This is a genomic window from Pantoea hericii (assembly GCF_014155795.1).
In the GTDB taxonomy this organism is placed as follows: domain Bacteria; phylum Pseudomonadota; class Gammaproteobacteria; order Enterobacterales; family Enterobacteriaceae; genus Pantoea; species Pantoea eucalypti.
On record NZ_SCKV01000004.1, the window covers coordinates 257,581 to 313,180 of the forward strand.

At 55.5% G+C, this 55,600-nt stretch carries 58 protein-coding genes, 1 tRNA gene, 1 other RNA gene and 1 other annotated feature (1 of these 61 cut by a window edge); of the genes, 30 read left to right on the plus strand and 30 right to left on the minus strand.

Features of this window, described 5'->3' with window-relative positions:
- Positions 1–125: 125 nt before the first annotated feature.
- A complete protein-coding gene (locus H7K52_RS10800; RefSeq protein ID WP_008924966.1) occupies positions 126–944 on the plus strand; it encodes a DUF4225 domain-containing protein in 819 nt (272 codons plus the stop codon).
- Here H7K52_RS10800 and H7K52_RS10805 read toward each other — a convergent pair.
- The 3 genes from H7K52_RS10805 to H7K52_RS10815 all read right to left on the minus strand — a co-directional run bounded on the left by H7K52_RS10805 (position 941) and on the right by H7K52_RS10815 (position 2,291).
- Positions 941–1,264 (minus strand): hypothetical protein, encoded by a 324-nt coding sequence (locus H7K52_RS10805; RefSeq protein ID WP_008924965.1) that lies wholly within the window; start codon positions 1,262–1,264, stop codon positions 941–943. The genes H7K52_RS10800 and H7K52_RS10805 overlap by 4 nt on opposite strands.
- A 352-nt stretch (positions 1,265–1,616) precedes the next feature.
- A tRNA-Arg gene (locus H7K52_RS10810) sits at positions 1,617–1,693 on the minus strand.
- Positions 1,694–1,787: 94 nt separating this feature from the next.
- Positions 1,788–2,291, minus strand: coding sequence for a DUF1198 family protein (locus H7K52_RS10815; RefSeq protein ID WP_008924930.1), 504 nt, complete (start codon positions 2,289–2,291; stop codon positions 1,788–1,790).
- Between the two features lie 172 nt (positions 2,292–2,463).
- Between H7K52_RS10815 and folD the strand changes: the two genes are divergently transcribed.
- Positions 2,464–3,330 (plus strand): bifunctional methylenetetrahydrofolate dehydrogenase/methenyltetrahydrofolate cyclohydrolase FolD, encoded by an 867-nt coding sequence (folD, locus tag H7K52_RS10820; protein WP_003849457.1) that lies wholly within the window; start codon positions 2,464–2,466, stop codon positions 3,328–3,330.
- Entirely contained in the window at positions 3,331–3,543 is a 213-nt protein-coding gene (gene ybcJ / locus H7K52_RS10825) for a ribosome-associated protein YbcJ (RefSeq protein ID WP_003849455.1), read from the plus strand.
- 27 nt (positions 3,544–3,570) lie between these two features.
- Here the strand turns inward: ybcJ and H7K52_RS10830 are convergent, their stop codons facing one another.
- On the minus strand, positions 3,571–4,677 hold the full coding sequence (locus H7K52_RS10830; RefSeq protein WP_182630036.1) for an AAA family ATPase: 1,107 nt from the start codon (positions 4,675–4,677) through the stop codon (positions 3,571–3,573).
- A 33-nt stretch (positions 4,678–4,710) separates the two neighbouring features.
- Complete coding sequence (gene cysS / locus H7K52_RS10835) at positions 4,711–6,096, minus strand: cysteine--tRNA ligase (RefSeq protein ID WP_008924928.1); 1,386 nt, start codon at positions 6,094–6,096, stop codon at positions 4,711–4,713.
- Between the two features lie 212 nt (positions 6,097–6,308).
- On the opposite strand from cysS, the gene ppiB reads away from it, so the two are divergent.
- The 4 genes from ppiB to purK all read left to right on the plus strand — a co-directional run bounded on the left by ppiB (position 6,309) and on the right by purK (position 9,217).
- Positions 6,309–6,803 carry a peptidylprolyl isomerase B gene (gene ppiB / locus H7K52_RS10840; protein WP_003849447.1) on the plus strand — a complete coding sequence of 165 codons (495 nt, stop codon included), beginning with the start codon at positions 6,309–6,311 and terminating at the stop codon, positions 6,801–6,803.
- The gene (gene lpxH, locus H7K52_RS10845) at positions 6,803–7,519 is read left to right on the plus strand and encodes a UDP-2,3-diacylglucosamine diphosphatase (protein ID WP_003849446.1); all 717 of its coding nucleotides are present in this window, start codon (positions 6,803–6,805) and stop codon (positions 7,517–7,519) included. Before ppiB ends, lpxH begins: the two co-directional genes overlap by 1 nt.
- Positions 7,520–7,649: 130 nt before the next feature.
- Positions 7,650–8,156 carry a 5-(carboxyamino)imidazole ribonucleotide mutase gene (gene purE, locus H7K52_RS10850; protein WP_003849444.1) on the plus strand — a complete coding sequence of 169 codons (507 nt, stop codon included), beginning with the start codon at positions 7,650–7,652 and terminating at the stop codon, positions 8,154–8,156.
- On the plus strand, positions 8,153–9,217 hold the full coding sequence (gene purK / locus H7K52_RS10855) for a 5-(carboxyamino)imidazole ribonucleotide synthase (RefSeq protein ID WP_182630037.1): 1,065 nt from the start codon (positions 8,153–8,155) through the stop codon (positions 9,215–9,217). Before purE ends, purK begins: the two co-directional genes overlap by 4 nt.
- A gap of 83 nt (positions 9,218–9,300) precedes the next feature.
- Here purK and ybbP read toward each other — a convergent pair whose 3' ends face one another.
- Positions 9,301–11,718 carry a putative ABC transporter permease subunit YbbP gene (gene ybbP, locus H7K52_RS10860; protein WP_182630038.1) on the minus strand — a complete coding sequence of 806 codons (2,418 nt, stop codon included), beginning with the start codon at positions 11,716–11,718 and terminating at the stop codon, positions 9,301–9,303.
- The gene (gene ybbA, locus H7K52_RS10865; RefSeq protein WP_010259059.1) at positions 11,715–12,401 is read right to left on the minus strand and encodes a putative ABC transporter ATP-binding protein YbbA; all 687 of its coding nucleotides are present in this window, start codon (positions 12,399–12,401) and stop codon (positions 11,715–11,717) included. The genes ybbP and ybbA overlap by 4 nt, the downstream gene beginning before the upstream one ends.
- Here ybbA and tesA point away from each other — a divergent pair.
- The 5 genes from tesA to H7K52_RS10890 all read left to right on the plus strand — a co-directional run bounded on the left by tesA (position 12,369) and on the right by H7K52_RS10890 (position 16,155).
- Positions 12,369–12,995 (plus strand): multifunctional acyl-CoA thioesterase I/protease I/lysophospholipase L1, encoded by a 627-nt coding sequence (gene tesA / locus H7K52_RS10870; RefSeq protein ID WP_181162210.1) that lies wholly within the window; start codon positions 12,369–12,371, stop codon positions 12,993–12,995. The genes ybbA and tesA overlap by 33 nt on opposite strands.
- Before the next feature lie 30 nt (positions 12,996–13,025).
- Positions 13,026–13,799 (plus strand): SDR family oxidoreductase, encoded by a 774-nt coding sequence (locus tag H7K52_RS10875; RefSeq protein WP_003849434.1) that lies wholly within the window; start codon positions 13,026–13,028, stop codon positions 13,797–13,799.
- Between the two features lie 79 nt (positions 13,800–13,878).
- Positions 13,879–14,736 carry a co-chaperone YbbN gene (locus H7K52_RS10880; RefSeq protein ID WP_003849432.1) on the plus strand — a complete coding sequence of 286 codons (858 nt, stop codon included), beginning with the start codon at positions 13,879–13,881 and terminating at the stop codon, positions 14,734–14,736.
- A 58-nt stretch (positions 14,737–14,794) separates the two neighbouring features.
- Positions 14,795–15,709, plus strand: coding sequence for an SPFH domain-containing protein (locus tag H7K52_RS10885; protein ID WP_003849430.1), 915 nt, complete (start codon positions 14,795–14,797; stop codon positions 15,707–15,709).
- A complete protein-coding gene (locus H7K52_RS10890) occupies positions 15,709–16,155 on the plus strand; it encodes an NfeD family protein (RefSeq protein WP_182630039.1) in 447 nt (148 codons plus the stop codon). Before H7K52_RS10885 ends, H7K52_RS10890 begins: the two co-directional genes overlap by 1 nt.
- Here the strand turns inward: H7K52_RS10890 and cueR are convergent.
- Entirely contained in the window at positions 16,143–16,547 is a 405-nt protein-coding gene (gene cueR, locus H7K52_RS10895; protein WP_003849426.1) for a Cu(I)-responsive transcriptional regulator, read from the minus strand. The genes H7K52_RS10890 and cueR overlap by 13 nt on opposite strands.
- A 97-nt stretch (positions 16,548–16,644) precedes the next feature.
- On the opposite strand from cueR, the gene copA reads away from it, so the two are divergent.
- From copA to ybaK, 3 genes are all read left to right on the plus strand, one after another.
- Positions 16,645–19,158, plus strand: a complete 2,514-nt coding sequence (gene copA / locus H7K52_RS10900; protein WP_140033630.1) for a copper-exporting P-type ATPase CopA — start codon at positions 16,645–16,647, stop codon at positions 19,156–19,158.
- 70 nt (positions 19,159–19,228) lie between these two features.
- The gene (locus H7K52_RS10905) at positions 19,229–20,032 is read left to right on the plus strand and encodes a TraB/GumN family protein (RefSeq protein WP_140033631.1); all 804 of its coding nucleotides are present in this window, start codon (positions 19,229–19,231) and stop codon (positions 20,030–20,032) included.
- Positions 20,033–20,204: 172 nt separating this feature from the next.
- A complete protein-coding gene (ybaK, locus tag H7K52_RS10910; protein WP_003849421.1) occupies positions 20,205–20,684 on the plus strand; it encodes a Cys-tRNA(Pro)/Cys-tRNA(Cys) deacylase YbaK in 480 nt (159 codons plus the stop codon).
- On the opposite strand, the gene H7K52_RS10915 is transcribed toward ybaK, so the two are convergent.
- On the minus strand, positions 20,681–21,550 hold the full coding sequence (locus tag H7K52_RS10915; RefSeq protein ID WP_182630075.1) for a LysR family transcriptional regulator: 870 nt from the start codon (positions 21,548–21,550) through the stop codon (positions 20,681–20,683). The two genes, ybaK and H7K52_RS10915, sit on opposite strands and share 4 nt — an antisense overlap.
- Before the next feature lie 89 nt (positions 21,551–21,639).
- Between H7K52_RS10915 and H7K52_RS10920 the strand changes: the two genes are divergently transcribed.
- Positions 21,640–22,071, plus strand: coding sequence for a multidrug/biocide efflux PACE transporter (locus H7K52_RS10920; protein WP_182630040.1), 432 nt, complete (start codon positions 21,640–21,642; stop codon positions 22,069–22,071).
- 34 nt (positions 22,072–22,105) lie between these two features.
- Here H7K52_RS10920 and ushA read toward each other — a convergent pair whose 3' ends face one another.
- Complete coding sequence (ushA, locus tag H7K52_RS10925; protein ID WP_220486797.1) at positions 22,106–23,842, minus strand: bifunctional UDP-sugar hydrolase/5'-nucleotidase UshA; 1,737 nt, start codon at positions 23,840–23,842, stop codon at positions 22,106–22,108.
- A gap of 586 nt (positions 23,843–24,428) precedes the next feature.
- On the opposite strand from ushA, the gene ybaL reads away from it, so the two are divergent.
- Positions 24,429–26,123, plus strand: coding sequence for a YbaL family putative K(+) efflux transporter (gene ybaL / locus H7K52_RS10930; protein WP_182630041.1), 1,695 nt, complete (start codon positions 24,429–24,431; stop codon positions 26,121–26,123).
- A gap of 223 nt (positions 26,124–26,346) precedes the next feature.
- On the opposite strand, the gene H7K52_RS10935 is transcribed toward ybaL, so the two are convergent.
- The 4 genes from H7K52_RS10935 to H7K52_RS10950 form a co-directional block, all read right to left on the minus strand.
- Positions 26,347–27,648, minus strand: coding sequence for an inosine/guanosine kinase (locus tag H7K52_RS10935; RefSeq protein ID WP_003850408.1), 1,302 nt, complete (start codon positions 27,646–27,648; stop codon positions 26,347–26,349).
- A 58-nt stretch (positions 27,649–27,706) separates the two neighbouring features.
- Complete coding sequence (gene hemH / locus H7K52_RS10940; protein WP_003850410.1) at positions 27,707–28,666, minus strand: ferrochelatase; 960 nt, start codon at positions 28,664–28,666, stop codon at positions 27,707–27,709.
- Positions 28,667–28,779: 113 nt separating this feature from the next.
- Positions 28,780–29,424, minus strand: coding sequence for an adenylate kinase (adk, locus tag H7K52_RS10945; RefSeq protein ID WP_003850412.1), 645 nt, complete (start codon positions 29,422–29,424; stop codon positions 28,780–28,782).
- 105 nt (positions 29,425–29,529) lie between these two features.
- Positions 29,530–30,414, minus strand: a complete 885-nt coding sequence (locus H7K52_RS10950; RefSeq protein WP_003850414.1) for a DUF6024 family protein — start codon at positions 30,412–30,414, stop codon at positions 29,530–29,532.
- 189 nt (positions 30,415–30,603) lie between these two features.
- Here H7K52_RS10950 and H7K52_RS10955 point away from each other — a divergent pair, with 189 nt between their 5' ends.
- Positions 30,604–31,473: a LysR substrate-binding domain-containing protein gene (locus H7K52_RS10955; protein ID WP_078804164.1), complete on the plus strand. Its 870-nt coding sequence runs from the start codon at positions 30,604–30,606 to the stop codon at positions 31,471–31,473.
- A gap of 33 nt (positions 31,474–31,506) precedes the next feature.
- Here the strand turns inward: H7K52_RS10955 and htpG are convergent, their stop codons facing one another.
- The 6 genes from htpG to H7K52_RS10985 all read right to left on the minus strand — a co-directional run bounded on the left by htpG (position 31,507) and on the right by H7K52_RS10985 (position 37,796).
- Positions 31,507–33,381, minus strand: coding sequence for a molecular chaperone HtpG (htpG, locus tag H7K52_RS10960; protein WP_008924917.1), 1,875 nt, complete (start codon positions 33,379–33,381; stop codon positions 31,507–31,509).
- Between the two features lie 100 nt (positions 33,382–33,481).
- Positions 33,482–34,087 (minus strand): recombination mediator RecR, encoded by a 606-nt coding sequence (gene recR, locus H7K52_RS10965; RefSeq protein ID WP_003850420.1) that lies wholly within the window; start codon positions 34,085–34,087, stop codon positions 33,482–33,484.
- Entirely contained in the window at positions 34,087–34,419 is a 333-nt protein-coding gene (locus H7K52_RS10970; protein ID WP_003850423.1) for a YbaB/EbfC family nucleoid-associated protein, read from the minus strand. Before H7K52_RS10970 ends, recR begins: the two co-directional genes overlap by 1 nt.
- A 55-nt stretch (positions 34,420–34,474) precedes the next feature.
- The gene (gene dnaX, locus H7K52_RS10975; RefSeq protein ID WP_182630042.1) at positions 34,475–36,553 is read right to left on the minus strand and encodes a DNA polymerase III subunit gamma/tau; all 2,079 of its coding nucleotides are present in this window, start codon (positions 36,551–36,553) and stop codon (positions 34,475–34,477) included.
- Positions 35,072–35,133 (minus strand) — a sequence feature (DnaX frameshifting element). (Overlaps the previous gene by 62 nt.)
- Before the next feature lie 157 nt (positions 36,554–36,710).
- A complete protein-coding gene (gene apt / locus H7K52_RS10980) occupies positions 36,711–37,262 on the minus strand; it encodes an adenine phosphoribosyltransferase (RefSeq protein ID WP_182630043.1) in 552 nt (183 codons plus the stop codon).
- Positions 37,263–37,406: 144 nt separating this feature from the next.
- The gene (locus H7K52_RS10985) at positions 37,407–37,796 is read right to left on the minus strand and encodes a DUF454 family protein (protein ID WP_003850431.1); all 390 of its coding nucleotides are present in this window, start codon (positions 37,794–37,796) and stop codon (positions 37,407–37,409) included.
- Between the two features lie 57 nt (positions 37,797–37,853).
- Between H7K52_RS10985 and priC the strand changes: the two genes are divergently transcribed.
- From priC to rsmS, 3 genes are read left to right on the plus strand one after another with little or no spacing between them, the layout of a single operon-like run.
- Positions 37,854–38,384 carry a primosomal replication protein PriC gene (gene priC, locus H7K52_RS10990; RefSeq protein WP_182630044.1) on the plus strand — a complete coding sequence of 177 codons (531 nt, stop codon included), beginning with the start codon at positions 37,854–37,856 and terminating at the stop codon, positions 38,382–38,384.
- Between the two features lie 57 nt (positions 38,385–38,441).
- Positions 38,442–38,687 (plus strand): GlsB/YeaQ/YmgE family stress response membrane protein, encoded by a 246-nt coding sequence (locus H7K52_RS10995; protein ID WP_008924913.1) that lies wholly within the window; start codon positions 38,442–38,444, stop codon positions 38,685–38,687.
- A gap of 8 nt (positions 38,688–38,695) precedes the next feature.
- A complete protein-coding gene (rsmS, locus tag H7K52_RS11000) occupies positions 38,696–38,848 on the plus strand; it encodes a pleiotropic regulatory protein RsmS (protein ID WP_003850436.1) in 153 nt (50 codons plus the stop codon).
- Here the strand turns inward: rsmS and acrR are convergent.
- On the minus strand, positions 38,845–39,483 hold the full coding sequence (gene acrR, locus H7K52_RS11005; RefSeq protein ID WP_003850439.1) for a multidrug efflux transporter transcriptional repressor AcrR: 639 nt from the start codon (positions 39,481–39,483) through the stop codon (positions 38,845–38,847). The genes rsmS and acrR overlap by 4 nt on opposite strands.
- Before the next feature lie 142 nt (positions 39,484–39,625).
- On the opposite strand from acrR, the gene H7K52_RS11010 reads away from it, so the two are divergent.
- The 4 genes from H7K52_RS11010 to ykgO all read left to right on the plus strand — a co-directional run bounded on the left by H7K52_RS11010 (position 39,626) and on the right by ykgO (position 44,560).
- Positions 39,626–40,822 (plus strand): efflux RND transporter periplasmic adaptor subunit, encoded by a 1,197-nt coding sequence (locus tag H7K52_RS11010; RefSeq protein ID WP_078804162.1) that lies wholly within the window; start codon positions 39,626–39,628, stop codon positions 40,820–40,822.
- 16 nt (positions 40,823–40,838) lie between these two features.
- Complete coding sequence (locus H7K52_RS11015; RefSeq protein ID WP_003850443.1) at positions 40,839–43,994, plus strand: multidrug efflux RND transporter permease subunit AcrB; 3,156 nt, start codon at positions 40,839–40,841, stop codon at positions 43,992–43,994.
- A gap of 161 nt (positions 43,995–44,155) precedes the next feature.
- Complete coding sequence (locus H7K52_RS11020; RefSeq protein ID WP_008924911.1) at positions 44,156–44,416, plus strand: type B 50S ribosomal protein L31; 261 nt, start codon at positions 44,156–44,158, stop codon at positions 44,414–44,416.
- A 3-nt stretch (positions 44,417–44,419) separates the two neighbouring features.
- Positions 44,420–44,560: a type B 50S ribosomal protein L36 gene (gene ykgO / locus H7K52_RS11025; protein ID WP_003850445.1), complete on the plus strand. Its 141-nt coding sequence runs from the start codon at positions 44,420–44,422 to the stop codon at positions 44,558–44,560.
- A 45-nt stretch (positions 44,561–44,605) separates the two neighbouring features.
- Here ykgO and H7K52_RS11030 read toward each other — a convergent pair whose 3' ends face one another.
- Genes H7K52_RS11030 through H7K52_RS11040 form a run of 3 tightly spaced genes read right to left on the minus strand, consistent with a single transcriptional unit; the run spans position 44,606 to position 47,004 of the window.
- Entirely contained in the window at positions 44,606–45,484 is an 879-nt protein-coding gene (locus tag H7K52_RS11030) for a metal ABC transporter substrate-binding protein (RefSeq protein ID WP_039659090.1), read from the minus strand.
- A gap of 15 nt (positions 45,485–45,499) precedes the next feature.
- A complete protein-coding gene (locus H7K52_RS11035; RefSeq protein WP_003850449.1) occupies positions 45,500–46,339 on the minus strand; it encodes a metal ABC transporter permease in 840 nt (279 codons plus the stop codon).
- On the minus strand, positions 46,336–47,004 hold the full coding sequence (locus H7K52_RS11040; RefSeq protein ID WP_039659286.1) for a metal ABC transporter ATP-binding protein: 669 nt from the start codon (positions 47,002–47,004) through the stop codon (positions 46,336–46,338). The genes H7K52_RS11035 and H7K52_RS11040 overlap by 4 nt, the downstream gene beginning before the upstream one ends.
- A gap of 340 nt (positions 47,005–47,344) precedes the next feature.
- Here H7K52_RS11040 and H7K52_RS11045 point away from each other — a divergent pair, with 340 nt between their 5' ends.
- The 3 genes from H7K52_RS11045 to H7K52_RS11055 all read left to right on the plus strand — a co-directional run bounded on the left by H7K52_RS11045 (position 47,345) and on the right by H7K52_RS11055 (position 48,463).
- Positions 47,345–47,698, plus strand: coding sequence for a hypothetical protein (locus H7K52_RS11045; RefSeq protein WP_182630045.1), 354 nt, complete (start codon positions 47,345–47,347; stop codon positions 47,696–47,698).
- Between the two features lie 147 nt (positions 47,699–47,845).
- Complete coding sequence (tomB, locus tag H7K52_RS11050; RefSeq protein ID WP_003850455.1) at positions 47,846–48,223, plus strand: Hha toxicity modulator TomB; 378 nt, start codon at positions 47,846–47,848, stop codon at positions 48,221–48,223.
- 24 nt (positions 48,224–48,247) lie between these two features.
- A complete protein-coding gene (locus H7K52_RS11055; RefSeq protein WP_003850458.1) occupies positions 48,248–48,463 on the plus strand; it encodes an HHA domain-containing protein in 216 nt (71 codons plus the stop codon).
- 135 nt (positions 48,464–48,598) lie between these two features.
- Here the strand turns inward: H7K52_RS11055 and ffs are convergent.
- Positions 48,599–48,695, minus strand: an RNA gene (gene ffs / locus H7K52_RS11060) — signal recognition particle sRNA small type.
- Between the two features lie 187 nt (positions 48,696–48,882).
- On the opposite strand from ffs, the gene H7K52_RS11065 reads away from it, so the two are divergent.
- Positions 48,883–49,200: an MGMT family protein gene (locus H7K52_RS11065; protein WP_003850460.1), complete on the plus strand. Its 318-nt coding sequence runs from the start codon at positions 48,883–48,885 to the stop codon at positions 49,198–49,200.
- Between the two features lie 30 nt (positions 49,201–49,230).
- On the opposite strand, the gene H7K52_RS11070 is transcribed toward H7K52_RS11065, so the two are convergent.
- Entirely contained in the window at positions 49,231–49,788 is a 558-nt protein-coding gene (locus tag H7K52_RS11070) for a YbaY family lipoprotein (protein WP_008924908.1), read from the minus strand.
- 190 nt (positions 49,789–49,978) lie between these two features.
- On the opposite strand from H7K52_RS11070, the gene tesB reads away from it, so the two are divergent.
- A complete protein-coding gene (tesB, locus tag H7K52_RS11075; protein ID WP_003850463.1) occupies positions 49,979–50,842 on the plus strand; it encodes an acyl-CoA thioesterase II in 864 nt (287 codons plus the stop codon).
- A 49-nt stretch (positions 50,843–50,891) separates the two neighbouring features.
- Here tesB and amtB read toward each other — a convergent pair whose 3' ends face one another.
- The 4 genes from amtB to H7K52_RS11095 form a co-directional block, all read right to left on the minus strand.
- Entirely contained in the window at positions 50,892–52,178 is a 1,287-nt protein-coding gene (gene amtB, locus H7K52_RS11080; protein ID WP_003850465.1) for an ammonium transporter AmtB, read from the minus strand.
- Between the two features lie 34 nt (positions 52,179–52,212).
- A complete protein-coding gene (gene glnK, locus H7K52_RS11085) occupies positions 52,213–52,551 on the minus strand; it encodes a P-II family nitrogen regulator (protein ID WP_003850469.1) in 339 nt (112 codons plus the stop codon).
- Between the two features lie 263 nt (positions 52,552–52,814).
- The gene (locus H7K52_RS11090; RefSeq protein WP_182630046.1) at positions 52,815–54,584 is read right to left on the minus strand and encodes a SmdB family multidrug efflux ABC transporter permease/ATP-binding protein; all 1,770 of its coding nucleotides are present in this window, start codon (positions 54,582–54,584) and stop codon (positions 52,815–52,817) included.
- A protein-coding gene (locus H7K52_RS11095; RefSeq protein WP_182630047.1) for a SmdA family multidrug ABC transporter permease/ATP-binding protein crosses the window boundary here: on the minus strand, positions 54,577–55,600 show its 3' portion. The gene runs 746 nt beyond the window's last position; only the last 1,024 of its 1,770 coding nucleotides appear in the window; the start codon falls outside the window, past its right edge; it ends in the stop codon at positions 54,577–54,579. The genes H7K52_RS11090 and H7K52_RS11095 overlap by 8 nt, the downstream gene beginning before the upstream one ends.

Sequence of the window (55,600 nt, forward strand, 5' to 3'; positions counted from 1 at the left end):
ATCATCGATAAATTGCTCAGCATTGCAAAACTTGCACACCTCAATTTGTGATCCCATACAACTCCAGCTATTTTAGGATCTGAAAATCACGTTTAGTGAGACCACGTTTTTACAGAGGTACTGTTATGGACAACTACTGGGACACAAAAAGACTCTCAAACTACTTTCTGACGATGGCAAATCTTGAAGCTAATCATTTAGTTAACATAGCTACTTCACTTTCTCAATTTCACCTCAAGGATGCTCTTGTAAAACTGAAATTCCAGGATGAGGTGCGCGAGTTCGCTCGTTTACAGATCCATACCATTCGTACTTCAAATTCTGACGATCAGTGTCAGGAGTGCATTCAGAATCTTAAGCAGGAAAGTCAGCATCTCAAGATTCAGGACAGAATGCTTAGGACCGGTGAAGCTGTCGTATCGTCTTCCGTGCAGTTTTATCATGACCATGAAAAGGTCATTGGATATGTCATCAATGGGATCGGCGTGGTGTTAAGTGGCTTGCAAATCGTGGCTGGTGTCGGTCTGATTGTAGGTTCTGTCACTACAGGTAATATTTTAGGTGTTGTAGCGGGTTCGACCCTGGTGATGAATGGAGTGGGATCAGGGATTGAGAGCATAGGAAAACTCAGCGGTGTGCCTCACCCATCGAACCCAATAAGAGATAAATATGAAGATGTTGCAGATTTTTTTGGTTTTGATAAGCGACTCGGCTTGTTAGCCTATCAGGTAGTTGATTTGACAACATCATACTATGGCATTTTCAAACTGACTTTAAAGCCAGAAGCATGGCGGCTATACAAATATCTGCCAACAGACTATTACCGCAAGGTTCAGGTTATGAGTAAACCAGCACTTGCCTTAAAAGGCGCTGGAGCAGCCTATAAGGGGGCTGGAGTAGGTTTGAACCTATACCAAATGCAAAATAGCCCTGCACAAAACTAACCTCTGGTTTTTCTGATAAACCTGTTAGCTTTCCAGGAGAGGTTCAGAGGAGTCACAAAATAGACCACAAGAAATGCAAACGTCAGAACAATAATATATGGAATGGCATTGGAAGCATCCGCATTGAAAATGCCATCCAGTCCAATCAGTAGCAAAATAACAAGAGCAATGACACCGCCCCAGAAGCGTTTACTCAAATCAATAACGAGGCTTTGTAGTGTATCTTTTTTTGATTCGTCTTTTTTAATGATGCTCTTGAGCTTACCGATATCTTTAGCAGAGAAGCCGTTATTATAGAGTTCTTGCTCAAATTCGTTCATCTGATTCATCCTGAATAACGTTGCGATACGTGCGAAATATAGCACAGTGAACGAGACACATGCTAACCAACCTGCTTACCTGGCCAGCACTGGTATCAACGTTTCCTCACCTCAGAAGGCTCTGCCTGAACATCATATCCATGCAATTGCGCATGATATTAAAATGCTATATGCAAAAAACAGCATGCACAATAAGCAGATCGTAAGCACAGAAAAATACTAACCTATCCAAACAGCCATGCGAGTAATGCGGGCAATTCGTTTTTTGAACATAAATAAGAGTAAAATGTTGAGGTATCAAACTGACAATAGAGAAAAAAGAGTCTCAGTATGCAAAAAATAGGAGAGAATTTGGTACGCCCTACAGGATTCGAACCTGTGACCTACGGCTTAGAAGGCCGGTGCTCTATCCAACTGAGCTAAGGGCGCATGGAGATGGCACGGATTATACGTCGGGAAGCGGGTACGTCAACGTTTTTGCCGTTTCCCCGCAGCGAAGTGCTGCGGGAATAACCAATTGGCGTCAGTGACGACTGCGCCATTCGCTGAGCGACACGAGTTTACTGCTGCCGGTCAATTCTCCTTCCAGCTCAATCCCTTGTGATGTGAAGCGCGCGTTGTATTGCTCACGAAGTGCGTGCAGTTCCTGACTGTCCGGTTCCAGCTGGCGCAGAAAGCCCAGCGCGAGTAGCAGCTGCTGGCGGCTGATAAGCGGTGAAAAACCGGCGCGACTGAGAATCGTATGCCAGCGCTGGCTGTTCTCCTCGCTGCCATCAACAATCAACACCTGCCAGATCAGCAGTACCGCTGCGCCATTATGCAGATGCGTTTCATTATCGTGGCTGAGATAGTCGGTAAACTCTTTCGCGGCCTCTTTTCCCATCATAGAGATCATTGATTCCACCTGTACCGGTGGCAGCTGCAGTCGTTTGCTGAGCCGCTGGGCGGCGTGGCGTGAGCCCGCGGTGAGCAGCTGAAATCCAGCAACAAATACCACCGCCAGAGTCGCAAGCATTATCCAAATCATTACATCGTCCCCGGATTGTCCTGCAGATATCATACGCATGCAGGCTGGCATCGTCGCGACGAAAACATCGGAAAGCGCATACACGGCTGAAACTGTAACTGACAGCAGCCCACGCTTCTGACAAAATAGCGCCCTTCCCCGATTCAACACAACACAGTGGATTTCCTCTCTGATGGCAGCAAAAATTATTGACGGTAAAACGATTGCGCAGCAGGTGCGCGTTGAGGTTGCGGAAAAAGTGAAGCAGCGTCTGGCGGCCGGAAAACGTGCCCCAGGTCTGGCAGTGGTTCTGGTGGGTGAAAATCCGGCTTCGCAGATCTATGTGGCCAGCAAACGCCGCGCCTGTGAAGAGGTTGGTTTCCACTCCCGCTCTTACGATCTGCCTGCCACCACCCGCGAGGCTGAGCTGCTGGAGCTGATCGATAAGCTCAATCAGGATGATGAAATCGATGGCATTCTGGTACAGCTGCCGCTGCCAGCGGGCATCGATAACGTGAAAGTGCTGGAGCGGATTACGCCTGACAAAGATGTCGATGGGTTCCACCCTTATAACGTCGGCCGCCTGTGTCAGCGTGCACCAACCCTGCGTCCCTGCACGCCACGCGGTATCGTCACGCTGCTGGAGCGCTACAACATTGACACTTATGGCCTGAACGCTGTGGTGGTCGGGGCATCCAACATCGTTGGTCGTCCGATGAGCATGGAGCTCTTGCTCGCGGGCTGTACGACAACGGTTACCCATCGCTTTACCAAAGATCTGCGTCATCACATTGAGCACGCCGATCTGCTGGTCGTTGCTGTGGGCAAGCCAGGCTTTATTCCGGGCGACTGGATCAAACCCGGTGCCATAGTTATCGACGTGGGCATTAACCGTCTGGAGAGCGGCAAAGTCGTAGGCGACGTTGACTATGACAGCGCATCAGCGCGCGCATCTTACATTACTCCGGTGCCGGGCGGTGTGGGTCCAATGACAGTAGCAACATTGATTCAAAACACGCTGCAGGCGTGCGAAGAGTTTCATGATAAAGAGGTTTTTTAAATGACAAGTTTTTCACTGGGTAAATTCCCGCATGTCGATCTGTGTGACCTGTTAAAGCTGGAAGGCTGGGTTCAGAGCGGTGCACAGGCGAAAGTCGTGATTGCCGAGGGTGAAGTGAAGGTGAATGGCGCGGTTGAAACCCGTAAGCGCTGCAAGATCGTAGCCGGTCAGACCGTGGAATTTGCCGGTTTCCGCATCACTGTGGTCGAGTAATTCCGGAGCGTCCCTGCGGGGACGCTATTAGAGCGGTTCATCCTCCTTCACACGCGTCTCCCCTTCCCGTTGCTCCAGTGCAATATGATTCACCGCCGTATGCTGCGCAATCAGCGTTGCAAGTCGGGGTGAATGGCTGGTGATCCAGAGCTGACTGTACTCGCTGGCTTCGGCGATTAACCGCGCCAGCGCAGGCAACAAATCCTCATGCAGACTGTTTTCCGGTTCATTCAGTGCCATAAAGGCGGGTGGACGCGGGCTGAGCAGCGCCACAACCAGACAAAGAAACCGCAGCGTGCCATCAGAAAACTCCGCGCTCTCCAGCGGACGCAGAATGCCATGACGGGACATCAGCATCTGAAAACGGCCGTTCTGCACCTCGACGTCAAACTGGCAGTCGGGAAACGCCTGCGCCATAACCTCAAACAACAGTTCTGAATGACCACGCTCCACGATGGTCGCCCAGGCCGCCGCCAGATTGCGGCCATCGTGAGCGAGCACCGGCGCACGCACGCCAATCTGCGGCGCACGAATCGGTGAGCCGGGCCAGACCGCGAACTCGTGGTAGAAGCGCCACTGCTGCAGACGTTCACGCAGTTGCGAAAGCTCCGGATAAAGATGGGGTTCGCCAAGCTGACCAAACAGCGACTCCTCCGGATGCAATACTGCCGGATAGGCGACGCGCTCACCTTCAACGTTGTGCAGAAAGGCGGTCTGGTTTTCGCGCTGCATGATGCAGGCAGAAGGACGACGTCGCTGGCCGCTGAGCCAGAGCCGCTCCTGCTTCAACAGCGGATCCAGATTGAACAGGCTGGTCGACAGTGGCCCGGGAAAACCAATCTCCAGCTGGTAATCCATATCATCCATCACCACCGCCAGCTCCAGTCGCTTTGGATCGTGTCGGCGATCGCCCCGGCGTAAACCACCGGCCCACATCGCTTTCTGGATGCCGCCTTCTTCAGCCAGCGCCAGCGCCAGACGACCGCTGGCAGCCTCATGCAGCAACCGCACCGCTTTATAGAGGTTGGATTTACCGCAGCCGTTGGGACCGCTCACCACATTCAGCTGCTGAAGCGATAGCGTCAGGTTGCGTATTGAGCGGAAGCCGCGGATCTGAATCTGTTCAATCGCCATAATAAAAAAGGGCGATTGCTCGCCCTCTCCGGTTTATTTTCGACGCCAGCTGGACCCTTGTGGCCCATCTTCGACGATGACACCCAGCGCGTTAAGTTTGTCACGCGCGATATCCGCTTCTGCCCAGGCTTTGGCAGCGCGTGCATCGGCACGAGCCTTCACCCAATGCTCAATCTCGGCAACTTCTTCGTCATTCACCTGCGCGCCGCTTTGCAGGAACAGCTCAGGATCCTGCTGCAGGATACCCAGCACGTTAGCCATTTCGCGCAGTTTAGACGCCAGCGCATGTGCTGAAGCACCATCTTCACTTTTCAGACGGTTGACTTCACGCGCCATGTCGAACAGCACCGAGTAGGCTTCCGGGGTGTTGAAATCATCATCCATCGCGCTGCGGAAACGCGCTTCAAACGCGTCGCCGCCGCTTGCAGGCACGCTGCTGTCGGTGTGGCGCAGCGCCGTGTAGAGACGCTCCAGCGCCGCACGCGCCTGATTCAGGTTATCTTCGCCGTAATTAAGCTGGCTGCGATAGTGACCGGACATCAGGAAGTAACGCACTGTTTCCGCATCATAATGTTGCAGCACGTCACGCACGGTAAAGAAGTTGCCGAGTGATTTGGACATCTTCTCGCGGTCAACCATCACCATGCCGGAGTGCATCCAGTAATTGACGTAAGGGCCGTCATGGGCGCAGCTCGACTGAGCGATTTCGTTTTCATGGTGCGGGAACATCAGGTCTGAACCGCCGCCGTGGATATCAAAATGCGTACCCAGCTGTTTGCAGTTCATCGCAGAACACTCAATGTGCCAGCCAGGACGCCCGTTGCCCCACGGCGATGACCAGGCTGGCTCATCCGCTTTGGACATTTTCCACAACACGAAATCCATCGGGTTGCGCTTCACATCGGCCACTTCAACGCGTGCGCCCGCCTGCAGTTGCTCCAGATCCTGACGCGACAGCGCGCCGTAATCGGTGTCGCTGAGCACATCGAACATCACGTCGCCATTGTCCGCTACATAGGCGTGACCGCGAGCAATCAGCTTTTCCACCAGCTCGATAATCTCAGCGATGTGACGGGTCGCGCGCGGCTCCTCATCGGGCGGCAGGATCCCCAGCGCAGCGAAGTCATTGTGCATCTCGCCGATCATGCGATTGGTCAGGGTTTCGATACTCTCGCCGTTTTCGTTGGCGCGTTTGATGATTTTGTCATCAATGTCAGTGATGTTACGGACATAATTAAGCTGATAACCGAGGTAACGCAGGTAGCGCGCCACGACGTCAAATGCCACGAACGTCCGCCCATGACCAATGTGACAGAGGTCATACACCGTGATGCCGCAAACATACATCCCGATTTTACCGGCATGAATGGGTTTGAATTCCTCTTTCTGTCGACTCAGGGTGTTATAAATCTTAAGCATTGAACGGTTCCGTTTTCGCGTGTGGTTGGCACTTTTAAGTATCCAGACATTGTGCCGTATTTTTATCGCTCGCGCGACGCAAAGCAAGCCAACTGCGCCGTGCTGCTGACGCGTCATTGGAAATTATGATATAAGAACGGTCGACAAAAAGGGGTACGCCAATCGACACCGCGACCTCAGCAACTGATGACAACCTTTACAGGACGACAAAAATGGTAACTTTCCAGACGAACCATGGCGATATCGTAATCAAAACTTTCGATGATAAAGCGCCGGCAACCGTACAGAACTTCCTGGATTACTGCCGTGAAGGTTTTTACGACAACACCATTTTCCACCGCGTAATCAACGGCTTTATGATTCAGGGCGGCGGCTTCGAGCCGGGCATGAAGCAGAAAGAAACCAAAGCCGAAATTCAGAACGAAGCGAACAACGGTCTGAAAAACACCAAAGGTACGCTGGCAATGGCACGTACTTCTGCGCCGCACTCTGCCACCGCACAGTTCTTCATCAACGTAGCTGACAACGACTTCCTGAACTTCCGTGACGAAAGCGTTCAGGGCTGGGGCTACTGCGTGTTCGCTGAAGTGGTTGAAGGCATGGATGTGGTCGAGAAAATCAAAGCAGTCTCTACTGGCCGCAGCGGCATGCATCAGGATGTGCCAAAAGATGACGTCGTTATCCAGAAAGTGACCGTCAGCGAGTAATGTCGCGCACGCTGTTTATCGCAGATCTCCATCTGTGTCAGGAAGAACCGGCGATTACCGCCGGTTTTCTGCATTTTTTACAGCGCGAAGCGCCCCACTGCGACGCGCTCTATATTCTCGGCGATCTGTTCGAAGCCTGGATTGGTGACGACGATCCCAATCCTCTGCATCAGCAGATTGCCCGCGCCCTGCGCGCCCTCCCGGTTCCGGTCTTCTTCATCCATGGCAATCGGGATTTCCTGATTGGCCGACGCTTTGCGCGCGCAAGCGGCATGACGCTGCTGCCGGAAGAGCAGGTGCTGACGCTCTACGGCCATCGGCTGCTCATCATGCACGGTGATACGCTCTGCACCGACGATGCGGGTTATCTGCGCTTTCGTGCCAAAGTGCACAATCCGTGGATCCAGCGACTGTTCCTGGCGCTGCCGTTGAGGATCCGCAAACGCATTGCGGCCCGGATGCGCGCCGACAGTAAACAGGCAAACCAGCACAAATCCCAGACCATCATGGATGTAAACCAGGAGGCGGTCACTGCCGCTATGCTGCGCCAGCAGGTGCCGCTGTTGATCCACGGTCATACCCATCGCCCCGCCATTCATACGCTGAACCTGCAGGGTGAAACGGCGGAACGCGCGGTGCTGGGTGCCTGGCACAGCCGGGGTTCCATGATTCAGCTCGACGCCAGCGGCATTCAGCTCATCGATTTCGACTTCTAATCTGCGGTTAATTCGCGGACGTTAGCGGGACGCAACCGTTTTCCTTGCGTGCTTCTCATGCTATTCTCGGTGCCCTTCAAAACCTGTCCGCCCGGCCAGGTCTGTTTGTCTATTCACAGGAGTTGACCGCATGTCATCCAACGCCCCGGCCCGCATCGCCATTGTTATGGGTTCCAGAAGTGACTGGGCCACCATGCAGTTCGCCGCTGAGATCCTCACCAGCCTGGACGTCCCTTTTCATGTTGAAGTAGTCTCTGCGCACCGTACCCCGGATAAACTGTTCAGCTTTGCCGAAACGGCAGCCGATAACGGTTTTCAGGTGATTATTGCTGGCGCAGGTGGCGCAGCACATCTGCCAGGTATGCTGGCGGCAAAAACTCTGGTGCCAGTGCTGGGTGTACCGGTGCAGAGCGCTGCACTAAGCGGCGTGGATAGCCTCTATTCAATTGTGCAGATGCCGCGCGGCATTCCGGTCGGAACGCTGGCGATTGGCAAAGCAGGCGCAGCCAATGCCGCGCTGCTGGCCGCACAGATTCTGGCGCTGCATGACAGTGGGCTGGCGTCACGCCTGACGACCTGGCGTCAGAGTCAGACCGATGAGGTGCTGAACCATCCTGATCCGCGGGTGGATGCATGAAGCCGGTTTGCGTACTGGGCAACGGCCAGCTGGGTCGTATGCTGCGTCAGGCAGGTGAACCGTTGGGGATCGCGGTCTATCCGGTGGGTCTGGAGGCGGATCCTGCTTCCCTGCCCATCGCTGACAGTGTGATCACCGCCGAAATCGAACGCTGGCCGGAGACCGCGCTGACGCGCGAACTGGCGAGCCATCCGGCCTTTGTTAACCGTGATATTTTTCCGCGTCTGGCCGATCGTCTGACGCAGAAACAGCTGCTGGACCAACTGGGGCTTGCCACCGCGCCATGGCAGTTGCTGGCCGATAAAAGCGAATGGCCGGCAGTGTTTGACTCGCTGGGCGAACTGGCCATCGTGAAAAGCCGCACCGGCGGTTACGACGGGCGAGGTCAGTGGCGTCTGCGTGCTGATGAGACGCATCAGCTACCCGAAGCGTGTTACGGCGAATGTATCGTTGAGCAGGGCATCAACTTTTCCGGTGAAGTCTCACTGGTGGGCGCACGCGGTCACGATGGCACCGTTGTATTCTATCCGCTGACGCATAACCTGCATCAGGATGGCATTCTGCGCACCAGTGTAGCGTTTCCGCAGGCAGACCAGGTTCAGCAGCAGCAGGCTGAATCGATGCTCAGCGCCATTATGCAGGCACTGAATTACGTTGGCGTAATGGCAATGGAGTGTTTCGTTACGCCTGATGGGCTGCTGATTAATGAGCTGGCGCCCCGCGTGCACAACAGTGGTCACTGGACGCAGAACGGTGCGTCGATCAGCCAGTTTGAGCTGCATCTGCGCGCCATTCTTGGTCTGGCATTGCCACAGCCGATGGTATTTGCGCCGTCGGTAATGGTTAATCTGATCGGCACCGATGTGAATCTCAGCTGGCTGCAGCAGCCGCTGGTGCATCTGCACTGGTACGACAAAGAGGTGCGACCGGGCCGTAAAGTGGGTCATCTGAATCTGACCGACAGCGATGCAAGGCGGCTCAAAACAGCACTCAATGCGCTGGTGCCCCTGCTCCCGGAAGAGTACGCCAGCGGCATCGCCTGGGCCGTTGAAAAGCTGTAGTTTCCCGTTACCCGCTTGCGGGTTCTTGGGGCGTTCCGGATAAAGGTTAAAGGCGGCCTCATGCCGCCTTAGTCAGCCCTGCCTTATGCCGCATCAAACTTCCTGAACAACGCCTTCCCTTTCAGTAACCGAATCCCAAGCCAGCCACCGCACAGCGATAACAGCAACGCGCCGCATAACGGCAGTGCCAGCCATAATGTCCAGTCAGGCTGCCAGGGGAAATCGAAAATCTTTGTCTGTAATCCCCATAGCGCCGCTTCTGCTCCCATCGCGGCCGCCACGCCCGAGACGACGCCGAGCAGGGCAAACTCACACCACAGCGTGGTGCGTAGCAGTCTTTTGCCCGCACCCAGCGTGCGGTAGACCACCAGCTCCTGCCTGCGTTGCCGCATTCCGACCTGAATCTGCGCCAGCAGCAGTAACACACCGCAGGCAGTGACCAGTACCACCATGATCTCCAGCGCCCGGCTGACCTGCGTCAGTACCTGACCGATCTGCTGCATGATGCTGCCGATATCCAGCAGACTCAGCGCCGGAAAAGCACGATTCAGCTGCGCCAGCAGAACCGGATTCGCCTCCATGCGGAAGCTGGTGAGCCAGGTCTGCGGCTGGCTGTCGAGCGCCCCCGGCGGGAAGATAAAGAAGAAGTTCGGCTTCAGGCTTTCCCAGTCCACTTTACGCAGGCTGGTAATACGTGCGCTGAACGTCTGCGTATCGCCGTCGAACGTCAGGGTATCGCCGAGCTTCAGCCCCAGCCGATCCGCCAGTTCCACTTCCATCGACACTTCACCCGCTTTTGGTGGCCAGTTGCCTGCCACCAGCGGATTGTGATCCGGGCGATCGGCCAGTTCCGTCAGGTTGAGCTCACGGTTCAGGGCGTTATCCAGCTTCGGATCGGCCGGTTTGCCATTGAGTTCACTAAGCCGTACTCGCGCAATCGGGTAAAAGGTCCCGGGCGCGATCTGATGCGACTGCAGGAAGTCACGCACCTGCGGCACCTGATCGGCCGTCATGTTCAACAGGAAGAAGTTCGGGCTATCCGCCGGTAACTGCTGCTGCCAGCGATCCAGCAGATCGCCACGCATTACCAGCAGCAGCGCCAGCAGCATAAACGACAGTGAAAAAGCGGCGAGCTGGCTCAGCGTCATGCCGGGCTGGCGCAGCAGCCGGTTGATCGCCAGTCGCAATGCCAGATTGCGCACCACCAGCCGACGCAATAGAAGCAGAGTTCCCCAGCCGAGTAACGCCAGTAATCCTGCCAGCACCACCACACCCGCCAGCAGCGCCCAGAGCATTTTACTGCCGCCGACCAGCAGCGCTAACAGCGTCACGACCACCACGATCATTACCGGAATATAGAACTTCAGCGGCCAGAGATTTGCCACCGCATCGCGCCGCAGCACCCGCAGCGGCTGGGTTGCCAGCAGCAGACGATAGGGACGCAGTCCCACCAGCAGCGAAATTACAAACAATGAACCCACTGTCCAGATCCATGGCCAGACGCTGGCTGCCGGTAAGCTGGCAGGCAATACCGGTTTCAGCATCGCCATCAGGATCGCTTCCACACCCTGCCCCACCAGGCCACCGGCAATCGCCGCCAGCAGCAGCACCGCCAGCCACTGACCGATGATTAAGCGCTGCAACGCGCCGTGCGTCGCACCCAGGGTTTTCAGCACCGCCACCAGATCGTAGCGGCTGCGGCAGTAGTGACTCATGGCGACCGCCACGGCTGCAATCGCCAGCATCAGCGTCAGCAAGGCCGAGAGCAGCAGGAATTGTTGCGCGCGCTGCATCGAACGGCCCAGCGCATCTTCCGTGTTCTCAACGCTGATCCAGCGCTGATCCGCCTTCAGCTGCGGCTCAATCCAGCGGTCATAGCTGGTCAGCTGGTCAGGATTACCAGAGAATTTATAGCGCCAGGTGATGCGGCTGCCCGGCTGAATTGCACCGGTTTTCGCCGCATCTGCCAGGTTAATCAGCAGACGTGGCGCCATCTCAAACGGGTTAAAGCCGCCATCCGGCTCCTGAATTACCTCGCCGCTGATGCGCAGCTGGGTGTCTCCCACTTCCAGCGTATCGCCCACTTTCAGATTGAGCAGCGCCATCAGGCGCGGTGCTGCCAGCGCGGTGCCTGCCTGCGGTCTCAGCCCCGGAGGTTGCGTCTGTAAGGTGCCAAACATCGGATAGCGATCATCGACCGCTTTGACTGAGGCGAGTTGTGGCGACTGCCCGGCAAAGGTCATGGTCATGAAAGTCAGTTGAGAACTGACCGTCAGGCCGTTTTCCTTCGCTTTTTCCAGCCAGGCTTCCGGGGCAGCTTCAGTGCTACGCAGCGTGCGGTCACCCGCCATAAAATCACGACTCTGCTGATTCAGCCCTTTTTCCATGCGATCGCTGATTGAGCCCAGCGCCAGTACACAGGCTACCGCCAGCGTCAGAGCCAGCCAGACGATCAGCAGTGAGGGGGAGCGCCACTCGCGCCAGAACCAGCGCCAGATCATTGCTCCTCCCACAATTTTCCGTCACGCAGCCGCAATCGACGGTCGCAACGCGCCGCCAGCTGTTCATCATGCGTCACCAGAATCAGCGTGGTGGCGAAGTCGCGATTAAGAGAAAACAGCAGGTCGGCAATACGGTCACCCGTTTTACGATCGAGATTGCCGGTGGGCTCATCGGCAAACAGCAGGCCCGGACGACCGCTGAAGGCGCGGGCCAGCGCGACCCGCTGCTGTTCGCCGCCGGACAGCTGGGCGGGCAGATGATGCAGACGCTCACCCAGCCCGAGTAGCGTCAACAGTTCACGCGCCTGTTCGCGGCTCTGGCGATCGCTGTCGCCGCGCAACAGTGATGGCAGTTGAACGTTTTCCTGCGCATTCAGAGTCGGTACCAGCATAAATGACTGAAACACAAAACCAACCTGCCGGGCACGCAGTGCTGCACGCTGCTCTTCATTCATCTGGTGCAGCGGCTGACCCAGCAGATGCACTTCACCGCTGCTGCCATCGTCCAGCCCGGCCAGAATGCCCAGCAGGGTAGACTTGCCGGAACCCGACTCGCCAATCAGCGCAATGGTCTCGGCTGGTTTGACAACCAACTCAACTCCGGTGAGGATGGTTAACTGATGCTCTCCCTGACCGACGGACTTAGTAAGATGATGAACTTCAACAATGTTTTCCGCTGGCATTATCCCTTCCTGTTATTGATTCTTCTGCTGGTATCCCGTCTTGCTGCTGCAGATACCCTGATGGTGCTGGGCGACAGCCTGAGTGCGGGCTATCGCATGTCTGCCACTGCGGCCTGGCCCAGCCTGCTTGATAAGCAGTGGCAGCAGAAACCGAAAGTGGTCAACGCCAGCATCAGCGGTGATACTGCTGCCCAGGGACTGGCGCGCCTGCCTGCGCTATTAAAACAGCATAAGCCGCAATGGGTGTTAATCGAACTGGGCGGTAACGATGGTCTGCGCGGTTTCCCGCCCGACGCTATCGCACAGAATCTGAGTAAAGTGATCGACGATGTCAAAGCCGCTAATGCGAAACCCTTGCTGATGCAGATCCGTCTGCCCGCCAACTATGGCCGCCGCTACACCGAGGCGTTCAGCGGCATCTATCCGGAGCTCGCACAGCAGCATGCCATCCCTCTGGTGCCCTTTTTTATGGAGCAGGTCTATCTGAAACCCGAATGGATGCAGCAGGATGGTATTCATCCGAATCCTGATGCTCAGCCGTTTATCTCTGCGTTAATGGCAAAAGAACTGGCCCCCTTAGTTAAGCAGCCGTAACGCGCCAGGATGCGCAAATAGGGTAAATAAATGCAAAAAACTATTCTGATTACAGGTTGTTCAAGCGGCATTGGCCTGGTCGCCGCCCACGATTTACTGGCGCGAGGTTACCGGGTGATCGCCGCCTGCCGCAAAGCCGACGATGTCGCGCGTATGAACACGCTGGGTTTTACCGGGCTACAGCTCGATCTGGACGATCCGCAGAGCGTGGATCAGGCAGCAGATGCGATACTCGCGTTATGCGATAACCGTCTGGATGCGCTGTTCAACAACGCCGGGTTTGGCCTCTATGGACCGCTTCGTACCCTCTCCCGTCAGCAACTTGAACAGCAGTTTTCCAGCAACTTTTTCGGTGTACATCAATTAACGCTGCGGCTGTTACCTGCGTTACAAGCCAGCGGCGATGGCCGCATTGTGAATACCAGTTCGGTGCTGGGACTGATCTCCACGCCAGGCCGGGGCGCGTACGCTGCCAGTAAATATGCACTGGAAGCCTGGAGCGATGCACTGCGGCTGGAAGTGCGCAGCAGTGGCATTCGGGTCAGTCTGATAGAACCGGGACCGATTGAGACGCGCTTTACCGATAATGTGACGCAGGGCGAACAGCATAATCCGGTGCGTAACCCCGGCATCGCGGCACGCTTCACCCTGCCACCGGAAGCCATTCTGCCTAAACTTCGTCACGCACTCGAGAGTAAACATCCACGTTTACGCTACCCGGTGACACTGGTCGCACACGTAATGAGCCTGTTGAAACGGTTACTGCCTGGCTGGATGCTGGATCGCATTTTGCGCAGCCATTAATCAGGCCTGCGTAATAGCGCTTGAAGCCGGGCCAGTTGGCCCCATATTCTTAGAACACTTTTTGCAAAGAGACTTATCCATGTCACCACAAGCTTCTATCATCGACATCAACGAATCTAACCTGCAGCAGACCCTTGAGCAGTCGATGCAGCTGCCGGTGCTGTTCTACTTCTGGTCTGAGCGCAGCCAGCACTGTCTGGAGCTGACGCCGGTGCTGGAGCGTCTTGCCCAGGAGTACGCGGGTCAGTTTATCCTCGCAAAGCTGGATTGTGACAAAGAGCAACGGGTGGCCTCGCAGTTTGGTCTGCGTTCAATTCCGACCGTCTACCTGTTCCAGGATGGCCAGCCGGTCGACGGCTTCCAGGGACCACAGCCAGAAGAAGCGATCCGCGCCCTGCTGGAAAAAGTGCTGCCGCGCGAAGAAGAGCTGAAAGCGCAACAGGCGATGGCGCTGATGCAGGAAGAGAAACCGCTGGAGGCGCTGCCACTGTTAAAAGATGCGTGGCAGTTGAGCAACCAGTCCAGCGAAATTGGTTTCCTGCTGGCGGAGGTGCTGATTACCCTGAACCGCAGCGATGAAGCGGAGGCAGTGCTGAAAGTGGTGCCGCTGCAGGACCAGGATACCCGTTATCAGAGCCTGATGGCACAGATCGATCTGCTGAAACAGGCTGCGGATACGCCGGAGATTCAGCAGCTGCAATCCGAGCTGGAAGCGGACCCGACTAACGCCGGACTGGCTGCTAAACTCTCGTTACAGCTGCATCAGGTGGGTCGTAATGAAGAAGCACTGGAACTGCTGTTCAGTTTCCTGAAATCTGATCTTAATGCCGCTGATGGCCAGGCGCGTAAAATGCTACAGGAAATTCTGGCCGCGCTGGGAACCGGCGATGCACTGGCTGCGCGCTATCGTCGCCAGCTATACTCCCTGCTGTATTAAACAGCAGTACCACGGGCCGAAGCGACTCGGCCCGTTAATCTGACAATGCGGAGGTTGTATGATTACTGTTATTCCTGCCCTGATTATCCTGGCACTGGTAGCGGTCTGGGCGACCGTTAAAATCGTGCCACAAGGTTTTCAATGGACGGTCGAGCGCTTTGGCCGTTATACCCGCACCCTGCAGCCAGGATTAAGCCTGGTAGTGCCGTTCATGGATCGTGTCGGTCGTAAGATCAACATGATGGAACAGGTACTGGATATTCCCTCGCAGGAGATCATTTCTAAAGACAACGCCAACGTCACCATCGACGCCGTCTGCTTTATTCAGGTCGTTGACCCTGCGCGTGCCGCCTATGAAGTCAGCAATCTTGAGCAGGCTATCCTGAACCTCACCATGACCAACATGCGTACTGTTCTTGGCAGTATGGAGCTGGACGAAATGCTGTCACAGCGCGACAGCATCAACACCCGCCTGCTGCACATCGTGGATGAAGCGACGAATCCGTGGGGCGTTAAGATCACCCGCATCGAGATTCGTGACGTGCGTCCGCCGCAGGAACTGATTGGCGCGATGAATGCGCAGATGAAAGCGGAGCGAACCAAACGCGCCGACATTCTCACAGCCGAAGGTGTACGGCAGGCGGCAATCCTGCGCGCTGAAGGGGAAAAGCAGTCGCAAATCCTTAAAGCCGAAGGTGAACGTACGTCGGCATTCCTTCAGGCAGAGGCGCGTGAGCGTCAGGCTGAGGCAGAAGCTAACGCCACGAAAATGGTCTCTGAAGCGATCGCAGCAGGCGATATTCAGGCGATCAACTACTTCGTGGCACAAAAATACACCGATGCGCTGCAAAAAATCGGTGAGGGGAATAACAGCAAAGTCGTCATGATGCCGCTGGAGGCAAGCAGTCTGCTGGGTTCAATTGCAGGCATCGGTGAACTGCTGAAGGACTCACGCACTGAGTCGAAACGCTGATGCTGGCCGACATTATCGCGCACCCTCACTGGTTCTGGCTGACGCTGGGTGGATTACTGCTGGCGGCTGAGATGCTGGGCACCAGCGGTTATCTTCTGTGGAGCGGTCTGGCGGCGGTTATTGTCGGCCTCATTGAATGGTTTGTGCCGGTGAGCTGGACGACGCAGGGTTCCCTGTTTGCCGCGATGACGCTGGTGTGTGTGTTTTTGTGGTATCGCTGGATGCGCCACCGTGAGGCGCATCAAAAACCCAACGCTCTGAACCAGCGCGGCAGCCAGATGATCGGGTTGCAGCTTACACTGGATACCGCCCTGCACAACCGCACCGGCCATGTGCGCATCGGGGACAGCAGCTGGCGTGTTGAGGCAGATCGGGATCTGCCTGCGGGCACAGCGGTGGTCGTGGTGGGTGTTGAGGGCATCACACTGCGTATTCAGCCACGCTGACCGCAGCATCCGGCCAGATTATTGATGATGGGACACTCGGCACTGTCATCGCCGGGACAGGCGTCCGCCAGCGCCAGCAGGCGTGCGCGCATGGTATGCAATTCTTCAATGTGGGCCGCGATTTCATCAGCTTTCTGCAGCGTGCGGGCTTTGACATCAGCACTGTGGCGCGAGGGATTATTGAAAAACGCCACCAGCTCACGACACTCATCCAGCGTGAACCCCACCTGACGCGCCTGACGTAACAGGTTTAGCTCGTCAATGTGATGACCGCTATACGTGCGGTAACCATTTTCACTGCGCAACGGCGGTGTCACCACGCCTTTCTCTTCGTAAAAGCGAATCGCCTTGCTGGTCAGCCCGGTCTTTTTCGCCACATCGCTGATGTTCATTTGCATCCCCTTGACCTTCCCCTTGATGGAAGGTTTATGCTTAAGCATGAATCGGAACTGACCAATTCGTCAAATGGGATTACAGAAGGAGTTGATTATGTCACACACTATTTCCCTGGCACTCGACGGCTTATCCTGCGGTCACTGTGTCAAACGCGTCAAAGAGGCACTGGAACAACGCGACGATGTTGATTTGGCTGAGGTCACTCAACAGGAAGCGCAGGTTTCTGGTCAGGCGGATGCGGCCGCGCTGATTGCTACTGTGGAACAGGCGGGTTATCACGCCACGCTGAAAACAGCAGACGCCTCCCCAAAGTCTGAACCGTTGACAGCATCGGAGCCGCCGCCGGAGGCGCTGACAACGGAGACCGCTTCTCATCCGGCAGAAAAAGCGTTGCCTGCCCATATGCTGCTGATTGAAGGTATGACCTGTGCCAGTTGCGTCAGTCGTGTTGAAAAAGCGCTGCAGCAGGTTACCGGTGTCAGCCAGGCACGGGTCAATCTCGGTGAACGCAGCGCGCTGGTGCTGGGTAATGCTGACCCGCACCAGCTTGTGGCTGCCGTCGATGCCGCAGGTTACGGCGCACAGGTCGTTGATGACGAGCAGGAGCGACGTGAAAAACAGCAGCACAGCGCTCGCCGTGCCATGCGGCGTTTCAGCTGGCAGGCTGCTGTCGCCCTGGCGTTTGGCGTGCCACTGATGATCTGGGGCATGGTGGGCAACAACATGATGCTCACCGACAGCAACCACACCACCTGGCTGGCGCTGGGCGTCGTAACCCTGCTGATCATGGTCGTGACCGGCAGCCACTTTTATCGCAGTGCCTGGCGCAGTTTACGCAATGGCAGCGCCACCATGGATACGCTGGTGGCACTCGGCACAGGCGCCGCCTGGGTCTACTCCTTTAGCGTGGTGCTGTGGCCCGACTTTTTCCCGCCGCAGGCACGCCATCTCTATTTTGAAGCCAGCGTCATGATTCTGGGACTGATCAATCTGGGGCATGCGCTGGAGCAGCGGGCGCGTCAGCGATCGTCTAAGGCGCTGGAACGCCTGCTTGATCTGACGCCGGCCCAGGCGCGGCTGGTCGATCAACAGGGTGACCGGCTGATCCCGGTAAGCGACGTCCAGCCTGGCATGACGCTGCGCCTGGTCACCGGCGATCGGGTTCCGGTCGATGGTGAAATCGTCACGGGTGAAGCCTGGTTTGATGAAGCGATGCTTACCGGCGAAGCGGTGCCGCAAAGCAAAAATCCGGGTGCGGCGATCTTCGCCGGCACGCTGGTGCAGGACGGCTCGGTTGAATTTACCGCACGGGCCACCGGGAATCACACCACCCTGTCGCGCATTATCCGGCTGGTACGTCAGGCACAGAGCAGCAAACCGGATGTGGGGCGTCTGGCCGATCGTATCTCTGCTGTTTTTGTTCCGGTCGTGGTGCTGATTGCACTGCTCAGCGGCGCAGTGTGGTATCTGTTCGGGCCACAGCCACACATCGCTTACATGCTGGTAATCGCGACTACCGTCCTGATTATTGCCTGCCCCTGTGCGCTGGGACTGGCGACACCGATGTCAATTATTGCCGGTGTTGGACGTGCCGCTGAACTGGGCGTGCTGGTCCGCGACGCCGATGCCCTGCAGCGCGCCAGCCAAATCGACACGCTGGTGTTTGATAAAACCGGTACTCTCACCGCCGGTAAGCCGCAGGTCAGCGAGGTGCTGGTCTGGGGTGATGCCAGCCGTGAATCCGTGTTAGCGACTGCGGCCGCGCTGGAGTTTTCCTCGGGTCATCCGCTGGCGAAAGCGATTGTCGCTGAAGCGAAACTGACGCAACCGCCTCAGTTAGCGCAATTTCGTACAATACGCGGTAAAGGGGTCAGCGGTATTCTGGATGGCAGAACGCTGCTGCTGGGTAATGCTGCACTGTTACACGACAGCGGCATTGATTATCAGGTGGCAGAAGCAGAGATTGCGCGCCTGACACAACAGGGGGCAACGCCGGTGTTACTGGCGGAACAGGGCCAGCTAACCGGTTTGATTGCGCTCCGCGATCAGCTTCGGCCAGAAAGTGGCGCCGCCCTGAAGCGGCTGCATCAGCAGGGTTATCGCCTGATTATGCTGACCGGTGACCATGAAAATACCGCGCGCGCCATTGCAGCCGAAGCCGGTATTGATGAAGTCATTGCTGGCGTGTTGCCGGATGGCAAAGCGGCTGCCATTGAAGCCTTACAGCAGCAGGGCCGCCGCGTTGCGATGGTCGGTGATGGTATCAATGACGCGCCTGCGCTAGCGCAGGCCGAAGTGGGCATTGCCATGGGCGGCGGCAGCGATGTCGCCGTGGAAACGGCAGGCATTACATTAATGCGTGCCGACCTGAACAGCGTGGCGGATGCGTTAGCGCTCGCTTCTGCGACACTGCGCAATATCCGGCAGAACCTGTTTGGCGCATTTATCTATAACAGCATCGGTATTCCGGTGGCTGCGGGTGTGCTCTATCCGCTGACCGGTACTCTGCTTAGCCCGATTGTGGCGGGTGCAGCGATGGCGCTCTCCTCTATAACGGTGGTCAGCAATGCAAACCGCCTGCTGCGTTACCAACCGCCGCGCCAGTAATCGCCTTTTCAGCGCTGTTTTTCGTTCTCTGAAGTCGCTAGCATGGCGTTTTGAACCGCAAGGATTGGGAATGACAGGCAACATCTGGCGCTCACTGCGCGGCTTTATCAGCCAACTTTTTCCCGCCAGTTACCGCTGGCCTGCGATGGATGTCCGGCTTGGCGATCGTCAGTTGCATCTGGTGGGCAGCATCCATATGGGAACGCGCGACATGCAACCGTTGCCGCCGCGCCTGCTGCATCTGTTGCAGCAGGCGGATGCGCTCATAGTGGAAGCGGATATTACGCAGGGTGGATCACCCTTTGATCACCGGGGCGATCGTCCAGCACTCACGACACGGCTGGAGAGCAGTACGATGCAAACGCTCACCGCACTGTGTCAGGAGATGAGTCTCAACCTGAGCCTGCTGGATAACCTGCCCGCCTGGCAGGTGGCGCTGATGTTACAGGCACAGCAGGCGCAAAGACTGGGATTGCGACCTGACTACGGCATCGATTATCAGTTGCTGCAGGCAGCAAAAGATCTGAACAAGCCGGTGATTGAACTGGAAGGCGCAGATGCACAGATCGCCCTGCTGACCGCACTGCCGGATGACGGTATGGCGCTGTTACAGGACACACTGCTGCACTGGCATACCAATGCGCGACTGCTGCAGATGATGGTGAGCTGGTGGCTCGATACGCCGCCACGCCAGCCGGAAATTACCCTGCCCGCCACGTTTAGTCAGGCGCTGAATGATACGTTGATCGGTCAGCGCAATGCGCAATGGTGTGACAGCCTGCGAGGGCTCGCGGCAGGAAACTATGTGGTCGCGGTCGGCGCGCTGCATCTGTACGGCGAAGCTAATCTGCCTGATATGCTGAAGAAGCCCTGAAAAAAAGAGAGCCGATAATGTTATCGGCCCGTCAAAGAGGAATTTGTTTATGATTTTGGTTATCGCCAGCAATCAGATTGCGGGCGCGAGGCCAATTTTACGCAAAGAACAAAATTTCGCCACCTTTTTCAATGGATCTGCGCAATAAGATTTTTCTTAGTAAGGAGCCCGTATGACGCCCGCCGTAAAATTGCTGGAAAAACAAAAAGTCAGCTTCGTCCTGCACCCCTATGAGCATGACAGTCACGAAACGCATTTTGGTGATGAAGCCGTGCGCAAACTCAATCTGGATGCGCGGCAGGTGTATAAAACGCTGCTGGTGGCGCTGAATGGCGAGGCGAAACAGCTGGCGGTGGCGATTACGCCAGTTTCGACACAGCTGGATCTCAAGAAGGTGGCAAAAGCGCTGGGCGCGAAGAAAGCAGATATGGCCGATCCCCAGCTGGCGCAGCGGGTTACCGGTTATCTGGTGGGCGGTATCAGTCCACTGGGGCAGAAAAAACGGCTGCCTACGGTGATTGACCATTCTGCCCGCGCGTTTGACGCCATGTTTATTTCAGGCGGTAAGCGTGGACTGGATATCGAACTGGCACCACAGGATCTTTCGCGGCTGCTGGACGCCCCGTTTGCGGATATCGCCCGCCACGATTAAACCCGTGGCTGGGCGCAAAGCTGATCGATCATCCAGCGGCCCGCCGGGCCAGGTGACGTGCGTCGCGACCACACCACCTCAATGGCGATATGCTGCGGCCAGCACGGCATCGACAGCTCTTTCAGGACGTCATGTCCAAACTGCTTCACCAGCCAGCGCGGCAAAACAGTCCAGCCAAATCCCTGCTCCGCCATCTCTAACAGCAGTAAGTACGTGGGTGCCGACCAGATTCGTCCCATCGGCGCGGGTTCAGAGGCCTCAACCCAGGTGTTTAGCCGCAGGTGACGAACGCCTTCCAGCTCGCTTTCGCTGACGGTACTAAGCTGCGCCAGCGGATGATCGCGATGTAAAAAGACGGCCATCTGCGCTTCAACCTGCAGTCGTGCTACCGCAATATCCACCGGCAGATTAGGCTGTGCCCGCACCACACCCAGATGGACCCGCCCGGCCTGCAGCAGATCCAGCACATCGCCATCCTCGGCAATCATGACCTCCAGTTCAATCTCCGGATAACGGGCATCAAATTGCCTGAGCAGATGCTCGTGGTGATCGGTTTGCCAGAAATCGGACATAGCAAAACTCAGCCGGGGCTCAACGCCCTGCGACAGACGTATCGCCAGCGCATCCAGCCGCTCACTGGCGGCGAGGATTTGCTGAACCTGAGGAATAACACGGCGTCCCTGCTCGGTCAGGATGGGTTGACGACCGTCGCGATCAAACAGCACGAAACCGAGATCATCTTCTAAATTTGCCACTGCTGCGCTGATGGTGGACTGACTTTTACCCAGCGCGCGCGCCGCCGCAGAGAAAGAACCGCTCGCCACGGTCTGCATAAAAGCCTCAAGGGATTCCGGGGAGTAACGCATCTGAACCATCGCTTTTTTCGATAGGTGTTCATTTTATCTTAGCATTCTGACGTGTGAAAATGCGCCGCATTATTCAAGGAGAATTAACAATGCGTACCCGAACAATTAAAGAACGTATTCTTCATGCTGTCTGCTTTGAAACGCTGGCGATTCTGACCGTTTCGCCGCTGGCGGCATGGGTGATGAATAAGCCGCTGTTTCAGATGGGATCGCTGGCGATTATGCTCTCAACGGTCGCGATGCTATGGAACATGATTTATAACAGCGGATTTGACAGGCTCTATGCGCCGGGCCAGAAACGCGGACCCGGCGTGCGTGTGTTACATGCACTGGGGTTTGAAGGCGGATTTATCCTGATTGGTCTGCCGATTGCCGCCTGGATGCTGGATATCTCCCTGGGTCAGGCATTGCTGGTAGAAGTGGCCTTTTTCCTCTTCTTCCTGCCCTACACCATGGCCTACAACTGGGTATGGGACAAACTGCGCGAGCGCTGGATTAGACGTCACTCCTGCCAGGCGTAAGAAAAAAGGGAGGCGCAAGCGCCTCCCGGTGAGTTCAATGCGTGGCGGCTGTCTGGTTCCCCCACGGCCAGATCCACGCCAGAATCATTTTGGGATAATTACGCTTCCGCGCTTTTTCCGCCGCCTCATCCCGCGCCTTAATCTGCTCATCCGTCAAATGCACGATCTGCCCTTTCGGCTCATAGTCGCTGGCTTTCACTGGCGAATGCGCCTTAATGAAGTCGCGCAGCACCTGCGCATCAACGGCTCCACTGTTGGCATACCCGGGGTGATTATCCAGACGCGGGTAACCGTCGCCACCTGCTGCATTGAAGCTGTTGGTCGCCATGCGATAAATCTGCGTGTCCTGCAGCGGTTTACCGTTAATGCTGACGTTGCTGACCTGCTTACCGTCGGTGGTCAGGCTGATGCCGGCAAACTGCGCGTAGCCGCCTGAATCAGGCTGAATATTAGCAACGACATCCAGATATTTTTTGATCTCCGCACCGGTCAGGGTGACCGAAACCACCTGATTGCCAAATGGCTGAACCTGCAACAGGTCACGCCAGTTCAGCTTGCCTGCTTTCAGTGAGGTACGAATACCGCCACCGCTCATCACCGCAAAATCGGCTTTGGTGAACGCCATCTGGGCGCGCAGAATCAGCTGGCCCAGATTCGTCTGCTCAAAGCGAACCTGCTCTTTTTCACCACTGAAATTGCCGTCAGCGCTGCCAACATTCATGATTAACTTCGCCTCTGCACGTTTCTGGAACGGCATCAGCAACTTCATCATGGCGGTGTTTTTCGGGATCTCTTCCTGCCAGGTCAGCCAGGTTTCGCTGCCATCTGCATTCTTTATCTTATGTTTGAGGTTAACCGGCACCAGCTGATAAGCCTCCAGCGTCACCTGACCATTACGGAAGGTGAAGTCACCGCGGCCGACATATTTGCCCCACTTGTCGGCCTGCATAATCCAGATGCCATTTTGCTTATCCGGCTCACACGGCTGGCCTGGCTGATAATTTTTTACGCTGACGTTCTCTTTTTCCATGCAGACCGCATCATGCGAATGACCGCCGACAATCAGGTCGATCGTTCCGGCAGGCAGGCTGCGCGCCAGCGTGACATCACCTATGCCGTTGCTGCCGTGTTTACCGTCGTCATAGTGGCCCAGATGGGTCAGCGCGACAATCACGTCCGGCTTCTCGGTGGCGCGCAATTCAGCCACCGCTTTCACCGTTTCTGCGACCGGATCGCGGAACTCGGTATCTGTCAGTCCGGCCGGATTAGCCAGTTTCGCCGTGTCCGGGGTGATAAGCCCGACCACCGCGATCTTTAATCCGAGACGGTTGAATACCGCCCAGGGTTTGAACAGGCGCTGACCGGTGCTTTTTTGATACACGTTGGCGGCCAGTAGCGGGAATCTCGCCCACTTCTCCTGCTTACGCAGGACCGCGATCGGCTTGTCGAATTCATGATTGCCCAGCGCCATCGCATCATAGCCAATGAGATTCATCGCGCGGAAATCGGGTTCAGCGTCCAGCTCATCGGACTCCGGCACGCCCGTGTTCACATCACCGGCAGAGAGGATCAATGCGCCGCCGCCGCGGGACTGAACATCGTAGCGCATAGTATCCATCAGGGTTTTCTGCGCGGCCAGACCATACTCACCCTGTTCATTAAACCAGAAGTGACCGTGCTCATCGTTGGTGTGCAGCAGACTGAAACGATAGGTGCGATCGGCCTGGGCGGCCTGTGAAAACAGCGGCATCACGGCCACCAGCAGTGCCATGCCCACCCCTGTCCATTTAGATAACAACACTGTGACTCTCCTTAATTTATCGTCTGGCCCGATTTTCTGCCGCTTTGCCCCACTGTGTCGCACATTCCCCCGGCGAACTCAAGGCCAATGCACATTCATCTGCCTGACACGCCCTGTTCTTTTATTTCTGATCCGCCTTTGATGAGCAGGACAGCCCTGCAAAGCGGCGTTAGTGCGATAACGCGCTTTACCAGTGACCCTGTCCGGTTATTGGTGGAGAGTGCAGATACAGGCAGTAAACGCTATTGCTGACCTCCCTGCTGACTGCTGTAAAAAGTGCCGCTGACAGAATTTAACTGCTCTGCACACACATTTATCTCTTTTTCACGCCAGAACGGCATCATTTACTGCATCTGATATTTATTTCTCATCCCCTGGTCTGAAGCGTCAAATCAGTGAATATTGCGGATAATGAATAAAAACACCCACTCAACTGTACATTTGACTTTTTTTCGTGGTTTTTTAAGGTATTCCCGCAAATTGCTCAGCGAAAGAATAGATTTTGTTTTAAACTCATTTGTTACAAGCGGACACATTTGTATACAAGGAGACAGGCATGCATCACACCACACCGCTGATCACTACCATTGTCGGAGCACTGGTTCTGGCATTTCTCCTTGGGATGCTGGCAAATCGCCTGCGAATTTCTCCCCTGGTCGGCTACCTGATAGCTGGCGTGCTGGCCGGTCCCTTTACTCCCGGCTTTGTTGCAGATACAAATCTGGCCCCTGAACTGGCAGAACTCGGTGTTATCCTGCTGATGTTTGGTGTCGGCCTGCACTTCTCGATGAAAAATCTGATGTCGGTAAAGTCGATCGCCATTCCCGGTGCCATCGCACAGATCGCGGTCGCGACGTTACTGGGAATGGGATTATCGTGGACGATGGGATGGTCATGGATGACGGGCCTGGTGTTTGGTCTGTGCCTCTCTACCGCCAGTACCGTGGTGTTACTGCGCGCGTTAGAGGAGCGACAGCTGATCGACAGCCAGCGTGGACAGATAGCGATTGGCTGGTTGATCGTTGAAGATCTGGTGATGGTACTGACGCTGGTGCTGCTGCCTGCGATTGCCGGCATGATGGAACAGGGTAACGCCAGCGCCGGACTGCTGGTCTGGGACCTGCTGTGGACGATTGGCAAAGTCGCCGCCTTTATGGTGCTGATGATGGTGGTGGGACGCCGTGCTGTGCCCTGGATTCTCGCCCGCAGCGCCGCCACTGGCTCACGCGAGCTGTTTACACTGGCGGTGTTAGCACTGGCACTGGGCATCGCCTTTGGTGCGGTTGAATTCTTTGATGTGTCGTTTGCGCTGGGCGCTTTCTTCGCCGGTATGGTGCTGAACGAGTCGGAACTGAGCCACCGCGCTGCGCGCGATACCCTTCCACTGCGCGATGCGTTTGCCGTACTGTTCTTTGTGTCGGTCGGCATGCTGTTTGACCCGTCGATTCTGGTCACGCAGCCGCTGGCGGTGCTGGGCGCGCTGGTCATTATTGTGGTGGGTAAGTCAGTCGCTGCCTGGCTGCTGGTGTCGCTGCTTGGCCATTCGCGTCGTACGGCTCTGACCATTTCGGTCAGCCTGGCGCAGATTGGTGAGTTCGCCTTTATTCTGGCCGGCCTGGGTATCTCACTTGGGCTGCTGAATGATGAGGGCCGCAATCTGGTGCTGGCCGCCGCCATCCTGTCGATTATGCTTAACCCGATTCTGTTTACCCTGCTTGAGCGTTTCCTGGCGAAAACGGAGACGATGGAAGAGCAGACGCTGGAAGAAGCAATTGAAGAAGAGAAGCAGATCCCGGTCGATTTCTGCAATCACGCCGTGATTGTGGGTTATGGCCGTGTTGGCAGCCTGATTGGCCAGAAGCTGCTTGAAGCCAATGTTCCGCTGGTGGTGGTTGAGAATTCCCGCACGCGTGTTGAAGCACTGCGCGAGCAAGGCATCAAAGCCGTGCTGGGAAATGCGGCTCGCGCGGACACCATGGAACTGGCCCGACTCGACTGCGCCCGCTGGCTGTTGCTGACCATCCCGAATGGATATGAGGCGGGAGAAGTGGTCACCGCCGCGCGTGAAAAACATCAGAATATCGAGATTATCGCCCGCGCTCACTATGACGATGAAGTGGAGTACATCATGGAACGTGGCGCCACTCGCGTGGTGATGGGTGAGCGTGAGATTGCCAGCAGTATGCTGCAAATTCTGCAGGATGAGATGACGCAGGGCGAGGATTTACAGGCCTGCGACGTAGTGCGCTGATTAAGTCTGGCCCGTATAGCTGTGATACCGAGACGGCACAGGGAACAGGTTCAGATCGGAAAGACGCAAAAGCCGTCATCCATGACATGCTCGGCCCGCGCCGTCCTGGCGCGGGACGCTTTCCTCTTCTGACCCTGTTCCCTGCGCGTTGAATTAATCCATTGCTGTCAGATTCACCCTCATTTAAGTTTGCAAACTGTCTGCCGCCCTGTGGCGACCCGCTTTACCGATCCCAGTAAGACTCTTCCAGACTGTCTTCCCGCTCCGGCAGGCCGCGGGTTAAACGCGGCGAATGCTGATTCAGCACCTGATAGCTGACACGGTTGGCATATTTACACACCTGCGCCAGCGACGAATAGGTCAGATACGGACGCGCATGTTTGCTGGAGTTAGGCACATTCAGGCTGTGATAGTTATTGGCGGTGATGTCATGCAGTAACGCCGCCAGCGCCCCATCACCGGCACCGTTGGTGTTCATGATCTTTTCCGGTCCGCCCATATAAGGCGCGATGTGCGAGAAAACACGCAGCGGCTGCTGGCAATCCTGCTGGCGCATTACGCGGCTGAACTCGTACTGGTTGAACTCAGCAATCGCACCCGGCAACAGCGGATGATTGGTTTTACGTTTGAACTCGTCTTCGGTGTAGCCCGCCATGTAAAGCCCAATCGGGCCGGCGGTGCAGAGCACCAGATCCACCCAATCCAGCGCCATATTGGAAGCGAGCAGTGGATCGGCTTCGCCGGTCAGCGCCAGCGCTTCCTCTTCATTCATGGCCACAATGCTGACATGATCACGCAGGAAGTCCCGCCAGAACTCAGGATTATCGCCAATCACATGCTTGGTGCCCAGCGTCAGCACCACCGGCACGTTGTGACGTTTGGCATACTCAATCGCCCGTAACGTCGCCTGCGGCATCGGCTCACCTTCGGCGCAGCGCACCAGGTAAGAGGTCAGTACCAGGGCAGAGGCACCGGCAATCACCTCTTCCGGCACGTTATCCGGATGTAACTGGTTCATCTGGCCTGGGCTGATAGCAAACGTTCGCTCGCCATGTTCACCAATCAGCGTAAAGCAGCGGCCAATAGCGCCATCGACACCCTGCAGATAGTTGAGATCGACCCGGCTTGACGTGTTACAGAGATAACGATAGGCGTAGCCGCCAATCTGGATGTTATTGCACATAACACCCAGCAGCACCGAGCGGTCATCAGCCAGTACCGAGAAGTTATGCAGCGTGTTACCGATGGTGCCACCGGCAAACTGATGGGTGATCAGCGCTTCGCGCATCAGCTCGTTATAGAGCGCTTCCGCGACGGCATTATCGATGACCAGCGAGTGCCCGGCACTCAGGCCGTAGCGCTCAAGAAAAGCGTCATCGACTTTTGCTTCGATATCCACCAGCGTCTGGTCGATACCCACCACCCAGCTGCCGGCATCAACGTCGTGTTGTGCGGGTTGTAACAGGGGATCGCGTGCGCTGACGGGAAAGTAGTGTTTGGATTTGCGTTTGCCGGGAAATTTCATCGGGAGGTGCCGTCTGGAAAAACAGGCGGAGAATGATATCACACTCTCCGCCTGCGCTTTAACGGCGTGCGTCGACCAGTTGCGCCATCATGTCGATATGCGCCTCATCGGCGTTCAGCGCAGGGATATACTCAAACTTCTCACCACCGGCATGCATGAAGATCTCGCCGTTTTCGCCACTGATCTCCTCAAGCGTCTCCAGACAGTCAGAGGAGAAGCCCGGACTCATCACCTGAACATGCCTGATCCCTTTGGCGGGCAGGCTTTCCATGGTTTTGTCGGTGTAAGGCATCAGCCAGGGTTCACGACCAAAACGTGACTGGAAGGTCATCATGTACTGACCGTCACGCAGACCCAGTGCTTTAACCAGGGCCGCAGTGGTATCCGCACAGCGCTGCGGGTAGTCATCGCCTTCGTTGGCAAAACGCTGCGGAATGCCGTGGAACGATAACACCAGCAGATCGGGCTGACCGTGCCGCTCAAATGAGCGCTCCACCGTCGCTTTCAGCGCGGCGATATAGGCCGGATGCTCGGCATAGTCGCGAATAAACTGCACGTCAGGCAGCGAACGGTAATCTTTGAATACGGCGGTCAGACCATCCCACACTGAGGCCACAGTGGAGCAGGAGAATTGCGGGTAGAGTGGCAGCACAATCAGGCGGGTCACGCCCTGCGCCATCAGCTTATCGACTGCACTTTTCAGGCTCGGGTTACCATAGCTCATGCCCAGCTCGACGGGCATATCAACACGGGCCGCCAGGGCATCGCGCTGACGCATGCTGTAAACCAGTAGCGGTGATCCCCCTTCCATCCAGACCGATGCGTAGAGTTTAGAGACGCGTGGCGAGCGAAACGGCAGAATGACAGCATTGAGAACCGGCCACCAGAGCCAGCGCGGCGCATCAACCACGCGCGGATCGCCTAAAAATTGTTTCAGATAGCGTTTAACTGCAGGTGTGGTTGGGGCGTCTGGCGTACCTAAATTTACCAATAACACGCCGGGCTTATCTTGCCTCATTGGAGTTCCTTGATGACAGCGGGGATGCGTGAAAACGGGGAAATTGTAGCGGAATTAGTGGGAGGTAAAATCGATTACTGCAAAAGGGGCCAGTAATACCGGCCCCGTTGAGCTTAGCCGAGGATCTTAGCCAGCTCAGCACTCACTTCGGTCACCTTACGGGTCCCGTCGATTTTGTGATAGGCGGTGTTGCCCGCTTCCGCTTCTTTGCTGTAGTAAGCAATCAGTGGCGCGGTCATCTGATGGTATTCCACCAGGCGCTTACGCACGGTCTCTTCCTGATCGTCTTTACGCGTGGTCAGCTCTTCGCCGGTCAGATCATCTTTGCCTTCCACTTTCGGTGGATTAAAGGTGACGTGATAAACGCGGCCAGATGGGGTGTGAACACGACGGCCCACGATGCGTTCAACAATCAGTTCGTCCGGTACGGCAAACTCCAGCACGTGATCAACCTTGATCCCGGCCTCTTTCATTGCATCTGCCTGAGGAATGGTGCGCGGGAAACCGTCCAGCAGGAAACCGTTTTTGCAGTCTTCCTGAGTGATACGCTCTTTGACCAGCGCAATCACCAGCTCATCGGTCACCAGTTTGCCAGCATCCATAATGGCTTTCGCCTGGTTGCCCAGCTCGCTGCCTGCTTTTACTGCTGCACGCAACATGTCGCCGGTGGAGATTTGCGGAATACCGTACTTCTCCATGATGAATTGGGCCTGAGTCCCCTTACCTGCGCCCGGAGCTCCGAGCAGAATAATACGCATTGCGTAAATCCCCTTGCGAATCGCATTGATCTATCTTAGAAGCGGAAGAACATACCATTATGACCCGCTCATCACAAGGAAGGGCGCGGATCGCGCAGGGTGACTTTAGCGGCTTTCTGGCCCTGACCCCGACCCGCCCGGCCTGACTGACGCTTTTTCAGATTTACCACCTGCGCTGAGCAGAAATTGCAGTCGCCGACTCAGATGATGCGTCATATTCACGCTTTTTTTGCCGCTGCCCCGCACGTTAGCATTCAGCTGCAGCCTCGCCAGCTGCGGCCATTTCACCACATCGTCCGCATCTGACAGCGCAGAGATCAGCGAGGCCGGAACATTAAAGCTGGCGAACGGCAAACCAGGCTGATGACAGGAGTTCAGCGGCAGTGGGGATGACAGGGAAAGCGCATCGACGGTGGCAGCATTGTAGGGGCGCCACAGCGGATCGTCGAAGCGGCGCAGCGCCTCATACGTGGCGTTAAGAGTCAGTCCCTGTTCAAATAGCCGCAGTTCGCTGCGCACCAGCGTACTGAAGTCATGGGTCCGCAACGCTACGAGCACCAGATCGCTGCAGATCTCAGCGTGGCGATCCAGCCGGGTAACAAACAAATGGGATTCATCGATCAGCCTTTGATGCAGCACGCTGGCGAAGCTCTCGCTCGCCTCAGTCACGCCCTGATTCTGGCAATCCTGTAAGGGACGCACGCGGCCATTCGGCAATTCGATATGAGGAACCAGCATAATGCTGCCTGCTATCAGCGGAACCGCTGGCAGGTTACTAAGTTCGGTGATCGGATAACGCGAGGCGTAGCGCTGCTGATTACGTGCCTGCTCCTGACGCAGAAAAAGCTGAGAAAGCAGGACCTGCGCTACATGCAGTGAGGGCGCGAAGAAGAGATCGAATTGCTCCAGCCGGTAAAAGCGTGAGAGCGCCAGGCGTAACCGATGGCGCGCCTCTGCTGACGTTTCAGAGGATAAAGGGCTGTGAGCCATGGTTGTCTCGCTTCAGGGAGTGTGCGGCGTGAGCGCAGGTTAAGCGAGGCGGAATATCGGTGAAAAAAAACACAGATATAAGGCTGAGTCAACCCGCCAGAATTTGCTTTACAGAGTAGAGGAATGCGGCTGGACATTAAAATGATATAAATTAACAATCCCTGTTAGGTTTCTGCACAGGAGATAGGGATGAACGGACTGCCACCACTCAGAGCGCTGCACTATTTTCACCAGGCAGCCTTACACAGCAGCTTTAGTGTGGCGGCTGAACATCTGCATGTGACCCACAGCGCCATCAGCCATCAGATTCGCCAGCTGGAGAGCTGGATGGGTAAGCCGCTGTTTGTCCGTAGTCATGGCCGCGTGAAACTGACCGCACACGGCGACCGGCTGCTTCTGAGCTGTCAGCAGGCATTCAGTGAGTTACGCAGCAGCTGCGAGACTATTCGCACCGGCCTGCTTCAGCAAATCCGCGTCTCCTGTGCTCCCAGCTTTTTGTCACAATGGCTGATCCCCCGAATCGCCAGCTTTTACCAACGCTATCCGGAGATTGAAGTTCACTTTCTGCCGCTCGCTGAGATCGCGCAACTGCGCAGCGAACATGTGGATGTACTGATCCTCAGCCATGGCGATCCACCTGAACCCGATTTAGACGCCACGCTGGTCAGCGAGGATGAGATTGGACCGCTTTGCGCACCGCATTTTGCCACGCAACTGCGGGTCGGAGAGGATCTGGTAGCACTGCCTCTGCTCCATGCAGATACCCGACGGCACGCCTGGTCAGAGTGGGCGGTCCAGACCGGAGTCAGGGGTCGCTTTAATAGCGGTAAACATTTTGAGACGCTGTCGCTGGGCATTCAGGCCGCACGAAGTGGTCTGGGTGTTCTGATGGCACCGCGTTTGCTGGTTCGCAAAGAGCTGGAAGATGGCACGCTGATCGCCCCGCTGGGCTTTGTTCCCGTGGAGCGTGCGACCTGGATGATGACGAAGCAGAGCCGTCGTCAGGATACAGAGATCCGTGTGTTTCGTGACTGGCTGCGTGAGGCCGCACAGCCATAAAAAAAGCCGGTGAAAACCACCGGCCTGTTGCCGTTATGCGGTCAGCAGCTGGTTCATGCGGCGGATAAACTGGTTTGGATCGTCCAGCGTACCGCGCTCTGCCAGCAACGCCTGATCCAGCAGCAGCTCAATCCACTCACCGAAGCGTGCTTCATCCTGCGTATCCGCAACACGTTTCACCAGCGGGTGATCCGGGTTGATTTCAAACAGGTACTTCACTTCCGGCACTTCCTGTCCAGCCGCCGCAAACAGCTTCGCCATCTGCGTGGTCATCTCGTTGGCATCGGTAGTCACAATCGCTGGCGTGTCGGTCAGACGATGGGTCAGACGCACCTCTTTCACGCGTTCGCCCAGCAGATTTTTCACACGCTCAACAAATGGCTCCAGCGCTTTTTCCGCTTCTTTCTGCTCTTCGGTCTCTTCATCCGCCAGCTTGCTCAGCGACTCATCCGCTTTGCTGACCGACTGGAAGGTCTTACCGTCGAACTCAGTGAGGTAGCTCATCATCCATTCGTCGATGCGGTCAGAGAGCAGCAGCACCTCGATGCCTTTTTTGCGGAACAGCTCCAGGTGCGGGCTGCTCTTCGCAGCGGCATAGCTGTCAGCAGTGATGTAGTAAATCTTCTCCTGACCTTCCACCATGCGGCTGACGTAATCTTCCAGTGAAATGGTCTGTGCTGAACCTTCGCTCTGGGTGGTGGCGAAGCGCAGCAGTTTCGCAATCGTTTCCTGGTTGGCGTTATCTTCCGCCGGACCCTCTTTCAGCACCAGGCCGAACTCATTCCAGAAGGTCTGGTATTTCTCGTTGTCATCTTTCGCCAGTCTTTCCAGCATCTGCAGAGTACGCTTCGTCAGCGCAGCACGCAGGCTCTGGGTCACGCGGCTATCCTGCAGGATCTCGCGGGAGACGTTGAGCGGCAGATCACTGGAGTCAATCAGACCACGCACAAAGCGCAGGTAGTTCGGCATAAACTGCTCAGCATCGTCCATGATAAAGACGCGCTGCACATAGAGTTTCAGGCCATGTTTCTGATCGCGGTTCCACATATCAAATGGCGCACGCGCCGGAATGTAGAGCAGGCTGGTGTACTCCTGCTTACCTTCCACCCGATTGTGGCTCCAGGCGACCGGGTCGCTGTAGTCATGGGCGATATGTTTGTAGAACTCGTTGTACTCGTCGTCGCTGATCTCAGCTTTGTTGCGGGTCCACAGCGCCTGGGCTTTGTTGATCTTCTCCCAGTGAGTTCCCTCGCCCTCTTCATCTTTGCTCTCGATCTCAACCGGCAGCGCGATGTGATCGGAATATTTACTGATGATGCTGCGAACGCGCCATGCGTCCAGGAACTCATCTTCGCCTTCGCGCAGATGCAGCGTGATCTCAGTACCACGATCGGCTTTCTCGATCTCAGCCAGGGTATATTCGCCCTCGCCCGCAGATTCCCAGAACACACCTTCATCGGCAGATGCGCCCGCAGCGCGGGTACGAACGGTGACTTTATCTGCCACGATAAAGGCAGAGTAGAAGCCCACACCGAACTGACCGATCAGTTGGCTGTCTTTAGCCTGGTCGGAGCCGAGGGATTCCAGGAAGGATTTGGTGCCCGATTTGGCGATAGTGCCGAGGTTCTCAATGACCTCATCGCGACGCATACCGATACCATTGTCGCTGAGCGTGAGGGTACGGTTGTCCTTATCAACAGAGAGACGAACGCGCAGCTCGCCGTCACCTTCATACAGGCTGGAATCTGACAACGCGCGGAAACGCAGTTTGTCTGCCGCATCCGAGGCATTGGAAATCAGCTCACGCAGGAAAATCTCTTTGTTTGAATAGAGAGAATGGATCATCAGGTGCAGAAGTTGTTTTACTTCCGACTGAAAGCCACGGGTCTCTTGTCCTTTCATGGTCATTGCTACCTCAACAAAACAGGTTGAACAAACGTTGTTGAGGTTGATGTGGGGATGACGCGGGGGTTTTCAAGCCGGTGTCTTTCACAACACCGGCAAGTGATTAAAATTTAAACTTCTGTCGACCTGCCAGCGAGTGGGACAGCGTGGTGCCATCGACCATCTCCAGCTCTCCGCCCACCGGCACACCGTGCGCGATACGGCTGGCGTCAACGCCATACTGACCACAGAGTTCCGCAATGTAGTTTGCGGTCGCCTCGCCTTCCACCGTCGGATTGGTCGCGAGGATCACTTCCTGCAGCGTTTCACTCTCCAGTCGCTGTTCCAGACGATCCAGGCCGATATCTGCCGGACCAATGCCGTCGAGCGGCGACAGATGTCCCATCAGCACAAAGTAGCGGCCGCCAAACTGGCCGGTCTGCTCAATGGCGTGAATATCTGCCGGGCTTTCCACTACGCAGATTTGACCATTCTGCTGACGCCGTGGATTGGCGCAGATGGTGCAAATTTCCTGCTCGGTGAATGTCCGGCAATCAGCACAGTGACCAATCTCCGACATCGCCCGGGTCAGCGCCTGCGCCAGGCGCATACCACCGCTGCGATCGCGCTGCAGCAGCTGAAAAGCCATGCGCTGTGCCGATTTCGGCCCAACGCCGGGCAGACAGCGCAGCGACTCCATCAATGATTCAAGCAGTGGACTGGTTTGCATCAGAACGGCATCTTAAAGCCTGGTGGCAGCTGCATACCCGAAGAGACAGACGCCATCTTCTCTTTCTGGGTTTCATCAATGCGACGTGCCGCATCGTTGAACGCCGCAGCGATCAGATCTTCCAGCATATCTTTGTCATCTTCCAGCAGGCTGGGATCGACTTCCACGCGACGGCAGTTGTGCGCGCCGTTAATGGTCACTTTTACCAGGCCAGCACCCGATTCGCCGGTCACTTCAATCGCGGCGATCTCTTCCTGAACCTTGGCCATTTTGTCCTGCATCTGCTGGGCCTGTTTCATCAGGTTGCCCAATCCGCCTTTACCACCAAACATAGTTTTCTCTCTCAGCTAAGGCTACAACGCTATCGTTACGATAGCAGCAGCGTGTTCAAACAGGTCGGATACTCTCCTCATCCAGATCAGCATCGAAAAATCGCTGCAGCGTCTGGATGTGGGTATCACAGGTGATCGACTGACGCGCCTGCGCCAGTTTCTCTTCGTAAATGGCCTGACGCCACTCCAGTGGCGTCAACACCGATGAATTATCGTCTTCAACGACCGAGAGTTCAACTTTCTGCCCGGCACGCTCACTCAGTGCATCGCATAACACCTGCTGCGCCGACGGTGAATTCAGATGACGCTGACTGCTGCGTAAATGCAGGCAGACCCCGTTTTCGGTGGTCTCTTTCCAGGCATTTAATGCCAGCTGCTGCACCAGTTTTGGCAGCGGCAGAGTCGCAATCTCTGCGGCCCAGGGATCGCGCTGTTGCGCTTCTTCCGCCAGTCGCGCCGCCAGCTCAGGGGTTTTCTCATGCTCCAGCGCAGAACGCAAGGCCTTCGGCGTCGCGACCGGCTCTGCCACTTCAACCTGCTGATTAACGGCTTTCCAGCGGTACGCTTCCTCTTTTACCGGCGCGGCAGGCTCGCGATCGCGGATACGCTGCTGACTGCGCTCGGTAACCGAAGCCAGCCGCTCCAGTGCCGAGTTGGCCGGCCGCGCACCTGGCGCCGCCGGCTCACTCTTTTTTGGTTTGTTCGCTCCCTGACGCAACAACTGCGTGCGCGCCTGGAGGAGCTGGCTGGTGGAGCTTGAAAGTGGCGCTTCAGGTGCCGCATCCGGCGGCGGCGCGGGTTGCGGAGCCGCATCAGGCGCGGCCATCTGCGGCTGAGCGGCAACGTGCTGTTGCGGCGCAGGCATCGGCTGCTGAGGCTGCAGCGCCACAGGTGACGCTGTCTGAGCAGGTGACGCTGTGGCGGGCTGTGCTGCCGTGTGTCGTGCGACAGGCGAAGGCCCGGAAGGTGCCGGTGCCGTCTGCGCCGGCGCGACAGGTGCCATCTGCTGGGTTAGCGCGGGACGGGCAATCGGTTCTGCCACCGCCGCTTTGGGGTGGAACGCCAGTGCGCGCAGCAGCGTCATCTCCACGCCCATGCGGCGATCGGGCGCAATCGGCAGATCCTTGCGGCCCATCAACAGCGTCTGATAATAGAGTTGCAGATCGGCGGGTGGCACCACGCGAGCGAGTTCACGCAGTCGCAGAGCGTTGCTCTCGTCATCATCGCTGAGCGAAGCCGGCAGCAGTTGCACCATTGCAATCTGGTGCAGCAGGCGCAGCATCTCTACCAGCAACGCCTCCCATTCCACACCGCGTGAAGCCGCCTGGCTCAGCAGTGTCATGACCTGCTGACCGTCACCGTCCACCAGCGCTTCCAGTAGCCCAAGCGGCTGTTCATCATCCAGCGTGCCGAGCATGACGCTGACCGTGCTGCTGGTCACCGCGCCCTGCCCCATGGCAATCGCCTGATCGGTGAGGCTCAGCGCATCGCGCATACTGCCATCGGCGGCGCGCGCCAGCAGCTGAAGCGCCCGGGTTTCGCTCTCAATCTGTTCCTGCTTCAGCACATGCTCGAGCTGCTGGCGGATTTGATCAACATCCAGCGCTTTGAGATGGAACTGCAGGCAACGCGAAAGAATCGTCACCGGCAGTTTCTGCGGATCGGTAGTCGCCAGCAGAAACTTAACGTGTGAAGGCGGCTCTTCCAGCGTCTTTAACAGCGCATTGAAGCTGTGACGCGACAGCATATGCACTTCATCAATCAGATAGACTTTGAAGCGTCCACGGGCCGGGGCGTACTGCACGTTGTCGAGCAGATCGCGGGTGTCTTCAACCTTGGTACGCGATGCGGCGTCAATCTCGATCAGATCGACAAAGCGGCCCTGCTCAATTTCACGGCAGTTATCACACTGACCACAGGGCGTGGCGGTGATACCGGTTTCGCAGTTAAGGCCTTTGGCCAGCAGACGCGCAATGGTGGTTTTCCCCACGCCGCGGGTGCCGGAGAAGAGATAAGCATGATGGATGCGTCCCAGAGACAATCCATTCGCCAGCGCCGTCAGAACATGTTCCTGACCGACAACATCAGCAAAAGCCTGGGGACGCCATTTTCGCGCAAGTACCTGATAGCTCATGTGGATTCGACGAAGTTGGATGGAAAGATGAGCGCAGACGCTCTGCAACCCCTGTATAAGATTGCAGTAGTCTATCAGCTACGCTTTTGGCTGGCACTCGTTATCTTGACGCCAGAGGCGTGACGGCCTCGCCGGGTGGCAAGGCCGAAAGAGTGGCTTAGTGGCCGGGGAATTTGACCAGGCTGTAACTCTCAACGCCCAGGGCATTGAGACGCGATTCACCGGTCAGATCGAACAGGTTAATAATGAAAGCCGCGTCTTTCACTTCACCGCCTGCACGACGGATCAGTTTAACGGTCGCTTCAATGGTCCCACCGGTCGCCAGCAGGTCATCAACCACCAGCACCAGATCGCCCGGCTGGATGGCATCTTTGTGCAATTCCAGCTGATCGGTGCCATATTCCAGCTCATAAGCTTCACTGTAAACCTCACGCGGCAGTTTGCCGGGCTTACGCACCGGAACAAAACCGACATTGAGGCCTAATGCCACCGGGGCACCAAACAGGAAACCGCGCGCTTCCGTACCCACCACTTTAGTGATGCCTTTATTACGGTAACGCTCAACCAGCAGCGCAATCGACGCGGCATAGGCTTTGGGATCTTCCAGCAGGCTGGTGACATCGCGGAACAGGATGCCTGGCTTAGGATAATCGGGAATACTTTTAATGCTGTTTTTAATGAATTCAAGCTGCTGCGCAGTGTCGGTCATAATGATACGCCTGGTAAAAAATTCTGTTTCGCGCAGCTTCAAAAGCGCTAATACCTGGTAAAAGGCTCAGCGGAAGTCAATTCACAAAGGGAAGCCACGCACGAAGACGCCCAAATCTAAGCAAATGACCGGCTAAATGCAACTTTATCGCGGCGACTTGGGTGCGTCCGCTGCTTCTGCCACCACCGGAATACGCCACATAAACAGCAGCAGCGCCGCCAGCATGATCAGCAACATGATGCGTACCCAGAGCTGATGCACCAGGAAAAGCGAAAGACTAAATGTTGCGACTATCAGGCAGATAGCACGGACTTTGGCGCCCGGCGGCATTGCGCGATGCTGTTGCCAGTGGCGCAGATAGCGGCCAAATGGCGATTTCCACAGCAGCCAGTGATGGAAGCGTGGCGATGACCGCGCAAAACACCAGGCCGCAAGCAGCATGAATGGCGTGGTAGGTAATAAAGGTAATACAATGCCCAGCGTCCCCAGCACAATCGCCAGCCAGCCGAGGGTTAATAACAGAATGCGTTGCATGAATCCCGCCCAGCTCTTTCCTCATCCGACTACGTTAGCACAACCGGACGTCACGCGATGAGTGCGATCGCTTTGCAACAGCGCCTGCAACAGCTTCTGATCGACCTGCGTCAGGAGATTGCGCGTCATCCGGATGGTGAGTGCCGTATGCCACGCTTTGACTCGCAGCTTTTTCGCACCAAAGGCACGCGGCTGGCAGATTACCTGCTGGAAGTGGAACAGAATTTCGCCCGACTGTGCGACAGCGTTAACGATCTGGCGCGCAGTGCCTGGCTGGCTGAACACCTGGTGGATCAGATTGCTGCCCTGCAACGCGAGGCGAGTACCCAAAAGCTGCGTACCCAACGTGAACAGCCGGTTAAGAACCCACGCGCCTCAAAATATCAGGAGTACCGTGAATTTGAACGGCGCTTACTGGCGATGATCGATCAGCGTGAACAGCGGCTGGCACTGGCCGAAACGCTGGCGGTCCAGCGTCAGCTGAAGCAGGATCTGGAAACACTAGAGGGAAGACTGGCGCGCTGCCGTCAGGCGATTCGCTCTGTCGAATGGGGCGCTTCCCTGCGCGGCGGCGAGCACAGCGAATAAAGCGCAGCGTGAGAAAAGCGCTTCTATACTGAGTGCAATTCTGCCTGGAGACGAACCATGGGTTTACTGAGCTGGCTAATTTGCGGGCTACTGCTGGGCCTGTTAAAGCGTCTGCTGATACCGGGTCGGCCCGGTGGCCTGATGGCGACCCTGACGCTGTCGATGATCGGCGCACTGATCGGCGGCTATATCGCCGCCTATTTTGAACTGGGCTCGCTGGCAACGCTGCATGCTGGCGCCCTGGGCATAGCGATTGTCGGCGCGTTACTGATGCTGCTGGTCGCGGCCCGATTACGTATTTAGGAGACAAGATGTCACTGGAAAACGCCCCTGACGACGTCAAACTGGCTGTTGATCTGATTCAGCTACTGGAAGAGCATCAATTGCCGGTTGAGACCGTGCTCTCCGCGCTGGCTATGGTGCAGCGCGATTTCGAGAACAAGCGCGATAGCCAGCCGACCTAACAGGAAGCCGTCAGCGTCGGACTGAGGCGCAGCATATCGATAAAGGCGTTGGTCAGAACGGGTGCGTCTGCGGCTAAATCAAAACTGTCCGGCGAAAACAGCCAGCTTTCCATCATACCGTTGACGTAACCGCGCATAATCAGGGCAGCCTGACGCGTGCTGAGAGTGCCCGGAAGTTGTCCGGCGTCAATGCACTGGCGCAGGACATCTTCAATTTTATCGTAGCATTCCAGCAGTAAGCTTTGTTGCATATTCTTCAGTGCTGACATTTCGCCCACAAACTCGCATTTATGGAAAATGATCTCCATCAACGCGCGTCGCTGTGGATCCTTTGCAGTCGCTTCAAAGATATAGACCAGCATTGCGCGCAACACAGAGAGTGGATCGCCAGGGTATTTTGTCTGATACTCAAGTTCCACATCGTCCAGACCCGCATCACAACGAAGCCATATTTCGTGTAATACATCGGCTTTGTTTTTGAAATGCCAGTAGATTGCCCCGCGCGTAACGCTGGCTGCGGTGGCGATATCTGCCAGTGAGGTGGCTGAGACGCCCTGCTGCGAAAAGAGAACAATAGCGGCATCAAGAATTTGATGCCGTGTTTCAAGTGCTTGCGCTTTGGTTTTTCGTGCCATAGTGGGCTTTTTTTACAAACAGGTAAGTTTACATACATTTGTGAATGTATGTACCATAGCATGACCTGCGCCTTGCCACAGCAATGGGTTTTTCAGTTTGTGATCCATTGACCAATTGATACCGGACACTAGAGGTTTATTTATGAATAAAATCAGAGGATTATCGCCTCTGGCGGCCGCCCTGATGCTATCAGGCAGCTTTTTGTTAACAGGATGTGACAACAATAAATCCGAACAAGCCGCCCAGCAGCAACCGCCAGCCGTAGGTGTTGTTACACTGAAAACGGAACCCCTTAAGATTTCAACTGAATTACCAGGCCGCACCTCGGCATACCGTGTGGCTGAAGTCCGTCCGCAGGTGTCCGGTATTATTCTGAAGCGTAACTTTATTGAAGGAAGCGACGTTAAAGCAGGTCAGTCTCTCTATCAGATCGATCCGGCTACCTATCAGGCAGCCTATGACAGCGCCAAAGGTGATTTAACGCAGGCGCAGGCTAACGCACATATCGCTCAGCTGACCGTCAAACGTTATAAACCTCTGCTCGGCACCAAATATATCAGTCAGCAGGATTATGACACCGCTGTTGCTACAGCCGCGCAAAACGAGGCTGCAGTTCAGGTAGCAAAAGCCAATGTCGAAACGGCCCGCATTAATCTGGCTTACACCAAAGTCACCTCGCCTATCAGTGGCCGCATCGGTAAATCGTCGGTAACGGAAGGTGCGCTGGTACAAAGCGCACAAACCACCGCACTGGCCACCGTGCAGCAACTTGATCCCATGTATGTCGACGTCACCCAGTCGAGCGAAGATTTTATGCGCTTACGTTCAGAACTGGAGTCGGGTCAGCTGAAGCAGAGCGAGGGCAAAGCCAACGTGACACTGCTGATGCAGAACGGCAGCAGCTATCCACAGCCTGGTACGCTGGAGTTCTCTGACGTCACCGTTGATGAAACCACCGGTTCTATCACCCTGCGCGCCATTGTCCCGAACCCGAACCATACCCTGTTACCGGGCATGTTTGTTCGTGCGCGTCTGGATGAAGGCACCAATCCTGATGCATTGCTGGTTCCGCAACAGGCGGTAACCCGTACCCCAACGGGTCAGGCAACGGTCATGGTCGTGGGTGCAGATAACAAAGTTGAAGCGCGTCAGGTCACCACCTCTCAGGCGATTGGCGACAAATGGTTAGTCACTGACGGTGTTAAAGCGGGTGAACGTGTGATCAGCACCGGTCTGCAGCGTGCCAAGCCGGGCGCACAGGTGACCCCACAAGAAGTCTCAGACGATGCGAAAGCGGCACCCGATTCAAAGCCGCAGTCTGACAAGTCACCGTCATAACAGGAGCCGTTGATTCATGGCTAAGTTCTTTATCGATCGACCCATCTTTGCGTGGGTGCTTGCCATCATCATCATGCTGGTCGGTGCGCTGTCGATTCTCAAACTTCCGATCGAGCAATATCCCAATGTTGCCCCGCCGGCGATTGAGATTCAGGCCACCTACCCTGGTGCGGATGCTAAAACGCTGCAGGACTCGGTGACCCAGGTTATCGAACAAAACATGAACGGTATCGATGGACTGATGTATATGTCCTCGAGCAGCGATTCATCCGGTACGCTGACCCTGACCATCTCCTTTGAGTCGGGTACAGATGCAGATATCGCGCAGGTTCAGGTGCAGAACAAACTGCAGCTGGCGACGCCGCTGCTGCCGCAGGAAGTGCAGCAACAGGGGATTCAGGTTAAGAAATCGTCCAGTAGCTTCCTGATGGTTGCGGGCTTCATCAGCGACGATGACAACATGACGCAGAATGACATTTCTGACTTTATTTCGTCATCAATCAAAGATCCGATCAGCCGTACCAAAGGCGTGGGTGATACCCAGGTATTTGGTGCGCAGTACGCGATGCGTATCTGGATGGATCCGCACAAGCTGAACAACTACAACCTGACGCCGGTTGATGTGATCAGTGCGCTGAACACTCAGAACACCCAGGTCGCTGCCGGTCAGTTAGGTGGTACGCCGCCGGTGCCAGGACAGCAGCTCAACGCCTCAATCATTGCGCAAACCCGTCTGACCTCAACGGATGAGTTCGGCAAAATCCTGCTCAAAGTGAACGAAGATGGTTCTCAGGTTCGTCTGCGTGATGTGGCAAGGATTGAACTCGGTGCAGAAAACTACGAAATCGTTGCCCGTTATAATGGCAAGCCTGCGTCCGGTATCGGTATCAAGCTGGCCACCGGTGCGAATGCGCTGGATACCGCCAATGCGGTGAAAGAAGAACTGGCCAAATTACAGCCGACCTTCCCGGCCGGATTGAAAGTGGTCTATCCGTATGACACCACACCTTTCGTTAAGATCTCGATTTTCGAAGTGGTGAAAACGCTGATCGAAGCGATTGTGCTGGTGTTCCTGGTGATGTATCTGTTTCTGCAGAACTTCCGCGCCACGCTCATTCCGACTATCGCTGTGCCCGTGGTACTGCTGGGTACGTTTGCCGTTATCAACGCATTTGGTTATTCGATAAACACCCTGACGATGTTCGGGATGGTGCTGGCCATCGGCTTGCTGGTGGATGACGCCATCGTGGTGGTTGAGAACGTTGAGCGCGTGATGGCGGAAGAAGGATTACCGCCAAAAGAAGCAACGAAGCGTTCAATGGAGCAGATTCAGGGCGCACTTGTCGGTATCGCGCTGGTACTGGCCGCTGTATTTATTCCGATGGCGTTCTTTGGTGGCTCGACCGGCGTTATCTATCGCCAGTTCTCCATTACTATCGTTTCGGCGATGGCGCTATCGGTGCTGGTCGCCTTTATTCTGACGCCGGCACTCTGTGCCACCATGCTGAAACCGATCAAAAAAGGCGATCACGGGAAAACCACCGGTTTCTTCGGCTGGTTCAACCGTATATTCGACAAAAGCACCAGTCACTATGTGGATGGTGTTGGCCACATGGTTCGCAGTACGGGTCGCTACATGCTGATCTATCTGGTCATCGTGGTCGGAATGGCGTTTCTGTTTATGCGACTGCCCTCTTCATTCTTACCGGAAGAGGATCAGGGTCTGCTGCTGGCTCAGGCGCAGCTGCCTGCAGGCGCAACGCAGGAGCGTACTCAGAAAGTGCTGGATCAGGTCACGGACTACTTCCTGACGCAGGAGAAAGACACGGTTAAATCGGTGTTCACCGTTAACGGCTTCGGCTTTGCTGGTCGTGGACAGAATACCGGTATCGCCTTCGTCAGTCTCAAGCCGTGGGATGAGCGTACCGGCGCAGACATGAAAGTTCCGGCGATTGCTGGCCGCGCCATGAAGGCGCTGGGCGCAATCAAAGATGCGATGGTCATTCCGTTCAACCTGCCCGCTATCATTGAACTGGGTAACGCGACTGGCTTCGATTTTGAGCTCATCGATCAGAATAACCTGGGTCACGATAAGCTGACGGAAGCGCGTAATCAGCTGTTTGGTATGATTGCACAGCATCCTGATACGCTGGTTGGCGTGCGCCCGAACGGTATGGAAGATACACCGCAGTACAAGCTGACCATCGATCAGGAAAAAGCGCAGGCACTGGGCGTATCACTCAGTGATATCAACACTACGCTGGCGGCTTCCTGGGGTGGCTCTTACGTGAACGACTTCATTGACCGCGGTCGTGTGAAAAAAGTTTACGTGATGGGTAAAGCGGACTCCCGCATGTTGCCGGACGACATTGGTAAATGGTTCGTGCGCAACAGCAGTGGAACCATGGTGCCCTTCTCTGCCTTCTCGTCAGCGAAATGGCAGTATGGTTCACCGCGCCTTGAGCGTTACAACGGCCTGCCTGCGATGGAAATCCTGGGACAGGCAGCTCCCGGTAAAAGTTCGGGTGCGGCAATGGATCTGATGGAAGAGCTGGCGGCGAAACTGCCTGCCGGTATCGGCTATGACTGGACTGGCATGTCCTATCAGGAACGCTTGTCCGGTAATCAGGCCCCTGCGCTCTATGCTATCTCGCTGATTGTGGTCTTCCTGTGTCTCGCCGCACTGTACGAGAGCTGGTCGATTCCCTTCTCGGTTATGCTGGTTGTCCCGCTCGGGGTCATTGGTGCACTGCTCTTTACCACTCTGCGTGGCTTAAGCAATGACGTCTACTTTGTTGTCGGGTTACTGACCACCATCGGCCTGTCGACCAAGAACGCCATCCTTATTGTCGAATTTGCTAAAGATTTGATGGATAAAGAGGGCAAAGGGCTGATTGAAGCTGCGCTGGAAGCGTGTCGTATGCGTCTGCGTCCTATCCTGATGACGTCACTGGCGTTTATTCTCGGGGTGCTGCCGCTGGCGATCAGTACCGGTGCTGGCTCCGGTTCGCAGAACGCGGTAGGTACAGGCGTAATCGGTGGTATGGTTACCGCGACCATCCTGGCGATCTTCTTTGTGCCGGTGTTCTTTGTGGTGGTACGCCGCCGCTTTGGCAAGAAAAAAGAAGAATCAGCGAACAGTCATCCGGTTGAACATAACCAGACTCACTAAGCTGTAAATCATCTGAGGCCGCGCAAGCGGCCTTTTTTATGCCTGCGATTCTGTCCCTGCTCTTTGCAGATCCTCTGCTTTTAATAACGCGCTGGCAGTTGCAATGCTGAAAAGTGCGGCGCATAATAATGTTATATTATAACATTACATAGGCGTGCATTATGAAAGCGAATATTCATCCTCACTATCGTCACGTGGTCTTCCATGACACATCCGCGGATGTGTGGTTCAAAATCGGATCCACCATTAAAACCGATCGCACAGTTGAGTTCGAAGGCGAAACACTGCCCTACGTCACTCTGGACGTGTCATCCGCCTCGCATGTTTTCTACACCGGCAAACAGAAAGATTTTGCTAAAGAAGGCAGCACCGCACGCTTTAACCAGCGTTTCGGTTCTTTCCTGGCCGCAAAGAAGAGGTAACTCATGAAGGTATTAAGCTCTCTGCGCTCCGCCAAAAATCGCCATCGGGATTGCAAAGTGGTGCGCAGGAAAGGACGTGTTTACGTCATCTGTAAAACAAATCCACGCTTTAAGGCTGTACAGGGAAGGAAGAAGAAACGCTAGTTTGTGTCGTGATGACTGGCCGGGCTCGCCCGGCCTTTTTTATGCCTATTGCATACTCTTCAGCATCGCATTCACGTTATGTTTAAAGGCCGCCTGATAAGTCGCCGCCGGGCCAGAAGCCGTGGATAACGCTTCCGGATAGAGCTCACCACCTGGCTCAGCACCGGTCGCGCTGGCTATCTGTTTCACTAACCGCGGGTCCGTCTGATTCTCGATGAAATAGCGGTTAATGTGCTGCTGTTTGAGCTGGTTGATTAAGCTCCCCACGTTGCTGGCACTCGCTTCTGCTTCAGTAGAGAATCCGACGGGTGCCAGAAACGTTACGCCATATCGCTGTCCAAAGTAACCAAACGCATCGTGACTGGTCAGCACTTTACGCTTGTCGGCAGGCACAGCGTTAAAGGCCGTTTTTGCCCAGCTATCCAGCGCCTGCAGTTGCTGTATGTAATTCTGCCCACGCTTGCGGATTGCAGGTGCATCTTCAGGGTCGGCTTTGACCAGCGCATTCATCACGTTGGTCGCGTAGATAACGCCGTTCTGCATGCTGTTCCAGGCGTGTGGATCGGTCACCGTTTTGCCCTCCTCCTCCATGCTGCGGGTAGTCACACCCGTTGAAGCGACCACGGGCTGCCCGCGATATCCCGACGCGCTGACCAGGCGATCCATCCACCCTTCCAGTCCCAGTCCGCTGACAAACACCAGATCGGCCTTCGCCAGCGCCTGGCTGTCCTGTGGCGTCGGTTCAAACGTATGGGGATCGCCATTCGGTCCCACCAGACTTTTTACGTTGACATGATCGCCGCCGACCTGTTTGACGATATCTGCCAGCACAGTAAAACTGGCCACGACATCCACCGTTTTTGCCATTGCAAATGGCGTGGCAAACAGCGCAGCGAGCGCCAGGCTAACCGGTAATTTTTTCATAGATACCCCTTAAGATTAATGGCGGCGCAAAATCCCGCCGCATGGCCCTGCAAGAATGGAGAAAAAAAACAGCATGGCGGCGCTCAGCACCACAGCGGGACCGGCCGGTAATGAAAAGTGCCAGGAGAGCATCAGGCCAGCCAGGGCTGAAAGCATTGCCATGAAAATGGCGATAGCCAGCATCGCGGCAAGATGGCGACTCCAGAAACGGGCGCTGGCAGCGGGCAGCATCATTAATCCCACCGACATCAGCGTGCCCAGCACCTGAAAGCCCGCCACCAGATTCAGCACCACCAGCATTAAAAACAGACCATGCACCAGCGGTGCACTCCATTTTCCCTGCGCCCGCAGGAAGTCACTGTCAAAGGCATCGATGACCAGCGGACGATAAATGATCGCCAGCATAATCAGCGTAAAGGCGGCGATGCCGCCAACCAGCAACAGTGCAGCGTTGTCCACCGCCAGCAGCGAGCCAAACAGCACGTGCAGCAGATCCACGCTTGAGCCGCGCAGTGAGACCAGCGTGACGCCCAGCGCCAGCGAACCGAGATAAAACCCGGCAAAACTGGCATCCTCTTTTAAGGGCGTGTATCGACTCACCGCGCCCGAGAGCAGCGCCACGGCTAAACCTGCGATCAGGCCGCCGATACCCATCGCGACCAGTGACAGTCCGGAGATCAGATAGCCAATAGCCGCACCCGGCAACACGGCATGTGATAATGCATCGCCAATAAGACTCATACGGCGCAGCGAAAGAAATACGCCGAGTGGCGTGGCACTGATAGCCAGCGCGACGCAGGCAACCAGTGCGCGCCGCATAAACCCAAACTCAATAAAAGGCTGTATCAACGTCACGGCGCATAACTCCGCAGAGGGGGATCAGGGAGCCAGGTGCAACTGACCTCCGTATCATCCATCGACATCACATTACTGAAGTAGCGAGCGACCAGTGGACGGTCGTGCAGCACCACCAGCAGCGTTGTTCCAGCCTGCTGTTGCTGTTCCAGTATCGACATCAGTAATGTTACCGTCTGACTATCAATGCCGTTAAAAGGCTCATCCAGTAGCCAGAGCTGGCTGCGCTGCAACAACAGTCGCGCAAACAAGACGCGCTGAAGCTGTCCGCCCGATAAGGTCGCGGGCTGCGCATCTGCATAATCACGCATCTGAACCGCCTCCAGCGCCTGCCAGATTTCCCGACGCAGTTCCCGGTTGATGCCGCCGAACCAGCCGCAGCGAGGCCAGCAGCCAATTGAAACCAGTTCAAATACCGTCAGGGGAAAGCGCGTCTCCAGTTCAGTACGCTGTGGCATCCAGCCAATAGCCCGCCGCGAAACCTGCAGCTCGCAGCGCCCCGCTATTGGTGGCAGCAAGCCCGCGATGGTTTTTAACAGTGTTGATTTGCCGCTACCATTCGCGCCGACCAGGGCTGTCATCGAGCCAGCGCTGAGCTGACCATTGATGGCGGGGGTAACAGCCTGTCCCTGATAGCCCGCGCGAAGTGCGTTGAACCGGATCATGTGCTGATCCCCCATTTTATCGCCACAGCAAGCAGCGCAATGAACAGCAGTGCGATAGCCAGTCGCCCACCTAATGACATAAGTAATCCACTCTGACGCATCACTTCACCAACATGTTATAACATAACAATAATATATCGGATATTGTTGTTGCACCTATGCGCGAATGTGTATCAAAAGATAAATAACACCAGGTGTCACTGGCCGTCGCAGACATGCGATGCAGCCTGCTCACACCACTGGCGCAGGTTAACAATTAACGGTTTTGTGCTCTGCTGGCTTGCAAACTGGTTGCAGAAATCCAATGATAGGTTTATTAACGGTTATAAGCGGACCAGATATGTTGTCACGAATTGAATGTGATATTGCTGTAGGCGAATCAAACTGCACAAAATTAGCGGAGATTGTTCAGCGGAATATTCTCAAAATAACAGATTTGCTGGTAGGGGATTTACGCTGGTATTCGCAGAATGCGCAGTTAGTTCCTGGCAGTTTAAAAATTATTTGTGTTGAATATCAGGATCTGGATAGTTTTAAATTACTTTACGATTTTGACTGGAATTTATTTAGTCCTTGTCAGGATTTAAATGAAACAGTAACGCAATCGGAGCAGGTGAAGTTTCGCATTGTGCCCGGTGCACTTGAGTTTGATGCGATTGACAATGCACAACCCTCCCCCAGCGATGAATTGTAATATTTAGTAATGGAGGTGAGCAGAACTAATGGTTTTACACTATCTTTAAGATATCCCGTTTAATAACTGCCCGAATAATCGCTTCCCGGCGGCGTTATCGTGACTCGCTGCCCTGCGGCAACTGTGCTAGCTATGGAGGGGAAAAAGATGGACGAATACTCACCGAAACGGCATGATATTGCCCAGCTTAAATACCTATGTGAAAGCCTGTTTGACGACAGCATGGCAACATTAACCGACAGCCATCATGGCTGGGTAAATGATCCCACTTCTGAAAGCAATCTGCAGCTTAACGATTTGATTGAGCACATCGCCTCTTTCACCATGAATTACAAAATTAAGCACGTTGAAGATGAAGCGCTGATTTCGCAAATCGATGAATATCTTGATGATACCTTTATGTTATTCAGCAACTATGGTGTCAATAGTCCGGATCTTCAACGGTGGCAACGTTCAGCTAAACGCTTATTTAATCTGTTCACTGAAGAGTGCGCTTTTCTCCAGCAACCGAGCCATTCATTATAGTACAGACATGAGAACGGTTTATTTATGAACAAAACCCTGACTAAAACTGATTATTTGATGCGACTACGGCGTTGCCGTTCACTGGATACCCTGGAAAGGGTCATTGAAAAAAATAAGTATGAATTACCTGAAGATGAGTTAGCGGTATTTTACTCGGCAGCTGACCATCGTCTGGCAGAACTGACGATGAACAAGCTTTACGATAAAGTCCCGGGTTCAGTCTGGAAATTTGTCCGCTAGTTTTATTGATTAGTACTTAGCTTTACACTTTTTAGTACCGGATATTCCTGCCTGCCGTCAAACCAATCGGCCAGGCGGGTTTTGCCTGTCTGCAGTTTCTGTGAAGGGATATTGCGAGGGAGAAAGTGGTGGGGGCCCTGCCAGCTACATCCCGGCACACGCGTCACCTGCTACGGCTGCTTCCTTCCGGATCTGACCGAGTTCACAAGCTAGCATTGCGGGAGAACCAACAGGGCCCCCATTGACAAGCCCTCTTTACGAGAGCGGGGGCATTATCTGGGAAGGAGGGTGCAATTGCAAGCGTAGTCGGGACAACCGTTGTTTTCTTGAACAACCGCCGCTATAACGCTTTCACTGCTTTCTCCCCATGCTAAAGTTAAGACCCTATTCCTGATGAAATAAGCAGATGAAATAAACACATGGATCAGCCTGACACCTTCCAGCAACGCATCTGGCAAATTGTTGCCGCTATTCCGTATGGCCATGTCACTACCTATGGCGATGTGGCGCTGCTGGCAGGTTCTCCGCGGGCGGCACGTCAGGTCGGCGGCGTGCTCAGTCGGTTACCTGAAGGCACTACCCTTCCCTGGCATCGCGTCGTCAATCGTCACGGTAAAATTTCACTGCAGGGCGACCGTCTGTTCAGACAGCGCGATGCACTGGAAGCCGAAGGCATAGAGGTAAGTGATGAGGGACAGCTTGATATCGGAACGTATCGCTGGGATTTCAGGCAGTAAAAGGGGCGACAAGGTCGCCCCGAAAAGTGATTAAATATGGGTTGGTGCAGGAACAGCTGCAGACGGCGTCACCTGAGTCGGTGAGGTCGAAGGAACGGTGGTCGCTGCCCCCGGCTGGGTTGGCATCGCCATTGATGGCACGGGTACCAGCAGCAGTTCAGCTTTAGTGCCACCCTGGTTGATCACCGGCTTCACGCCTTCAGTGACAAAAGCCAGCTTGCCGTCGATTGAGATCGCTGCGCTTAACAGAATGCGCGCATTAGGCTGGATGTCGGCCGGGTTAAACGGCAGCACGAACTGGAACGGTGCCTGTTTACCTTCAGTACGCACCACGCGTTGCGACAGCACTTTTGATGGTGCATCGGATACAGAGGCATCAGACAGGGTTACCGTTAACACCGCATCCGGCGGCAGCGCAATGCGCTGGCGGATAAATACAGAGCCACTTACGTTAGGCTGCGCAATTGCCGCGGTCTGGCCTGCAACCGCAGAACCCAGAGTGGGGGTCGGAACGGGTTTACTCTTATCGGCGCATCCCGCAACAGCAAGCGCCATAATTACACCACTACACACATGCCTGAGTTTCATTGATGTCGTCTCCATTTGATCAAAATGATTGTCGGCAGCGAATCCTGCTTACAGCGTTTCACTCGCCGTATGTCCTTAATGTTGGCACAAAAATGAAATTTTGCCTGGCTCAGCTAAAGCGGAAAGTCTGATTGACGTTAACTGGTCCGATCTTTCACACTGAGCAGGTCACTTTATTGAGGAATGCGCCATGAGTCAGGCACTGCAAAATCTGCTGAATCTGTTAAATCTGGAAAAACTCGAAGAGGGTTTATATCGCGGCCAGAGCGAAGATCTGGGTCTGCGCCAGGTTTTTGGCGGTCAGGTGGTCGGTCAGGCGCTTTATGCCGCTAAGCAAACCGTTCCGCCAGATCGCGTTATCCACTCTTTCCACAGCTACTTTTTGCGGCCCGGCGATAGCCAGAAAGCGATTATCTATGATGTTGAAACGCTGCGTGATGGCAAAAGTTTCAGTGCCCGGCGGGTAAGTGCCATTCAGAATGGACAGCCGATTTTTTACATGACCGCATCGTTTCAGTCGCCGGAAAGCGGATTTGAACATCAAAATCCGATGCCTGAAGTCGTCGGGCCTGAAAACCTGTTAACTGAACAGGCGATGGCGCAGAAAATGGCACATCTTCTGCCAGAAAAGCTACGCGAGAAATTCATTGCTGAACGTCCGCTGGAGATCCGTCCGGTACAGATTCACAACCCGTTGCGGGGACATGTGGCTAAGCCTGAGCGCCAGGTCTGGATCCGTGCCACTGGCCCACTACCTGACGACTTACGTATTCATCAGTACCTGCTCGGCTATGCTTCCGATCTCAATTTCCTGCCGGTCGCGCTTCAGCCGCACGGCAAAGGCTTTTTAGAACCGGACATGCAGGTCGCCACGATCGACCATTCCATGTGGTTCCATCGCCCGTTCGACTTCACTGAATGGCTGCTCTACAGCGTAGTCAGTACCTCGGCTTCTGGCGCACGCGGTTTTGTCCGGGGTGAGTTTTACAATCAGCAAGGTGTGCTGGTGGCGTCGACGGTTCAGGAAGGCGTGATGCGTCAGCGCAGCGAATAAAAAAAGGGGCGATTTCTCGCCCCCGATTAATCTTTTCCGTACTGACACATTACTGGTTGTAAGCGTTCTCGCCGTGGCTGTTTACATCCAGACCTTCACGCTCATGCTCTTCCGGTACACGCAGACCAACAATCAGGTCAGCCAGCTTGAAGCCGATAAAGGCGACAACACCCGACCAGACGATAGTCAGGCCGACGCTGAACAGCTGCACCCAGACCTGATGGCCCATGGTAACGCCCTGTGCATAGCCCACGCCGCCCAGTGAAGAGGAAGCAAACACGCCAGTCAGAATACAGCCTACAATTCCGCAGACGCCGTGTACGCCGAACACATCGCAGGGATCATCCACACGCAGCCATTTCTTCAGGGTGGTCACACCCCACAATCCTGCCAGGCCGCCAACCAGACCGATGATCAAGGATCCGCCCACGCCAACGTAACCACAGGCTGGGGTAATCGCTACCAGACCGGCAATAAAGCCTGAACAGGCACCCAGCAGAGAAGGCTTACCACGTACCGCCCACTCGCCAAAGGTCCATGCCAGGACTGCGCCCGCGGTTGCGACGACGGTGTTCAGGAAGGCCAATGCCGCGATTTCATTTGCTGCAGACGCAGAACCGGCGTTGAAGCCGAACCAGCCAACATAAAGAATCGCGGTGCCGGTGAAGACCATTGGCAGGTTGTGTGGCTTAAAGGCCTCTTTACCAAAGCCAGCACGTTTGCCTACCAGATAAGCGCCCACCAGACCTGCTACTGCGGCGTTAATATGCACTACTGTACCGCCAGCAAAGTCCAGCGCACCATCCTGAGCCAGGAAACCGCCCGCCCACACCATGTGCGCGATAGGTAAATAGGAGAGCGTCAGCCAGACACCGACAAAAATCAGTACTGCAGAGAAGCGGATACGTTCAGCTATCGCACCGACAATCAGGCCCACGGTGATACAGGCAAATGAGGCCTGGAAAGCGACGTGGATATACTGATAGAAACTGCCCATTACGGCGGTAAGTTGAATGTTTTTCAGCATGGCCCAGCCAAAGCCACCAAAGAAAGCATTGCCTTCACTGAACGCCAGGGAGTAGCCGTAGACCACCCACAATACGCAAACCAGCGAGAAGGTCACCGCGACCTGGGTCAGCATCGACAGAACGTTTTTGCCGCGAATCAGACCACCGTAAAACAGCGCGATACCTGGAATTGACATAAACAGCACCAGCGCGGTGCAAATCATCATAAATGCGTTATCAGCCTTGTCCGCAACGGCAGGCGCAGCCATCGCGAGTGAGGGTAACAGTGCCAGGCTGGTGAGGCCCAACTTAGCTAACATTTTATTCATTTTTATTCCATCCCATCACAGTACTGAGTCTTGATTACAGAGCGGCTTCGTCGGTCTCGCCGGTACGAATACGGATGACGCGCTGCAGTTCAGCCACGAAAATCTTACCGTCGCCAATTTTGCCGGTGTAAGCCGCTTTACTGATGACATCCACCACTTCGTCCAGCTGATCATCGGCAATCGCGATATCAATTTTGACTTTTGGCAGGAAATTTACGCTGTATTCTGCGCCACGATAAAGCTCTGCATGGCCTTTCTGACGGCCAAACCCCTTCACTTCGGAGACGGTCAGTCCCTGAATGCCGATAGAGGATAAAGCTTCACGTACATCCTCCAGCTTGAATGGCTTAATTACGACGGTGACCAGCTTCATTGGATCCCCTCCAGCGAGTAAATTGGTAACGTTTATGGACACGAAGGGATATAAGCAAAGCCTGTGCCAGAGTGTAAAACTGACGTTAATCAGTGAGTCAGGCGAGACGCGGCAAGGCATGGTTTTAACCGTAGCGGAAACCTGAAGCCTGGATGAAGGGGAATACTGCCAGGGACTGCACTCCTTTGGTGCTTAAGGCGTCAAAGGAGTGCATTTGTACAGATTATTCTGATAAACATGCTCAAAAAAGGTGCAGCTCAACCTTAAGATGTTACAGGCACGCCCGACGCCAGATTTTCACCTGCCTGTTGTAGCTGATACATCTGCCAGTAGCGTCCCTGCATCGCCAGCAGTTGCTGATGGGTACCCTGCTCCACCACACGACCGCGATGAAGCACCAGAATCTTGTCCGCTTCCACAATCGTTGATAGTCGGTGCGCAATCACCACCAGCGTACTGTGCTGACGAAGCGTCGCAAGTGTCTGCTGAATCGCCTGTTCGGTACCGGAGTCGATATTGGCTGTTGCCTCGTCGAGGATAAGTATCTGCGGCAGATCAACCAGTACCCGGGCCAGCGCCAGCAGCTGCTTCTGTCCGACCGACAAATTATTGCCCTGCTCGCCCAGCCGGGTATGAATTCCCTCTGGTAAAGCCTGCGCCAGTGGCGCCAGCTGTACCTGCTGGAGCACCTGCCAGACAGCCTCTTCACTGATGTCGCGGCCCAGCCGGACATTGGCCAGCAGCGTATCGGCCAGTACGACCGGATCCTGCTGCACCATCGCGATACCGTGTCGCAGCACGGCATGACTCAGGTCACCAATAGGCCGGTCATCAATCCGGATTTCGCCGCGCGTCACCGGGTAGTAGCCCATCAGCAAATTAGCCAGAGTACTCTTGCCGCTGCCGGTATGGCCCACCAGTGCCACGAATTCACGCGGTGCGACGTCAAGATTGATATCACTGAGTACATCGCGGTTTTCACGGTAGGCAAAACTGAGATTGTTCAGGGTGATACGACCTGAAGCCAGTGGCTGCGGGTCGATGCCATATTGCTGCTGCGTAGCATCCATCAGCTCGAAAATACGCTCACCAGAAACCACCGCCTGTTGCAGCATCGATTGCTGCGTGGTCAGCTCAATCAGCGGCTCATTCAGGCGGCCCAGGTAAGTAATAAAGGCATACAACACCCCGACTTCAAACACGCCAGGCACCGAGAAGCTGAACAGGATCAGCAACCCACACAGTACCATCGCTGAAAACAGGCTCAACAGAGGGCGCAGCAGAAAGCCATCAAGACGCAGCGTCTCCATTCGCGCCAGATAGTGGGAGCGACTCGCTTCGCCCATACGCTCACCAAATCGCGCCTGCTGGCGAAACTGCTGAATCACGCTCATGCCGCTGATCACTTCGTTAAAGCCGTTGTTAATGTCTGCCAGATAACTACGAACCCGTCGGGCAATCGGCGTGCTGTAGCGCTGATAGATAAACATGACTATCAGTACCAGCGGGAAGATCATCATCGCCACCAGTGCCATACGCCAGTCAAGGCTGAACATCGCTACCATCATGGCACCAACGAGTGCAGCACTGCGCAGCACAGTGGAGACCACCGTGACGTAGAGATCGCGGATGACTTCGGTGTCGTTCGTCACACGCGAAATGATTTGACCGACCGGCTGGGTATCAAAGGCGCTCAGCGGCTGACAGAGTGCTGCATTCATCACGTCACAGCGCAACTGCTGGACCACGCCAATCGCGGCACGGTTGAATAACAGCGCCTGCCAGTAGTGCAGCCCGGCGGCCAGTAACTGAAGCAGGATAAAACTCACCACCAGTCCGGCAACGATACCCCAGGGCATCTGATGCTTCGCCACCAGATTATCAATAAAATAGCTGACCAGCACCGGGCCGGTCACTTCCGCTGCGGCAGCAATCCAGAGCATGCCAACCGCCAGCGACAGAGATTTGCGCCATGGCTTGCCGTAGCTCAGCAGACGCTTCAGGGTTGGCCACAAGCGTGCAGACTTAGCCATGCGGCACTCCTTTCTCATTTTCATCATCATCCAGTGCCGCTTCGAGTTGCTGATACCGGTACATATCACGATACCAGCCAGCACTGCTGGCCAGCGCATCGTGATCGCCTCGCTGCATCACACTGCCCTGTTGCAGCACCAGAATTTCACTGGCTTCTGTCAGCGCCGACAGGCGGTGTGCGCTGATAATCAGTGTTTTCCCCTGCCCCCAGATGCGCAGATTATGCAGGATTTCGTGTTCGGTACGTCCATCCACTGCAGAAAGTGCGTCGTACAGAATCAGGATTTCGGCATTCAGCAGGAGTGCCCTGGCAATTGAAAGACGCTGCTTCTGTCCACCGGACAGCATGACGCCGCGCTCCCCGACTTCCGTTTCATAACCCTGCGGCAGACGCAGGATATCGTCATGAACACAGGCCAGCATAGCTGCACGTTCTATCTCCAGCTGGGTTGCGCCCGGTTTCCCCAATGCAATATTGTTCGCCACACTGTCTGAGAACAGGAACGGTGTCTGGCTGACTACGGCCAGACGGCTGCGCCAGCTGTCCAGCCGTAACTGCGGCAGCGGGATCTGATGGTAGCGGATGTCACCCTGCTGAATATCAAAGTGACGCTGAATCAGGCTGAGCAGTGTGCTTTTGCCACTGCCGGTTGGCCCGCAAAGTCCCAGCATTTCACCGGGTTTCAACTGGAAGATGATATCGCTTAGCACCGGACCTGTGCTGTCCGGATAGTGAAAGGCGCGAATAGCGACCTGCAGCATGCCGGGTTGGTGGGGTAAAGATTTATCGCCATCTTCCACCGCTGGCGCTTCTGCCAGCAGCGCACCGATGCGGCTCCAGGCGGCGCTGCCGCGTTCGACAATATTAAACATCCACGCCAGCGCCAGCATTGGCCAAATCATCAGGCCGAGATACATCACAAAACTGGTGAGCTGTCCCAGCGTCATCTGATCATGCCACACCATCCAGCTGCCGCCGCCAATCGCCAGCAGGTTTGAGAAACCGATCGCGATG

Bases quoted from the DNA above. Each gene is read 5' to 3' on its own strand.
- H7K52_RS10800 (WP_008924966.1), top strand. From the start codon at position 126: ATGGACAACTACTGGGACACAAAAAGACTCTCAAACTACTTTCTGACG.
- H7K52_RS10805 (WP_008924965.1), bottom strand. From the start codon at position 1,264: ATGAACGAATTTGAGCAAGAACTCTATAATAACGGCTTCTCTGCTAAA.
- H7K52_RS10815 (WP_008924930.1), bottom strand. From the start codon at position 2,291: ATGATTTGGATAATGCTTGCGACTCTGGCGGTGGTATTTGTTGCTGGA.
- folD (WP_003849457.1), top strand. From the start codon at position 2,464: ATGGCAGCAAAAATTATTGACGGTAAAACGATTGCGCAGCAGGTGCGC.
- ybcJ (WP_003849455.1), top strand. From the start codon at position 3,331: ATGACAAGTTTTTCACTGGGTAAATTCCCGCATGTCGATCTGTGTGAC.
- H7K52_RS10830 (WP_182630036.1), bottom strand. From the start codon at position 4,677: ATGGCGATTGAACAGATTCAGATCCGCGGCTTCCGCTCAATACGCAAC.
- cysS (WP_008924928.1), bottom strand. From the start codon at position 6,096: ATGCTTAAGATTTATAACACCCTGAGTCGACAGAAAGAGGAATTCAAA.
- ppiB (WP_003849447.1), top strand. From the start codon at position 6,309: ATGGTAACTTTCCAGACGAACCATGGCGATATCGTAATCAAAACTTTC.
- lpxH (WP_003849446.1), top strand. From the start codon at position 6,803: ATGTCGCGCACGCTGTTTATCGCAGATCTCCATCTGTGTCAGGAAGAA.
- purE (WP_003849444.1), top strand. From the start codon at position 7,650: ATGTCATCCAACGCCCCGGCCCGCATCGCCATTGTTATGGGTTCCAGA.
- purK (WP_182630037.1), top strand. From the start codon at position 8,153: ATGAAGCCGGTTTGCGTACTGGGCAACGGCCAGCTGGGTCGTATGCTG.
- ybbP (WP_182630038.1), bottom strand. From the start codon at position 11,718: ATGATCTGGCGCTGGTTCTGGCGCGAGTGGCGCTCCCCCTCACTGCTG.
- tesA (WP_181162210.1), top strand. From the start codon at position 12,369: ATGATGAACTTCAACAATGTTTTCCGCTGGCATTATCCCTTCCTGTTA.
- ybbA (WP_010259059.1), bottom strand. From the start codon at position 12,401: ATGCCAGCGGAAAACATTGTTGAAGTTCATCATCTTACTAAGTCCGTC.
- H7K52_RS10875 (WP_003849434.1), top strand. From the start codon at position 13,026: ATGCAAAAAACTATTCTGATTACAGGTTGTTCAAGCGGCATTGGCCTG.
- H7K52_RS10880 (WP_003849432.1), top strand. From the start codon at position 13,879: ATGTCACCACAAGCTTCTATCATCGACATCAACGAATCTAACCTGCAG.
- H7K52_RS10885 (WP_003849430.1), top strand. From the start codon at position 14,795: ATGATTACTGTTATTCCTGCCCTGATTATCCTGGCACTGGTAGCGGTC.
- H7K52_RS10890 (WP_182630039.1), top strand. From the start codon at position 15,709: ATGCTGGCCGACATTATCGCGCACCCTCACTGGTTCTGGCTGACGCTG.
- cueR (WP_003849426.1), bottom strand. From the start codon at position 16,547: ATGAACATCAGCGATGTGGCGAAAAAGACCGGGCTGACCAGCAAGGCG.
- copA (WP_140033630.1), top strand. From the start codon at position 16,645: ATGTCACACACTATTTCCCTGGCACTCGACGGCTTATCCTGCGGTCAC.
- H7K52_RS10905 (WP_140033631.1), top strand. From the start codon at position 19,229: ATGACAGGCAACATCTGGCGCTCACTGCGCGGCTTTATCAGCCAACTT.
- ybaK (WP_003849421.1), top strand. From the start codon at position 20,205: ATGACGCCCGCCGTAAAATTGCTGGAAAAACAAAAAGTCAGCTTCGTC.
- H7K52_RS10915 (WP_182630075.1), bottom strand. From the start codon at position 21,550: ATGCGTTACTCCCCGGAATCCCTTGAGGCTTTTATGCAGACCGTGGCG.
- H7K52_RS10920 (WP_182630040.1), top strand. From the start codon at position 21,640: ATGCGTACCCGAACAATTAAAGAACGTATTCTTCATGCTGTCTGCTTT.
- ushA (WP_220486797.1), bottom strand. From the start codon at position 23,842: ATGGCACTGCTGGTGGCCGTGATGCCGCTGTTTTCACAGGCCGCCCAG.
- ybaL (WP_182630041.1), top strand. From the start codon at position 24,429: ATGCATCACACCACACCGCTGATCACTACCATTGTCGGAGCACTGGTT.
- H7K52_RS10935 (WP_003850408.1), bottom strand. From the start codon at position 27,648: ATGAAATTTCCCGGCAAACGCAAATCCAAACACTACTTTCCCGTCAGC.
- hemH (WP_003850410.1), bottom strand. From the start codon at position 28,666: ATGAGGCAAGATAAGCCCGGCGTGTTATTGGTAAATTTAGGTACGCCA.
- adk (WP_003850412.1), bottom strand. From the start codon at position 29,424: ATGCGTATTATTCTGCTCGGAGCTCCGGGCGCAGGTAAGGGGACTCAG.
- H7K52_RS10950 (WP_003850414.1), bottom strand. From the start codon at position 30,414: ATGGCTCACAGCCCTTTATCCTCTGAAACGTCAGCAGAGGCGCGCCAT.
- H7K52_RS10955 (WP_078804164.1), top strand. From the start codon at position 30,604: ATGAACGGACTGCCACCACTCAGAGCGCTGCACTATTTTCACCAGGCA.
- htpG (WP_008924917.1), bottom strand. From the start codon at position 33,381: ATGACCATGAAAGGACAAGAGACCCGTGGCTTTCAGTCGGAAGTAAAA.
- recR (WP_003850420.1), bottom strand. From the start codon at position 34,087: ATGCAAACCAGTCCACTGCTTGAATCATTGATGGAGTCGCTGCGCTGT.
- H7K52_RS10970 (WP_003850423.1), bottom strand. From the start codon at position 34,419: ATGTTTGGTGGTAAAGGCGGATTGGGCAACCTGATGAAACAGGCCCAG.
- dnaX (WP_182630042.1), bottom strand. From the start codon at position 36,553: ATGAGCTATCAGGTACTTGCGCGAAAATGGCGTCCCCAGGCTTTTGCT.
- apt (WP_182630043.1), bottom strand. From the start codon at position 37,262: ATGACCGACACTGCGCAGCAGCTTGAATTCATTAAAAACAGCATTAAA.
- H7K52_RS10985 (WP_003850431.1), bottom strand. From the start codon at position 37,796: ATGCAACGCATTCTGTTATTAACCCTCGGCTGGCTGGCGATTGTGCTG.
- priC (WP_182630044.1), top strand. From the start codon at position 37,854: ATGAGTGCGATCGCTTTGCAACAGCGCCTGCAACAGCTTCTGATCGAC.
- H7K52_RS10995 (WP_008924913.1), top strand. From the start codon at position 38,442: ATGGGTTTACTGAGCTGGCTAATTTGCGGGCTACTGCTGGGCCTGTTA.
- rsmS (WP_003850436.1), top strand. From the start codon at position 38,696: ATGTCACTGGAAAACGCCCCTGACGACGTCAAACTGGCTGTTGATCTG.
- acrR (WP_003850439.1), bottom strand. From the start codon at position 39,483: ATGGCACGAAAAACCAAAGCGCAAGCACTTGAAACACGGCATCAAATT.
- H7K52_RS11010 (WP_078804162.1), top strand. From the start codon at position 39,626: ATGAATAAAATCAGAGGATTATCGCCTCTGGCGGCCGCCCTGATGCTA.
- H7K52_RS11015 (WP_003850443.1), top strand. From the start codon at position 40,839: ATGGCTAAGTTCTTTATCGATCGACCCATCTTTGCGTGGGTGCTTGCC.
- H7K52_RS11020 (WP_008924911.1), top strand. From the start codon at position 44,156: ATGAAAGCGAATATTCATCCTCACTATCGTCACGTGGTCTTCCATGAC.
- ykgO (WP_003850445.1), top strand. From the start codon at position 44,420: ATGAAGGTATTAAGCTCTCTGCGCTCCGCCAAAAATCGCCATCGGGAT.
- H7K52_RS11030 (WP_039659090.1), bottom strand. From the start codon at position 45,484: ATGAAAAAATTACCGGTTAGCCTGGCGCTCGCTGCGCTGTTTGCCACG.
- H7K52_RS11040 (WP_039659286.1), bottom strand. From the start codon at position 47,004: ATGATCCGGTTCAACGCACTTCGCGCGGGCTATCAGGGACAGGCTGTT.
- H7K52_RS11045 (WP_182630045.1), top strand. From the start codon at position 47,345: ATGTTGTCACGAATTGAATGTGATATTGCTGTAGGCGAATCAAACTGC.
- tomB (WP_003850455.1), top strand. From the start codon at position 47,846: ATGGACGAATACTCACCGAAACGGCATGATATTGCCCAGCTTAAATAC.
- H7K52_RS11055 (WP_003850458.1), top strand. From the start codon at position 48,248: ATGAACAAAACCCTGACTAAAACTGATTATTTGATGCGACTACGGCGT.
- H7K52_RS11065 (WP_003850460.1), top strand. From the start codon at position 48,883: ATGGATCAGCCTGACACCTTCCAGCAACGCATCTGGCAAATTGTTGCC.
- H7K52_RS11070 (WP_008924908.1), bottom strand. From the start codon at position 49,788: ATGAAACTCAGGCATGTGTGTAGTGGTGTAATTATGGCGCTTGCTGTT.
- tesB (WP_003850463.1), top strand. From the start codon at position 49,979: ATGAGTCAGGCACTGCAAAATCTGCTGAATCTGTTAAATCTGGAAAAA.
- amtB (WP_003850465.1), bottom strand. From the start codon at position 52,178: ATGAATAAAATGTTAGCTAAGTTGGGCCTCACCAGCCTGGCACTGTTA.
- glnK (WP_003850469.1), bottom strand. From the start codon at position 52,551: ATGAAGCTGGTCACCGTCGTAATTAAGCCATTCAAGCTGGAGGATGTA.
- H7K52_RS11090 (WP_182630046.1), bottom strand. From the start codon at position 54,584: ATGGCTAAGTCTGCACGCTTGTGGCCAACCCTGAAGCGTCTGCTGAGC.